Source organism: Kistimonas asteriae, from assembly GCF_018263925.1.
Lineage (GTDB): Bacteria > Pseudomonadota > Gammaproteobacteria > Pseudomonadales > Endozoicomonadaceae > Kistimonas > Kistimonas asteriae.
Genome location: NZ_JAEVHF010000003.1, coordinates 285,827 through 333,787, shown reverse-complemented (window position 1 = coordinate 333,787; position 47,961 = coordinate 285,827). Strand labels below are relative to the sequence as shown.

At 50.7% G+C, this 47,961-nt stretch carries 45 protein-coding genes; 17 read left to right on the top strand and 28 right to left on the bottom strand.

Features of this window, described 5'->3' with window-relative positions:
- Positions 1 to 161 precede the first annotated feature (161 nt).
- The 4 genes from KHS78_RS05910 to KHS78_RS05895 all read right to left on the bottom strand — a co-directional run bounded on the left by KHS78_RS05910 (position 162) and on the right by KHS78_RS05895 (position 2,902).
- A complete protein-coding gene (locus KHS78_RS05910; RefSeq protein WP_211826069.1) occupies positions 162 to 620 on the bottom strand; it encodes a cupin domain-containing protein in 459 nt (152 codons plus the stop codon).
- Positions 621 to 658: 38 nt separating this feature from the next.
- Positions 659 to 1,366 carry an SDR family oxidoreductase gene (locus KHS78_RS05905; RefSeq protein WP_246506138.1) on the bottom strand — a complete coding sequence of 236 codons (708 nt, stop codon included), beginning with the start codon at positions 1,364 to 1,366 and terminating at the stop codon, positions 659 to 661.
- Positions 1,367 to 1,728: 362 nt separating this feature from the next.
- A complete protein-coding gene (locus tag KHS78_RS05900) occupies positions 1,729 to 2,376 on the bottom strand; it encodes an SGNH/GDSL hydrolase family protein (RefSeq protein ID WP_211826067.1) in 648 nt (215 codons plus the stop codon).
- 76 nt (positions 2,377 to 2,452) lie between these two features.
- On the bottom strand, positions 2,453 to 2,902 hold the full coding sequence (locus tag KHS78_RS05895; protein WP_211826065.1) for a GFA family protein: 450 nt from the start codon (positions 2,900 to 2,902) through the stop codon (positions 2,453 to 2,455).
- A 216-nt stretch (positions 2,903 to 3,118) separates the two neighbouring features.
- Between KHS78_RS05895 and KHS78_RS05890 the strand changes: the two genes are divergently transcribed.
- Positions 3,119 to 3,340: a YgdI/YgdR family lipoprotein gene (locus KHS78_RS05890; protein WP_211826063.1), complete on the top strand. Its 222-nt coding sequence runs from the start codon at positions 3,119 to 3,121 to the stop codon at positions 3,338 to 3,340.
- A gap of 67 nt (positions 3,341 to 3,407) precedes the next feature.
- Here the strand turns inward: KHS78_RS05890 and KHS78_RS05885 are convergent, their stop codons facing one another.
- Entirely contained in the window at positions 3,408 to 3,749 is a 342-nt protein-coding gene (locus KHS78_RS05885) for a winged helix-turn-helix transcriptional regulator (RefSeq protein WP_211826062.1), read from the bottom strand.
- A 111-nt stretch (positions 3,750 to 3,860) separates the two neighbouring features.
- Here KHS78_RS05885 and KHS78_RS05880 point away from each other — a divergent pair, with 111 nt between their 5' ends.
- Entirely contained in the window at positions 3,861 to 4,652 is a 792-nt protein-coding gene (locus KHS78_RS05880) for an SDR family NAD(P)-dependent oxidoreductase (protein WP_211826060.1), read from the top strand.
- A gap of 286 nt (positions 4,653 to 4,938) precedes the next feature.
- On the opposite strand, the gene KHS78_RS05875 is transcribed toward KHS78_RS05880, so the two are convergent.
- Positions 4,939 to 5,523, bottom strand: coding sequence for a DUF3592 domain-containing protein (locus tag KHS78_RS05875; RefSeq protein ID WP_211826058.1), 585 nt, complete (start codon positions 5,521 to 5,523; stop codon positions 4,939 to 4,941).
- A 544-nt stretch (positions 5,524 to 6,067) separates the two neighbouring features.
- On the opposite strand from KHS78_RS05875, the gene asd reads away from it, so the two are divergent.
- A complete protein-coding gene (gene asd, locus KHS78_RS05870; protein WP_246506136.1) occupies positions 6,068 to 7,210 on the top strand; it encodes an archaetidylserine decarboxylase in 1,143 nt (380 codons plus the stop codon).
- Between the two features lie 20 nt (positions 7,211 to 7,230).
- Here the strand turns inward: asd and KHS78_RS05865 are convergent, their stop codons facing one another.
- On the bottom strand, positions 7,231 to 7,584 hold the full coding sequence (locus KHS78_RS05865; RefSeq protein WP_211826056.1) for a hypothetical protein: 354 nt from the start codon (positions 7,582 to 7,584) through the stop codon (positions 7,231 to 7,233).
- Between the two features lie 389 nt (positions 7,585 to 7,973).
- Between KHS78_RS05865 and KHS78_RS05860 the strand changes: the two genes are divergently transcribed.
- The gene (locus tag KHS78_RS05860; RefSeq protein WP_343216876.1) at positions 7,974 to 8,624 is read left to right on the top strand and encodes a hypothetical protein; all 651 of its coding nucleotides are present in this window, start codon (positions 7,974 to 7,976) and stop codon (positions 8,622 to 8,624) included.
- Between the two features lie 229 nt (positions 8,625 to 8,853).
- Here KHS78_RS05860 and KHS78_RS05855 read toward each other — a convergent pair whose 3' ends face one another.
- From KHS78_RS05855 to KHS78_RS05840, 4 genes are all read right to left on the bottom strand, one after another.
- The gene (locus tag KHS78_RS05855; protein ID WP_211826052.1) at positions 8,854 to 9,705 is read right to left on the bottom strand and encodes an alpha/beta hydrolase family protein; all 852 of its coding nucleotides are present in this window, start codon (positions 9,703 to 9,705) and stop codon (positions 8,854 to 8,856) included.
- Between the two features lie 319 nt (positions 9,706 to 10,024).
- Positions 10,025 to 10,372: a hypothetical protein gene (locus KHS78_RS05850; RefSeq protein WP_211826051.1), complete on the bottom strand. Its 348-nt coding sequence runs from the start codon at positions 10,370 to 10,372 to the stop codon at positions 10,025 to 10,027.
- Positions 10,373 to 10,386: 14 nt separating this feature from the next.
- Positions 10,387 to 11,667 carry an aminotransferase class V-fold PLP-dependent enzyme gene (locus KHS78_RS05845; RefSeq protein ID WP_211826049.1) on the bottom strand — a complete coding sequence of 427 codons (1,281 nt, stop codon included), beginning with the start codon at positions 11,665 to 11,667 and terminating at the stop codon, positions 10,387 to 10,389.
- Positions 11,668 to 11,766: 99 nt separating this feature from the next.
- Positions 11,767 to 12,762, bottom strand: a complete 996-nt coding sequence (locus KHS78_RS05840) for a CobW family GTP-binding protein (protein ID WP_211826047.1) — start codon at positions 12,760 to 12,762, stop codon at positions 11,767 to 11,769.
- A 513-nt stretch (positions 12,763 to 13,275) separates the two neighbouring features.
- On the opposite strand from KHS78_RS05840, the gene zigA reads away from it, so the two are divergent.
- The 3 genes from zigA to KHS78_RS05825 are packed head-to-tail and all read left to right on the top strand — an operon-like array spanning position 13,276 to position 15,629.
- Positions 13,276 to 14,475: a zinc metallochaperone GTPase ZigA gene (gene zigA, locus KHS78_RS05835; RefSeq protein WP_246506133.1), complete on the top strand. Its 1,200-nt coding sequence runs from the start codon at positions 13,276 to 13,278 to the stop codon at positions 14,473 to 14,475.
- Positions 14,475 to 15,164, top strand: a complete 690-nt coding sequence (locus KHS78_RS05830) for a DUF1826 domain-containing protein (RefSeq protein ID WP_211826045.1) — start codon at positions 14,475 to 14,477, stop codon at positions 15,162 to 15,164. The genes zigA and KHS78_RS05830 overlap by 1 nt, the downstream gene beginning before the upstream one ends.
- 51 nt (positions 15,165 to 15,215) lie before the next feature.
- On the top strand, positions 15,216 to 15,629 hold the full coding sequence (locus KHS78_RS05825) for a winged helix-turn-helix transcriptional regulator (RefSeq protein ID WP_211826095.1): 414 nt from the start codon (positions 15,216 to 15,218) through the stop codon (positions 15,627 to 15,629).
- Positions 15,630 to 15,848: 219 nt separating this feature from the next.
- On the opposite strand, the gene KHS78_RS05820 is transcribed toward KHS78_RS05825, so the two are convergent.
- The 6 genes from KHS78_RS05820 to KHS78_RS05795 form a co-directional block, all read right to left on the bottom strand.
- Entirely contained in the window at positions 15,849 to 20,081 is a 4,233-nt protein-coding gene (locus KHS78_RS05820) for an NACHT domain-containing protein (protein ID WP_211826043.1), read from the bottom strand.
- A 223-nt stretch (positions 20,082 to 20,304) separates the two neighbouring features.
- The gene (locus KHS78_RS05815; protein WP_211826038.1) at positions 20,305 to 20,949 is read right to left on the bottom strand and encodes a hypothetical protein; all 645 of its coding nucleotides are present in this window, start codon (positions 20,947 to 20,949) and stop codon (positions 20,305 to 20,307) included.
- A 26-nt stretch (positions 20,950 to 20,975) separates the two neighbouring features.
- Positions 20,976 to 21,491: a hypothetical protein gene (locus tag KHS78_RS05810; protein ID WP_211826037.1), complete on the bottom strand. Its 516-nt coding sequence runs from the start codon at positions 21,489 to 21,491 to the stop codon at positions 20,976 to 20,978.
- Between the two features lie 7 nt (positions 21,492 to 21,498).
- Complete coding sequence (locus tag KHS78_RS05805) at positions 21,499 to 21,807, bottom strand: hypothetical protein (RefSeq protein WP_211826036.1); 309 nt, start codon at positions 21,805 to 21,807, stop codon at positions 21,499 to 21,501.
- 26 nt (positions 21,808 to 21,833) lie between these two features.
- On the bottom strand, positions 21,834 to 22,175 hold the full coding sequence (locus tag KHS78_RS05800; protein WP_211826035.1) for a hypothetical protein: 342 nt from the start codon (positions 22,173 to 22,175) through the stop codon (positions 21,834 to 21,836).
- A gap of 150 nt (positions 22,176 to 22,325) precedes the next feature.
- Positions 22,326 to 22,910 (bottom strand): hypothetical protein, encoded by a 585-nt coding sequence (locus KHS78_RS05795; protein ID WP_211826034.1) that lies wholly within the window; start codon positions 22,908 to 22,910, stop codon positions 22,326 to 22,328.
- A gap of 634 nt (positions 22,911 to 23,544) precedes the next feature.
- Between KHS78_RS05795 and KHS78_RS05790 the strand changes: the two genes are divergently transcribed.
- On the top strand, positions 23,545 to 24,804 hold the full coding sequence (locus KHS78_RS05790) for a 3-hydroxyacyl-CoA dehydrogenase NAD-binding domain-containing protein (protein ID WP_211826029.1): 1,260 nt from the start codon (positions 23,545 to 23,547) through the stop codon (positions 24,802 to 24,804).
- 100 nt (positions 24,805 to 24,904) lie between these two features.
- Here the strand turns inward: KHS78_RS05790 and gatB are convergent, their stop codons facing one another.
- The 3 genes from gatB to gatC form a co-directional block, all read right to left on the bottom strand.
- On the bottom strand, positions 24,905 to 26,353 hold the full coding sequence (gene gatB / locus KHS78_RS05785; RefSeq protein WP_211826027.1) for an Asp-tRNA(Asn)/Glu-tRNA(Gln) amidotransferase subunit GatB: 1,449 nt from the start codon (positions 26,351 to 26,353) through the stop codon (positions 24,905 to 24,907).
- Between the two features lie 55 nt (positions 26,354 to 26,408).
- Positions 26,409 to 27,860: an Asp-tRNA(Asn)/Glu-tRNA(Gln) amidotransferase subunit GatA gene (gatA, locus tag KHS78_RS05780; RefSeq protein WP_211826025.1), complete on the bottom strand. Its 1,452-nt coding sequence runs from the start codon at positions 27,858 to 27,860 to the stop codon at positions 26,409 to 26,411.
- Between the two features lie 62 nt (positions 27,861 to 27,922).
- Entirely contained in the window at positions 27,923 to 28,210 is a 288-nt protein-coding gene (gene gatC, locus KHS78_RS05775) for an Asp-tRNA(Asn)/Glu-tRNA(Gln) amidotransferase subunit GatC (protein WP_211826023.1), read from the bottom strand.
- A gap of 293 nt (positions 28,211 to 28,503) precedes the next feature.
- On the opposite strand from gatC, the gene KHS78_RS05770 reads away from it, so the two are divergent.
- From KHS78_RS05770 to tldD, 8 genes are all read left to right on the top strand, one after another.
- Complete coding sequence (locus KHS78_RS05770) at positions 28,504 to 29,541, top strand: rod shape-determining protein (protein ID WP_211826021.1); 1,038 nt, start codon at positions 28,504 to 28,506, stop codon at positions 29,539 to 29,541.
- Positions 29,542 to 29,666: 125 nt separating this feature from the next.
- Positions 29,667 to 30,572, top strand: a complete 906-nt coding sequence (gene mreC / locus KHS78_RS05765; protein WP_425513962.1) for a rod shape-determining protein MreC — start codon at positions 29,667 to 29,669, stop codon at positions 30,570 to 30,572.
- Positions 30,572 to 31,054 carry a rod shape-determining protein MreD gene (mreD, locus tag KHS78_RS05760; RefSeq protein ID WP_211826019.1) on the top strand — a complete coding sequence of 161 codons (483 nt, stop codon included), beginning with the start codon at positions 30,572 to 30,574 and terminating at the stop codon, positions 31,052 to 31,054. The genes mreC and mreD overlap by 1 nt, the downstream gene beginning before the upstream one ends.
- 38 nt (positions 31,055 to 31,092) lie before the next feature.
- Entirely contained in the window at positions 31,093 to 31,686 is a 594-nt protein-coding gene (locus KHS78_RS05755; protein ID WP_211826017.1) for a Maf family protein, read from the top strand.
- A gap of 171 nt (positions 31,687 to 31,857) precedes the next feature.
- Positions 31,858 to 33,327: a ribonuclease G gene (gene rng, locus KHS78_RS05750; protein WP_211826016.1), complete on the top strand. Its 1,470-nt coding sequence runs from the start codon at positions 31,858 to 31,860 to the stop codon at positions 33,325 to 33,327.
- Positions 33,328 to 33,345: 18 nt separating this feature from the next.
- Entirely contained in the window at positions 33,346 to 37,230 is a 3,885-nt protein-coding gene (locus tag KHS78_RS05745; RefSeq protein ID WP_211826012.1) for a YhdP family protein, read from the top strand.
- A gap of 14 nt (positions 37,231 to 37,244) precedes the next feature.
- A complete protein-coding gene (locus tag KHS78_RS05740) occupies positions 37,245 to 38,072 on the top strand; it encodes a carbon-nitrogen hydrolase family protein (RefSeq protein WP_211826011.1) in 828 nt (275 codons plus the stop codon).
- 88 nt (positions 38,073 to 38,160) lie between these two features.
- Entirely contained in the window at positions 38,161 to 39,603 is a 1,443-nt protein-coding gene (gene tldD, locus KHS78_RS05735; RefSeq protein WP_211826009.1) for a metalloprotease TldD, read from the top strand.
- 44 nt (positions 39,604 to 39,647) lie between these two features.
- Here the strand turns inward: tldD and yjgA are convergent, their stop codons facing one another.
- On the bottom strand, positions 39,648 to 40,187 hold the full coding sequence (gene yjgA / locus KHS78_RS05730) for a ribosome biogenesis factor YjgA (protein ID WP_211826007.1): 540 nt from the start codon (positions 40,185 to 40,187) through the stop codon (positions 39,648 to 39,650).
- A gap of 159 nt (positions 40,188 to 40,346) precedes the next feature.
- Here yjgA and pmbA point away from each other — a divergent pair, with 159 nt between their 5' ends.
- Entirely contained in the window at positions 40,347 to 41,690 is a 1,344-nt protein-coding gene (gene pmbA / locus KHS78_RS05725) for a metalloprotease PmbA (RefSeq protein WP_425513961.1), read from the top strand.
- Positions 41,691 to 41,747: 57 nt separating this feature from the next.
- Here pmbA and mgtE read toward each other — a convergent pair whose 3' ends face one another.
- The 7 genes from mgtE to lptB all read right to left on the bottom strand — a co-directional run bounded on the left by mgtE (position 41,748) and on the right by lptB (position 47,891).
- Entirely contained in the window at positions 41,748 to 43,106 is a 1,359-nt protein-coding gene (mgtE, locus tag KHS78_RS05720) for a magnesium transporter (RefSeq protein WP_211826003.1), read from the bottom strand.
- A gap of 136 nt (positions 43,107 to 43,242) precedes the next feature.
- Positions 43,243 to 43,512: an HPr family phosphocarrier protein gene (locus KHS78_RS05715; RefSeq protein ID WP_211826001.1), complete on the bottom strand. Its 270-nt coding sequence runs from the start codon at positions 43,510 to 43,512 to the stop codon at positions 43,243 to 43,245.
- Positions 43,509 to 44,387: an RNase adapter RapZ gene (rapZ, locus tag KHS78_RS05710; protein ID WP_211825999.1), complete on the bottom strand. Its 879-nt coding sequence runs from the start codon at positions 44,385 to 44,387 to the stop codon at positions 43,509 to 43,511. The genes KHS78_RS05715 and rapZ overlap by 4 nt, the downstream gene beginning before the upstream one ends.
- A 156-nt stretch (positions 44,388 to 44,543) precedes the next feature.
- Entirely contained in the window at positions 44,544 to 44,996 is a 453-nt protein-coding gene (gene ptsN / locus KHS78_RS05705; RefSeq protein ID WP_211825997.1) for a PTS IIA-like nitrogen regulatory protein PtsN, read from the bottom strand.
- Between the two features lie 27 nt (positions 44,997 to 45,023).
- Complete coding sequence (gene hpf, locus KHS78_RS05700) at positions 45,024 to 45,332, bottom strand: ribosome hibernation-promoting factor, HPF/YfiA family (protein ID WP_211825996.1); 309 nt, start codon at positions 45,330 to 45,332, stop codon at positions 45,024 to 45,026.
- A gap of 175 nt (positions 45,333 to 45,507) precedes the next feature.
- A complete protein-coding gene (locus KHS78_RS05695; protein ID WP_211825993.1) occupies positions 45,508 to 47,007 on the bottom strand; it encodes an RNA polymerase factor sigma-54 in 1,500 nt (499 codons plus the stop codon).
- 158 nt (positions 47,008 to 47,165) lie between these two features.
- On the bottom strand, positions 47,166 to 47,891 hold the full coding sequence (gene lptB, locus KHS78_RS05690) for an LPS export ABC transporter ATP-binding protein (RefSeq protein WP_211826090.1): 726 nt from the start codon (positions 47,889 to 47,891) through the stop codon (positions 47,166 to 47,168).
- Positions 47,892 to 47,961 lie beyond the last annotated feature (70 nt).

The window sequence follows — 47,961 nt, the reverse complement described above, 5'->3', positions numbered from 1 at the left end:
AATTCCACAAGGCTCATGCCTTTCTGAAACTGGATTTTGTTCCTGGCCATGACACGTCTCCTAACCCAAGGAAAACCAGTGTCGTAAGTTTAGACGGGAGAATGGCTTATGTTAGGTGGTAATCAGGATTGTCTATAGGTCAATTGTTGTTTCACTTCCTTTCAGGAAACGATGAATTTTGACAGTGTCGAATCAATGGCGATAAGACGGTTAGCCTGTTCAGACCGGGGTGAGATCAACTCAAAATCCACCTCTTCGAAGCCCGGTGCGACGGAGCACCCTACCAGTATGGTATCGCCCAGTGGTTCTGCTGCCTGCCAGATACCCGCTGGTATCGCGTGACAGAACGCACCGGACTGGGCTGATAGCGTAATGACTTCTGGCGGTTTCATCGTGCCGTCCCACAGATAGAGCGTAAGCCCGGTTCCCTGGTAAAGGCTCCAGATTTCATCAGAGCGTAACCGGTGAAAATGGCTCACTTCACCAGGGTTCAATGTGTAGTAGATGTGCGTGAGAGCACTGCGGGGTTGGGCATCCGGCGCAGTGAGCCTGCGGTCAGACTTAAATACCGGACAAAACCGGCCGCCTTCGGGGATGTCAATAAATGCTGTCGGTTTCATTGGCAGGCTCTGTCAGGGGAGGAACCAACGTTTACCGATCACACTGATCGGGTGAATCCGCCATCAACCCTGATATTTTGCCCGGTGATATACGCCGCGTTATCGGATGCCAGAAAGGCGATGAGTTCAGAAATTTCTGCCATGGTTCCATAGCGATTCATCGGGATTCTATCCAGGAAGCTTTGTTTAGCGGGCAGGCTGTCAATGAAGCCCGGCAGAATGTTGTTCATGCGGATATTGTCAGCGGCGTATTGGTCGGCATACAGCTTTGTATAGACCGCCAGCCCGGCGCGGAATACGCCGGAGGTAGGGAAGTCAGGCTCGGGTTCAAACGTAGCGAAGGTGGATATGTTGATAATTGAACCTGACTGCTGACGTTGCATAATGGGGGTAACCATTCGGGTAGGACGAACCACATTGAGAAAATAAACTTCCATGCCTTGCTGCCATTGTTCATCGGATAGCGTAAGGATAGGCCCCTTCGGGCCATGGCCTGCGCTGTTGACGAGGGTATCGATACGTCCCCATTCGTTGAGTGTCATATCAATAAGGCGTTGGAGGTCATCATTGGATTGATTGGAGCCCGTTACGCCAATACCGCCCAATGATTGTGCCAGGGCTTCACCTTTACCCGATGATGAAAGAATTGAGACCTGATAACCATCTTCTGCCAGTTTGCATGCAGCATCTGCCCCCATACCGCTTCCACCGGCAGTGATAATAGCGACTTTCTCTGTTGTCATCATCGGCTCTCATTGTGCGATTTGGGGGCGAGTTGAATGCAGTCAAACGTTGAGTTGCACAAGCAGCATAGACAACCAGAACCCATCTCATAAAGACTTCCTGGAAAGAATCATGAAACCAGCAAGTCTCAAAAATCCAGGAAAATGCTCTAGCTTATACTCGTAACGTGTAACGATACGGCGAACATTGTGGAGTCAGGAAAATAGCTTCTCCAGTTCACATCGGCGTTTGTATCTTCTCAGTATTCGATCATTTTGAGTTTGAGGCTTGGTTCTTTTTTTTTTGCGGTGAGGCGCTATCAGCTCAATACCCTGCACTGTAAGAGTGAAATCCAGCGGATCATTATCATAAGCCCTATCATCAATCATACTGAGGCGGCATCTGTTGTAACAACGGAGCGTACCTTGTTAGCGATGGCAACCCCAAGTGTGGCCAGGGCATGTTCATCCAGATGCACGCCATCCAGTGGGCTGGGTTCCACAATCTCTGCAGCATCAAGAAATAAGCAATGGTGTTGCGTGGCAACGGCCCTGAAATGCTTGCCAAAGGACTCTGACTGGGAAATGTCACCATGGCACTGTTGCAGCAGTTCATGTGACAGCGCGTGGATACGCGGCGGTGAGATGATCATGACCTTGGGAGCTGCGCCGGCAGGACCTGTTGGGCTGCACTGAGCGCTTCGGGTCAAGAACGCGACACCTTGCGCTGCGTCATAGGCTGTCAGTTCTTGATGATGAAGTACATCGTTGGTGCCCAGGAATAGAATGAGCAAGTCAATGGGGGAGTGGGTTTCCATAATGGGTTGCAGCAGCTCTGCGCCATTGCGTCCAACACGAAAAGGGTCCTCATGCATTGTATAGCGTCCAGTCAGACCTTCAGCAATCACATGGTAATCATGACCCAGTGTGGCCTGTAATACCGAGGGCCAACGCTGGTGCAGTGGGTATCGGGCGGCAGTGCCGGGAATGTAGCCCCATGTGATTGAGTCGCCATAGCAGAGAATCGTTTTCATCGTTCAGTCATCCTGCATCAACAGACAGTAAAGAGTCACATCACATGGGGATGAACGATCAGTCTCGCCATTAGCATCAGGCATACTGTTGTCGTTTCTGCTGAAGATCCTGCAACCCTTCCTCAATAGAGGGTTGTGTATCATAGGCGAGTGCATCCTCCGGGATCGTGATCCACCCAGGGGCGCTTTTCAGCCAGACGTGAGCATCCGGTACCAACCGGGCAGCCTGTTCCAGAGTACCCGCTTTCAGTTTGATGATGTCCGGTGCATCCGGGTTTACATTGTAGATTCGATTTCCACAATCCGGGCAGAAGTGCGCCATGTTTCGTGTACCGACCGCAGATGTGCGTTCCCAGCTTTTCAGCTGACCGGAGATCAACTGGAAGGCGTTCGATGGCAACAGCATGGAATAGGTGCCAACGCCTGAGGAGGCTTTTTGGCATTCCGTGCAATAGCAGGCGACCAGAGCGATATAATTAGCGGGTATTTCATAGCGGACATTTCCGCACTGGCAGGATCCCTTCATCGTATTTTACCTGTGTTGGAAGTAGCGCTTTTCCTAAGCGTGGTAACAGGTTGGCTTTTTTTCACTGAAATAGAAAGTCTCTTGTCGTGTATTTAAACATGTTTAAGCATTCTGTCAGTTGATAACAACAAACAAAAACAAATACCATACAGTCCGCACAGAAAATCACGTTGCCTGTTCAGTTACACTGTGAATGATAAAAAACGGATGATAATCATGAATAAAACAATTACTGCACTACTGCTCTCTACGTCTCTGGTCGTACTGGCCGGGTGTGCAACGCCGAGTGCCGTGCACTTGAATGATGGCACCCGAATTGATGCAGTCGATACTCCATCCTACGACGATGATAGCGGTTTCTATACCATTGAAACGGTTGATGGAAAGGAACGTCAAATCAACAAGGCAGTGATTCAGTCCATTGAGGCACTGGAATAATGCAATAAACCCAATAAACGTGTTGGCGGGCATTTATTGACTGACGTTTATTGGGTGACTTTCAAGGTTATACATCACATTCAATGTCACTCTGGAGTTTTTCCAACTCATCCAGAATACGAATAAATTTGGTGCCAAATGTCGTTACAGTGTATTCCACCCGCGGCGGCACTTCGTTATAGGTGATACGCTCCAGAATACCGAACTGGACGTTGCGTTTCAGGCATTCATTCAGCACTTTAGTGGTTAACCCCTCAACACTGCGGACCATTTCACCGGGTCGATTAATCCCGTTTGCCAATAGCTGATAAACCGTCAGCGACCATTTGCAGCCAAAAATAGTCTCAACCATACGTGCGCTGCGCTCAGGCGCAGATTTCCGCGAAAAATATTTTTCCTGTGTTTTCATCAAGATATACCAAAAAGTAACTACTGCACCGGTTTGTGCCTGCTGTCGCGAGGCTACTGGCTTTTATATTCTGAGTCCACTCGATGAAAACATTCAACCAGGAGAATGGCTATGACTGACTCAGTCCAACCGGTCCACGTATCAGAAAACCAGGGTGTCGCACTGATTGTGGGTGGCTCCAGTGGTATGGGGCTGGCGACTGCAAAGCAACTGGTGCCGCGCGGTATTCCTACGATCATCCTTGGAAACTCCAATGACAAGCTGGCGGCTGCCCGCGATGCTCTGATGCCATACGGCGAGGTGGAAACGCTGCAGGCCAATTTGTACAAGCCCAGTGACGTCTCTGCGGTGATAGATACGCTGCAATCAGAGAAGCGTCATATCCGCTACCTGGTCAATGCCGCCGGTTATTTCAAACCGACAGCCTTTCTGGAACACACCATGGAAGACTACGATACTTACATGGAGATAAACCGGGCAACATTTTTCATTACCCAGGCCGTTGTGCAGAACATGGTGGCACACGACGGTGGTGCAATCGTGCATATCGGTTCCATGTGGGCGAAGCAGGCGATCAAAGCAACGCCGTCGTCCGCTTACTCCATGGCCAAAGCGGGTCTTCATGCACTGACACAACACATGGCCATGGAGTTGGCCGAGCATAATATTCGTGTTAATGCGGTTGCACCGGCGGTCGTAAAAACGCCGATTTATAACGCATTCATTGACCCCTCGGCAATGGATGAAACCCTGGCGACGTTTGATGCATTCCACCCCATTGGTCGAATTGGCACACCGGATGATGTCGCGAATACGATTAACTTCCTGTTGGGGGATGATGCCAGCTGGGTGACCGGTGCGATCTGGGATGTCGATGGCGGTGTTATGGCGGGTCGAAACTAAAACGCCCGGATTATGTGTCGTTAGTTTTTACGTTTTGTCTAGCATGGTGTTGTAGTGGCTTTGCTAAGGTAAAGCCATTTTTTACTCAGGCATGTAGCGTTGTTTTTATGATAGATGGAGAGTTGTATGGGGGAAGGCAAGCTACCTTAAAAGAGGCAGGAGAAGCACAATTTCAAGGTGCATGGATTTGCTTAAGGGGCAAACGTGCGCCAGCCATGAACGGCTGTTGTAGTATTGTGATGGTTCCTCTAGCCGACAGGCCCAAGAGTCTGGGCGGCGTTTCTAATCAGCGATAACCTTTAGGTATAACCGATAAAGGATAAAAGAAGGCTACTACAAACAGTAAGATGCCGAATACGATAAACGACGTGCCTACCCAGGACCCCAGTCTGTTATCTGACTCCCAGGCTTCCCTGACGTCGAGAAAGGAGCGCACACTGTGTTGGTTGACGCTCAAGGCATATACCGTGAAAAAAACACGGTCATCGAAAACGGCTGAGCGGGGATCTTCTCGGTTGAAAAGCACGGCTACTGTGTGTGTTCCCGCATTTTCAAGCGCGGTATAGACCTTATCAATCGCACCGGATTTGGAGTTGTAGTGAAACTCTTCGTCAACACCGGTTAAGCCAAACTTAACCACATCACTGCCATAGCGCTGGTGATCCACTTTTTTAACGAAGCGTAACGTGCCTTCTGCGCTGACAAGATTCTTTGTTTCAGGGATATCTTCAGTGGCCAGGAAAGAAATTAGATAGCCAAAAGCTATTGAAAGGACGCCTGAAAAAAGGAGCGCTTTTAAGATGCTGATTTTAGTATTCTTTATCAATGAACGTGTCCCTTCTTTTTTGATAAAGGAAAATGTTACAGTCACCTTTTCATCTTATCGTCTTTACAGCTGATGTATCAAATTTTCAGCGCATGTTCTCTGGTATCAATAGCCTAATGGATGCGATAAGCATCTTTATGGATGGGCTGAACTATATGTTTATTTTCAAAGTGTTTTATTTGAATTTTTATCCTATTGGAAGGTCAAATGATTTGGTGATATGTATTTGGTTGCAATGTTGATCAAGCTATTAATTGTCAGTATTTTTAGCGATATGGAATGGTGTGTGATATTAAAATGAATAATATTTCCACTGAGATTGAATAATTATATCTGTTCGAAATAGATGGTTTTTATAATATTTCAAATGGCAATAGAGAGACAGTTATAAATACTCGAAGTTCCCACCTAAAGACTAAAGTGCAATAGCCAGTGCCTTCAGTCACATTTATAGTATTGGAAATAGTTCAACGAATAACCCTGTTCGAAACCGTTGAGAGATCAGGCACTCTCAACCCCACGGAATCAATCTTATCCAGTTATTAACAACTATCAAACAGAACAAGATTCAGTTTAGGGAGATTCAATTATGCAGACATCAATGGCTTTGTTTTCCACTGTTAATCCTCACAGCAGAGATATGATCACTGCGCATGGCAAGAGTGAGAATCAAAGCCATGAGTTGACTATGAAACCAGCGTTACTCAAAGGAAAGTGTCAGCCTTCAAAAACAGCATCAAGAGTGCGTAAAACGGGCGCTGCTTCTCTGCCTGGTGTGCAAAGGACGATAACAAAGCGCAGGAAATGGCGTCGACGAATTACCCGGAAAGCAATGGCTAATGCTACTGAAAAACTCACGATCAAATTGCAGATGCGTTTGCCACACAAATCCTGTTCAACATTATTTGGTAAAATCGCTGATTGTCGAGTAAAACCCATTAAAAACGGGCTGATTCGTTTCTTTGTCTGGATGCACAAAATTAATCTCCAGGAAGCCGTCAAGAAGCGTCCGGAGGACTATAAAAGCTTTAACGATTTCTTCACCCGTCAACTGGAAAAAGACGCCAGGGTTATTGCTCCACAGGGTAAGATCGCTTCACCGGTTGATGGCACAGTCAGTCAGGCTGGAAAAATTGACGAAGGCAAAATGATCCAGGCCAAAGGCCATTCATACAGCGTGGAAGACTTATTAGGTGGCGATGAGTCTCTGGCTGAGACCTTCAAGAATGGTAGCTTTGCCAATATCTATTTATCGCCGGGCGATTATCATCATTTTCATATGCCCACGCACGGTAAGCTGCTAAAAACGATCCATGTACCGGGTGAGTTGTATTCCGTCAGCCCCAAAGCGGCTAGAAATATTGATGGCCTTTTTGCTAAAAATGAACGACTGGTTTGTATCTTCGACACGCCACAAGGGCGAATGGCGATGGTCATGGTGGGGGCCATCAATGTGTCCAGTATTGAGACGGTATGGGCAAAAGGCGTAATCGAGCCACACCGAAAGGATGGGAATCGTGCGGATGTTCATCCAGAGTACTTCGATAACTTTAATAATGAGCATACGTATGAAAAAGGGGATGATTTGGGCGCATTCCGTATTGGGTCAACGGTGATCTGCCTTTTTGAAAAAGATCAGGTTGACGGGCTGGAGAAGCTTGCCAGTGGCCAGAAAGTCACAATGGGAGAGGCTATTGGCTCCATGAAAGAAGAGAAAGCTGGCGCTGAATAAACGACGCCAGCTAAAGAAAACTAACCGGCACGTGCACCATTGGGGAGAGGTATTTCAGGCGTGGCGAGACAGGGCGTGATGCCATCGGCATAGCCAATGTCAAACAGCATGCCCTGAGAGACTTTCCCCGCCATGTTTCGTTCAGGCAGGTTCACGACAAAGAGGGCCTGCTTTCCTTCAATATCCCTTGGGTTATCACGTTCTTGTTTAATACCGGCAAGAATGGAGCGCGTGTGATCACCAAAGTCCACGGTCAGTTTCATCAGCTTGTTCGATTGCTCAACGTCACTGACGGAGAGAATCGTGCCGACACGAATATCCAGCTTTTCAAAATCTTCGAAAGTAATAAATTCTTTAATGGGCGCTGGTGTCATGATCCTATGCCTCATGATGAATATTATATACTGCGCACAATATACGGCATGGGATTGCATGCACCAAAGGGTTGTTCAAACGCACAGAGCATGTCTGGAGAGTGTATCCACTACGAATCAATGAACATCTGACGGGAATGACGTTTTTTATGCATAACCCTAGTACTTTTTTTCATAGTTCATGCGTTATGAAGTGTTTTTCTGGGCATATGACGTGTAATGTTTGACGACAGTTTACCCTTTGCCTATATGCTGTGTTCCTTAACATCAAAGCAGGCAGACGTATTATGTCGTTCATGCATAAGATGTGTTCCGTACTATTTTTACTCGTTGCGATCTCTTACCAGGCGCATTCCGCTCAACTTACCAACCATATGAAAGAGGCCTCCGTGCTGACAGCACAAGCATTTGAGCAGGCAAGGCCCAATGTCTTATTGTGTGTCATACCTTCTTCGTCGGAATCAGGTAATACAAGCGATGTAATAGGTAAAGTTATACCGGCCGGTGATGGCGGTAGTTACGTGTGTGAAAGCACGGCTCTGGCGGGTGATGTGTCGTCGGGAGCCCAGGTGTCCAAAGAGTTCAAATGGCTTGATATCGGCCATGATCAGTTGGCCAGCTGGCTTATCTCTTTTGCCTCGCTTGAAAAGAATGAGAGTGGAGCAGTGTATTTCGCGCTGAGATGCAGTGAGCACCGTCCAGATCATGCGCCAGCCATTTGTGTGCAATCAACGCAAGGTAAGGGGTTTGAGTTTGGTTATGAAGGGGGGGGGGATAATGGGAGCAAGTCATGTGCACCCCATGAAGGCGCACTTTACGCTTCGCCTTACTTCCATGCTGCAGCAACGGCATTTAGCAGCTGTACAGGTGACACCTTTCATCCCGAATGTCATCGGTGTAATGGTGGGGGCTGTGGTGCCTTTGAATGTTCCGCGTTTACTTCCTGGGATAAATGCCCGTCTGGTAGCCATCTCTGTGGCTATGAGCACTGTGTCGCAAACTTTTGCCCCATGAGGCCAATTTGTCAGTGGGATAAGTGATACGTCACAGTGAATGAGTGATGAGTTATTTTAGCTCCGACGTTAGCTAGCATGGGTTGTGCTTCACAAAGCCGGGAATACTGTTATTACGCCGTATCTTCAGTATTCTCGTTTTTGCCTATGACTGCGGCATCGGAGCTTCCTGCCATGACGTTATTCTTATCTTTATGCGTGTTAAACAAACATAAAAGGTATCCAGCCGGATACCTCATCACCGGCATGTCAGCACTTAGCGAGACAACCATTCCGCCGTTTCAGACCATGCCTGCTTATTCATGCTTTTTTTGAAGAAGCCAAAATGGTCTATGCCTTTCATCTGGTAATCTTTCGGCTGAAGGATGATCACGTCACTCTCCGCATTTTTGAACAGCGCTTCCAGCTTATGAACCGCGGGCGGTGGTGCAAACCGTCTATCATCTGCCATGCCGTAAAAGCGCATCTTCCCGTTATAACCCTGAAACCCTTCGCGCAACGGCCGTCCGGCTGGATCGGCGATATACGCTTTCTTACGGCCAAAGCGACTCCAGTCCCGCGCGACTTGGTTAGGAAGATGTTCCGCGCCCAGAACCCATCGGGGCAAACCGCCAGTGAGTGTATAAAACAGCGGCAGCACACCAAAGAAAAATGCGATCGTCAAAGGCCGGTCTTTCAGCGGCCAGTTCTTCCAGTAAATATGTTGCGAGGCAATGCTCAGGAAATCGGAATACCGGTTATTATCCGGCAGTACCCCCAGCAGCTGACCACCAATCGAGTGACCAATGCCTTTTACCTTCAACCGGGGATGCCGTTGCATAAAGTCTGACAGAATCGCATCCATATCCCGCTGCCCCCAGTGGAGCATGGTGGGCGAAGGAGAATCACTGCGAGACTTTTTACTCTCGCCGATACCCCGAAATTCATAGGTCAGTACCGTAAAACTTTGCTCGCATAAAAACTCTGCATAGGCCTGGTAATACTTACGCACGACACCGGTCGCACCGTTAATAATCAAACCGATACCATTGGGGTTTTCAGGCAGAAACTCTGTGCCAGCAAGGTGATAGCCGTCGTCCGTTTCGATCGTTATATTTTTTATATTCATAGGTACTGCTGTTGTTGATCTACATCTGGAGCGGTTAGGGTGAATGGCTTGGCATTCTGAGTCAACAGATTGCAAGGGCCCTATCACTTACACGTATATGCATACGCTTTTTGATTCGCTAAATACTCAACGCATGTTTTGTATCAAAGTGACGTATAACAGCCTGAAAACTGATGAGCACTAACTATTAGCAAAAGGTGTGGAAAGCGGTCTTACGCGATCGGGAATGTTCTTTAATTCGATGGACCAGGTTAATGCAATAATAAAGGCTCGCGACCTACAAAGTCCGCGAGCCTTTCGTTCCTGATAGGAGCGGCTTTTAGGCAGCAATCTCCGTAAACCAGAGCGCATCCTGAAAATTCCCTTTAATCACAAGATCCCCTTTGCCCATGGCAGAAAACGTATCCAGCTCTTCTTTGGAGAGCATGACTTTCAGCGCGGTATCCTTGTCCGACCATATCAACTCCACTGTCGCATTCTTGCTTCCGCCAGGATGGAAGAAGATCATGTTGCGCCGAAAGATATACGTGTGGCTGTGCTTGCCATCGGCGGTCCGGATCACAACCGTCCGGTTGATATAGCGAATCTTTTTCCGGAACGCTTTACTGAATAATGCGCTGGCCAGCAGTTTGAAGCCAAGGGCGATTAATAGCAGTGTCATTTTCATGGCAATGTCCTCCGCTACATCCAGGGTTTCAGATTTTCAATGGAAATCTCGCCTGCTTTGACCAACGGAATGACCTCGGCCAGGTCTCTTACAAACGTATCGACGACTTCATCCGTCACCGGGTCCAGCACGATTTTTATGGCAGGTGGCTGAAAGGAGGGCAGGCAATAGGATTGGCGCTCAAACAGTCCGCCCATTACCGCGAATAAATCCAGCCCTTTCTCCAGACGAATGGTCATCGTGCAGAGGTCTGAGGGGAAGCATTCCACACCGTCGATGGCGCTGATTTTTTCGAGGTAGCGTTGTTTTACTTCCATCGAACGCTTTGCCAATGCCAGGTAACCTTCTTCGCCCAGGAACTTCATCACCGCCCAGGCTGAGGCAATGGGGCCTGCGGAGGTCGTGCCGGTAATGGCTTCGGTGGAATACAAACCGTCGGGCCAGTCACTGGCGGAACAACAATAATATTGCTCCCACTCCGTGTTGCGGAAGGTGATAGACGATAACGGCTTGGCACTGTAGCCGTGCTTATGGAGATCCGCCGAGATCGAACGCACCCCCGGCACCCTGAAATCCCAGACCGGCAGTGCCTGTCCCAGCTTTTCGGCAAACGGCGACTGAAACCCACCGAGGCAACCATCCACATGCATCCACACATTGTGTTTTTCTGCGAGTGCGCCCAGTGCGGGAATGTCATCAAACAAGCCGTAAGGCCAGCAGGGGGCGGAACCGGCGATAAGAATTGTGTTCCTGTTAATGGCTTTTTCCATGGCGGCGACATCGGCCCGGTAATCGTCGCCCAGGGGAATGCGCTTGATCTCAATGCTGGCGTATTTGCACCATTTGGAAAAGGCCGTGTGGATGGAGTAGGGGACAACGATGTTGGGCTTGAGAATCCCTTTTTCCTGTTGGCCCCATTCCTTGGCGGCGGCAATGGCGGAGTACAGGCTTTCGGAGCCGCCGGATGTGAACCTGACCCTGGCATCCTCTGGAAACCGGAGCATTTCCTTGACCATCTGTTTCACTTCCAGGCCCATCTTCGTGCAGCCGGGCAGGAGTTCCTTGTAGAGGTAATTCCGTCTTAGAAACATCCGGTTGGCATCTTTGGCGATTTCGGCGGCTTCCAGATGCGACATCAGGGTGGTCGATTGGATGGTGTTGTGGGAATAGATGTCGGTGACATCCATGGCGTCGAAATCCGACAGCCGTTGCATGACGTCTTCTTTCGTTGCCCCTTTGTCGGGAAAGACCTTGCCTTCAAACGCGAGTGCTTGTTCTCCACCGAAATAACCCATACCACCCTCCTTATACTTATCTCCCTGGATTGTATGGGTTCTGGATGGTGCAAAAATTGATCGATATCAGTAAGTGGTACTATCGTGCATATATTGGTGTTAGTGGGATAAAGCAGCGTCTTTCAGTATTGCCTTAAAGAGCGAGGCTTCCAGTTCAACCCAGGGCAGAATGTCCTTATCAATAATTTCAATGCGGCTGCCATCTAACTGATCCAGCGCAAGTACACTGACCACACCATTTTGCCCATTAAAGCCTTTTAACCCCAGGTCTGTTCTGATAACGGCTTTTAAACGGTCGGCAGGAATGCCACTAAACAACAGAAACATCTGCTCATAAGAAAAAACAATTTTTTCGTCGTACAGCCAACCGCAACTATGATAGCCCTGTCCGTTATTCTCCTTACGGATATAGGTTTCACCTTCGGGCAGGACTAATGGTGCGGTGTCAGGCATAGATTGGTGATGACTATGGGCATGCTTATTATGTGCGTCTCGCTTATATCGAGGTAAATCCAGCCACTCCATTTTCAACGCACCGTGTTGGGCCCAGCCTGTGGTCTTCTGCTGTACGAATTGACGACTATAGTCTTCAAACAGATGGCGATGTTCATCAGAACAGAGGTCTGTTTTATTCGCTACCAGCACATCTGACAGTTGAGCCTGATCCCTGAAGTTATCATTTTCAAGGTATCGGCTGTCATTCAGGTGCCTGGGATCCATCAGGCAAATACTGGCTCTCAGGTCGAGCACTTCATCGTAGTACTCACCGGTCAGTGTGTTGAGAATCTGCTCAGGATGCCCAAGCCCTGTTGGCTCAATCAAAATGCGATCAGGCTTGCTGCGGGCAATCAGCATATTCAAACCAATCTGCATGGGTAAGCCCGCTACGCAACACATGCAGCCACCGGGCACTTCCCTGACCACGGCACCTTTACCCGCCATCATGGCGCCATCAATGCCGATTTCACCAAACTCGTTCACCAGCACGCCCCAGGTTTCATGTTCGGGCTTGTTGGCTAACAGGTGAAGAATAGCGGTTGTCTTGCCTGATCCCAGAAAGCCGGTAATCAGATTGGTGGGTATAGCCTTTGCCACAGTTACGGCTCCTGCAAACAGCGAAGACACGTTATAACATAACGTTTTTATAATTGCAGTCAGTCAGGCTGATGAACCGTTTCGGCGACCAACACTCCCAAAACGCAAATAAAAAAAGAATGCTTGGGAATGAGGAAATCGTCTGATTAGGGTCGGCAGCTGTTTTGCTGCCTGCAAGAAAGCTATACACGCCTTTTACTCCCAGCATATTGAACAGGCATCTCTGTTGGCCGGCAGAGCGCTTCGAGCCAATTTCATCGACTTCTCTCGCTATCTGCTTTATCCGTCGGAGTAGCCGGGCGTGTTCAACCCCTTTGGGGTCATGGAGTCACTCTTCTGATCACGGCCATAAGCGGACAGCCAAGCCAGCCTTACCCTGCGTTACCTCGAACGGATATTGTTACGCGGGGCGTAGCCAATCTGCATTCTGGGGTGTGTGTCTGATTTCATGTGTTATGTTATATCATAACATTTACGGGCTAACGAATGAGACCACCACCTATGCAGCCATACATGACTGGAATGCTCCCTGTCACTGTTCTTTCAGGCTTCCTTGGGGCGGGAAAGACAACGGTACTGAGCCATATCCTGAATAACCGGCAGGGGAAAAAAGTTGCCGTGATCGTCAACGATATGAGCGAGATAAACATCGACTCTACGATTGTCCAACAAGAGGTCAGCTTGAACCACAGCGAAGAGAAGCTGGTTGAAATGAGCAACGGTTGTATTTGCTGCACATTAAGAGAGGACCTGCTGGAAGAAGTCACCAAGCTCGCACAGGATGGGCGGTTTGACTATCTACTCATTGAATCGACCGGAATCTCGGAACCATTGCCTGTCGCCGAGACGTTCACGTTTGCCGACGAAAACGGTCAGTCGCTATCGGACGTGGCCAAGCTGGACACAATGGTCACCGTCGTTGATGCGGTCAATTTCCTGAGAGACTACGAAGACGCGCAGGCTTTACGGGATAAAGGGGAATCTCTGGGAGAGGAAGACGAACGTAGTGTTTCTGACTTACTGATAGATCAGGTCGAGTTCGCTGACGTTATTCTCATCAGCAAAACAGACCTGGTCGAAAAAGCCGACATTGAGCGTTTAACCGCAATTCTAAAAACGCTCAATACACACGCCCGAATCATGCCGATAACCCAAGGGCATGTGGAACTGGATGCAGTTCTGAACACCGGATTGTTTGATTTCGAGCGCGCACAGCAAGCACCGGGTTGGCTAAAAGAAATGCGGGGTGAGCACGTGCCAGAAACGGAAGAATACGGTATTAGCAGCTTCACTTACCTGGCTCGCCGACCTTTTCATCCACAAAAGTTTTATCAGTTTCTTCACAACACGGAGGGCTATGGCAAGCTTATTCGTTCGAAAGGATACTTCTGGCTGGCATCGCGACCGGAGTTTGCCGGCCAATGGAGTCAGGCGGGTGGTATTGCACGTTATGGCTTCGCTGGCATGTTCTGGAAAGCGGTTCCCCAATCGAGCTGGCCAACTGACGCGGAATATCTCGCATCCATAGAGAAACAATGGGTTGAGCCCTTCGGCGACATGCGTCAGGAACTTGTTTTCATTGGCCAAGGGCTTAATGCCGAGGAGATCACCCGGGCACTGGACGATTGTCTGTTGAGCGAAGAAGAGGTGTTTCGTGGGAAAGCGTACTGGCAGACGCTGGACGATCCGTTTCCAGCATGGGAGCACGCTTGATGAGGTCTGCTATTGCTGAACAATCACTCGCCCCTGATGCTGTGCAAGGTGATCGCACTCAACATCGGTTTCCCTCATCTGGCAACGTGCCAACAGTCCTTGCCGATATTTATCAGGAAGACATCAACATCGCAATTTGGCAGCGCACGCTCACCGAGCGACTAAAGGACGCCGTGGACGATTTTCTCGCCGCTAACCCGCAGTTTGAAAGCACCATGATCGTCTCGCCGCATAACGTTCATGCCGCAATCGGCGAGGCGAGTAGAGGAACCGTGCCAACAGAACTTGCCGGGAACGTTGCTGAACTCGTGGATATGTTTTGCTACCTCTTCGAAATAAAGCGTGCCGGCTTGCGTTTGGCGACACTGCACCGTGCAATGTGCCCACGATTTCACGTCGACCGGGTTCCCTGTCGGTTGGTTACCACCTATTGCGGTGTCGCCACCGAATGGCTGCCGCATCACGCGGTCAATCGCTCAAAGCTCGGTTCCGGGAACAATGGCCAGCCCGATGCTGTTTCTGGTCTGTTTCAGAAAGAGGATGACATTCAGCAACTCACCTGTGGCGACGTGGCGCTCATCAAAGGCGAACGCTGGGTCGGGAACGAAAATGCCGGACTGGTGCATCGATCGCCCGAAGTGCCGACCGGAGAACATCGGTTGCTGTTGACGTTGGATGTTAGCGATTAGTCCGTTTCGTTGAGTGTTTTAGGGTCAGGTCTTGATTCTTGAACCAATCAAATTTCAAGACCTGACCCTTTTTCCTTTTCAGACTGCCCCATCGCCAATGTACTGGATTGTGTCGGCGACAAATGGAGCTTACTGATCCTTCGGGATCTCCTGTTTTTTGGAAAACAGTCCTTTTCCGCACTGCAAAACTCGGATGAGCGGATGGCGACGAACATCCTGTCGAGCCGCCTGGAAAAGCGGGAGAACGACGGCTTGATTACCAGGCAGGCCGACCCCGGTGACAAGCGGAAAAAGGTCTATACGCTCACGCAAGCCGGCAAAGATAGGTTGCCGATCATGCTGGAGATGATTGCCTGGAGCAGCCAATACGACCCGGATACCAATGCGCCCCGGCCACTGGTCAAACGGATCAAAACGAACCGTGAAAACCTGATTCGGGACTTGCTGAATCGCGTTGAAAGCTGACGGTTGCGCTAGGGACTCAGAACCTCCCCCGCTTTAGTGGTTTTGATGTCCACTAAAGCGGGGGAGGTTCATGTTCCGAGTGCTTACGCTTGTTAAATGGTTAGCCGAGATTAATTAGACTACGAAAAAGATTTTTGCCCTCTTTGTTTACTGACTCCTTTATTTGGTGCCTGCGTAACAGGCCCTTTGTGTTCATAACACGGGTGCCTGTGTATTGTGCTACTTAATATTTGTGTTTATTACACCCTCAAAGCTTTGTTTATTGAGCTTATAGGCACCACTTATGTTAAGGCGACCTGAATATTCTTTGGAGCTGAAACCGCCAATAATGTTCTTTTCACCCAAAATGGTCCAAATAATTTTAAGCTTGTTTGATTTTAAAAAATCCAAAAATAATCTTTTATTTATTAGTAAAAAAGCTTTGTCTTTGTTCGCTATAGAAGGACTGAAGCAGCACAGTTGATTGTTCTCATTAACAAACTCAGATACTTTATCTGTGGGCTTTAAGCCCATGCCGTTGTGGACAAAAGCAGATGGTTTGAGAATATTTAGTGAACCTTCTATTGAACCGTCATTACCTTTCTCCCACGAGTAGTTAGTGGTGGTTAGAGTAACTTCAATTTTACTGTTGTTAGTGTCTTTTAGTTTTATTTCGTGTTGCTCTAATCCACCGTAGTAGTAATTATTAAAATATTGGTGAGCCTTCGACCAATAGTATTCACGGTCAAAGACTTGATATCTGTCTGAAGCTTCAGGCATCCATCTGCCCATAAAGTCTTGCTTGGTTGCCCAATCATATAATTTTTGACATTGGTCTTCTGAAACAATGTAGCTTCTAACGTGATACCACATTCTCTTGTGAGGATGATCCCACTGTTTTTTACCTAGTTCTTTTGGCTCTGCCCACTCAGGATAGCCTTCAAGTACCAGCCATTCTTCATTGTCGTTATCAATAACCGAAATTAATGATTCAGGGTTTGGTAAGTCGTTGGTTTCATGAATCCATTCTTTGTCACTTATAGTCCAGTTTTCGTGTTGTTCAGTTAGCCACCATTTAGTATTAGTAGACTTTTCGTTTTCCCATTCTGAATATCTAAGGAGCATTGATGGGTCTATATCCCGAACATTTGGCTGCCAAGTCCCTTGGTAAGGTTCGGTATCATTGTCTTTCCATCCTTGGTCAGATTTCATAATGCAGTTGTCAGAAACTCGTGCTAATACCTCATGCAGAGCTATCCATTGGTACTTTTTACCAATGCGTTCACTGCGTGAGCCCCTGCCTCTACCTGAGCCTATTTTGCTATCAAATTCACCATGTAATTCAGCGTCATACCCATATTTTTCAAATATCCACTCGACGGCTACGTTACTAAATTCGTCGGGATTCACATCCCAAGCTCTAAGAGCTGACTGAAAGGTATATCGACCAAAATCACCATAGCCACAGACACCTCGCCCATACTCAGTAGTCATAGAGCTTAAAATATTATTTTGGGAGTAGAGATATCTTTTGTCCTTGTCAAAGTCGACTTCATATTTTGTATCAATATCCTCATTAGTTGGGAAATTAGTTGGAAAGTCACTTTTATACGGAGGACGACACTTATCAAGGTCGAAACCTAAATCTCCACATGTATGGTGTGCGTATTCGATAACTCCACGCGCATAGTCCCGCAGCAAGATATGCGGATAAACCTCACTTTCGGTATCAAAGATTGTACTATTAACGTAAGTTGCTAATGATTTGAGAGAAGCTTTATCTGTGGTTAACAGAGAACAGCCATAGGCTGCCGCAAACAACCGCTCGTAAACGTACGGATCATTGACACCTTCAAACTTAGTTAAAACTTGAATTAATATGACGATATTCTCTTTTAATAAACAAACTAGCGCTTTTGTTGCTTCGTCACGTAATTTTCGGTCAGTGCTTGTAAACAACCAAGTAAGGGCAATAGCGGAGAGCTTAAGGGATTTGGATGAAATATGCGATTTATCGCAATCATTCCAAGCCCAGTCAATTAACCTTTTAATAGCGCTATTTCGGTAATAAACATCTTTGAGATAAACAGTCCACCACCCATCTCTTTCAGCCAAAGTCTTTTTGTAAAGGTTCTTGTGTAAAAATTTACTATTAAAAAAGTGCTCAGGGTTTGAGCTAAGTGCAATTATTGTGTCCCAAAATAGATCTTGGGTATTGTAATTAGAAATTACTTCGTCATTGATATAGGCGATCATGCTCTCATTGGCATGCTTAACATTTCGCCATAACAAACTTTGAACAAAGCTTTCTACAACAGGATATTTGCCTTTAATGTGCGGAGCAAAGGAGTAGAGCTCTGAGCCTGTTGATTCTGGAATCTGAATTGATAAAGCTTCGAGTAGACCTTTATTTTGATAGCAGGTGTTGTTATCACTAAACAGCTTGTAATAGACACCACCTTCCTTAAATTCGTCTTCTACATTAGGGTGTTGTGCGAGTAAAAATCTTGCCATCATATGATCTTCAAATCGCTCGTAAGACAGGTAGATTCCTTCTTGATAGCTTTCAGACTCGCTAATCCAAAACAAATTTTTAGAAAATACTCCTTCTGATACCAAGCTATCTAACAACCCTGACTTGATGCCATACTTTTGTGACAAAGTATTTAGCTCAATAAGCGCGTCTTCATAAGAGATTACTTTGTCAGGAGTAATAAACTTCTTCGACATTATGGCGCTAATGGCTTTTTCGACAATGTTAATGCTAGGTGGGTACTCAAATTGATTTGGCTTTGACAGCCTTTGGTTTACACTATTTATAAAGAAGCCGATAATATCTGTTAGTCCTTGGATTTTAGGTATTCTTGAATAACCAGCTTTACTCAAGCCTTCGCAAAACAATAAAAGAAAAAGCGGATTCTGGAACTCTGGATGAAGCAGTGGAATAGACGGTTGTTCTATACCGAAGTTGTCAAAAAATATTTTGGTTGCTTCATATTCTACATCTGTAAAGCCGTAATGAGTGGTAAAAATAAATTCATTTCTCGATGTTAGCTCTTCGGGTAAAAGCAAATTTGAATATGAAGAGCGAACTGAAATCACTAAGCCTAGCCACGGATACTTTTTAATGTTTTGCGCAAAACCACTTATATTATCAGGCCAGAAGTAACGACCTTTACCTTCATTGATTGCGTCTATAAATAGAATTATGCGCTGCTTGTTGGCTTCGGCTTTCGCATTGAGTGCGCCAAAGAATTGATGAGAAGAGCAAGTGATATCAAGTTTTTTCTTAATTTGAGTCCAAGGATCTTCCTCGGTAACAAAGTGTTGGCCAAGTAGAAATAAACTTTGAGAACCATCTTTGTTTCTTGAAGTTATTACATCAGCAAGTAGGTGTGATTTACCAATGCCTGCTTCACCTTTTAATACTAAATATGGGTTGTTAGCTAACGTAAATTCGTCACTGGATATCACCTCTAGTGCTTTATAAGCGGCTTGTTCGGCGTTGAATACGTTGTTTAGTTCGGTACCAAATTTTTGGTATCTACTGTGAGATTCAGGGTTCTTTTTTCTTAGTTTTTCTTCTTCGGAGTAATAAAAGTCGTTAACAACGCTTAGTGTCGATTTAACTTCTTCAATTAATAACTTAAAGCCTTCCTGCGGTATATGCTCAATGCCGTCAAACTCTACCGAGAGAAAAAATTGTGCTAAGTCATCAAGAGCTTGAGAAAGCTTGATTTTTTCATTTTTCAGTAATGATTCAGTTGGAATAGCCTCTTTCCCCAGTTGAAGTAGTTCGTCAATGGTGACTTCAACATCATTTTTAAGTTTTTCACCTCTGGCTAACCCAATAAAAATTTTTGATATATCTAGGTTTACATTTAAGTCTTCATAAAAGTTAGGTGTATATCTCTTACCTAAGTCTGCGATTGATTGCTCTGTATTACTGGCAAACCAACTGTCCGTAAACTCTTCACGGTTAAACCAAAAGTAAGTTAACCCTTGGTTCTCAGGTTTACTAAGCTTAGAGATTAAGTCTGAACTCCACCAAGCCATGAACGTAACACTTAGCCCTTTATCTGATGCCCATCCTTCCCATTTTCTAACCCTTTCATTCCACTTATCTAACATCGACTTTTGTCCTGACAGTCTGGCGTCTGGTGGATCATTGGGTATGGCAATGTAGTAATTTGTAAGGTTAGGGTGTTTGTCTAAAACTGTTTTGACAGATTTATCTAGTTGCGTCCACTGGTTGTCTTCAAGGCTTGCTGTGAAGTATTTTGCCTGCCAAGCCCATTCATCTGCGTTTTCTAGTATCCAATAGCACTCAACACCTGCGTCAGGCTTTCCCTTTCGCACGAACTTCTTTTTATTCGGAATGTTTTCGTTTCGCGCTAATTGGCAAACAAGCTCTTCAAAACCTTCGTTTTGTGAATTCTCTAAAGGTCTTATGTTGTGCCAGTTTATTGCCATTTTCTCAATTCTCTTTCACGCTGATAAAATTAGATAAGGTTAGCTAAACAAGTTTGGTAAAAAATACACGCCGTATATGAAGCACGAATTTTGAGTGTTGTTATTGAAGATAAGTAAATCACTATTCTGCTAATTGTGTGGTTGATTTCTACATTTAACGGCTGTGTGGGGCGCCGTAGGGGGGGGCTGCGTAGCAGCAAACACCACGTACTTTTTAGGCCCGTTAATAATATAAATTTCTCTTATGAGGTATGTATTTATCTTGGCTATTAATAGCATCCATAAAATGTTCGGCACTGACTATCTTGCCTAGACCCGCTAAGCAAAAATATGCTATCCATCCAGAATATATAGAAAAAACTACTGTGCTTACAAACCACAAAGGGCCAAGTTCTCCAAGTATCCAAGCAGATATGGGTAGCAAGGCTAAGCATAAAAATGAGAAGGTAAAATACCAAAATACATTCCATAATGCTCTAAATTTTCTGTAGTTTGATTTGTTCATAGGGGAACGAAATATAGGTTCACCTTCAGATATGGGAAAGTTTATGAATTGCTTTCCATTGATATAATTCGAAAGTGCTTCTGAGGGTGAGTGCAACTCTAATATGTAAGAGATTTCTCGCCATGAAATGGCCTTGCCATACTTTTTTTCGATTATCTGCTCTATTAGAAAAGAAACATTGGCTTTGTTTTTGTTTGATAGTATTTCTGATAATAACTCAAGCTCTTCTTTTTCTATTGCTTTGTTATTATCGAAGTGTTTTTTAAGGCTCGGATAAAGCTTTATTATTAAAAAAACCACAAAAGCAAAGTAGATCTCTAATCCTGCATTGTTTATTATTTCTTGGATAAGACTCCGTAACATTGTATAAAACCCTTATTGCCAAGGCCTCAATCAGAGGCAGCTGAATGTGGTCGGACAGATTGACTTGTATGTTTTGTTTTAGTTGAAGCTACAGCTCTATATTTTGGAAAAAAAAGTTCTTTCCCAAGAATAAACATGTGAAAGACGACGTACCATAGAAGCAGGCCCGACACACCAAGTAGAACATTTATATCCAGTACTTCAAATTTTGTGAAGTAAACAACATCACCATAAAATCGCTGTATAAAGGCTCCCTCAAGTAAAGAGCAAGCTGTTGTCGAAACTGCTGAATAAGTACCAATGGTCAGACCTATATCGAGTGGTAAAAATCCAGTTCTCACAACCATTCCTGCACTATCGTTTGATTTAACCCTAACAGCATGTGTTAAAACAACTGCAACTACAGAGATAAAAATAACTTTTTTAAGATAACCTTTTTCAAGGACAAGTCTTACATAATCAGCCATTTCACTCTGATAAAAAGCAGTGATAGAAGCTAGTATGCCGACAAGTACAAGTGCGATTATTGAGTTACGATCCATTTAACTCTTAGCTCCTGTTAAATGCTTCTATATTTGATTTTTCTCTTTTGTCAGAATCATTTCCCAAGATTGCTCCAATTACTCCGCCAATTAGAACTCCTGGCATTCCTCCTACTAAACCAAGAGCGCCACCAATGACCGTTGAGACAGGTGTTGATTCAGTTGTTTGCTCTGCCATTACTTGAGAAATATGATATGTATCATTCTCAATCTCAATGTAATCACTTCCTATTTTATTAGAAAGTTCCTTCCTAGAAGAAGCACTCGTATTTAAGTACTTTTTTTCTCCTAATGAGTTTTTTATGAATAATCTCATTGATTAACTCCTAAAAACATAGTGCTTCAAAAACCTCCGTCGTCTTCGGCGCCTGAGTTGCTTGACTTGTTAGACGATGGTGATGAGTTAAGCGTATTTTTAGCTTGTACTTGAGATGTACCAAAAATATAACCCACTATCGTACCGAGCAACCCCATTATTGCCTGACCATCAACTTGTATAGTAACCGTAATTAAAATAACGACAGGCAATATAAAGGTAAGGCCTAGTATTTGAAGTACATATGGAGCCAAAGGGCTTTCAGCTTTCATACTTTTGAGTGCAAATAAACCAGAAAATATTAGAAGAATACAAACAACTCCAATCATTCCATGTGGGTTCATTATTGTTTCTAGAACACTATCCATTATTTAGCTCCTTATTTTTTCACCTAATGCCAGCGTGTAGGGCGCCGAATGAATATTAGGCAGATTGTTGCCATACATGACGCACTTGTATAGCGCAAAAAACGATACTGTTTACTACACTGACTATCTATAAAACTATGTATTTTATTGTTAAGGCATCGTTTTAAGTAGTTCTTGTATCAGACTGGGATCTACATCCTTTTGGGATAAGTAATTGTAAATAAAAGCGGCTTGGTCAGCTTGCTCTTGTCTTTTTTGTTCAAGTTTTAATTTCTCAATATTGACTTTTTCTGCCTCGGTTTTTACCAGTGTTGTTGCTGAGTCTATTACGCTCTTGTACAGTGCCTCTAATTGGGATGGTGGGATATCAGAGTTCATGCTGATCTCGCATAAGCGATAAAGCGACTCTCGTAAGAAAAGAACCATTTGTGTTTTATCTGTTAGAGAGACAACGCTTTGTGCTAATTCACCACTTACATTTGCATCTGTTTTTTCTAATGCATCAATTTCAGCTTCTAATGTTGCTAAAACTCCAATTGCAGCATCAGGTGCAGGCTCTGCACATGATTGCCATTTTCCATTGATGTTTGAGATTATTGTACCTCTTCTGGTAGCATCGTAATCAATCCAATAACTACTGCTACTGTTTAGTTCATGCTTTCTTGCTGGAGGAGTCAGGCTTGAACATGCACTTAAAAATATACTTATAAAAAGAATGTAAATTACTTTTTTCATTGTTTTCTCTTGTGCTTTTTGAATAGTTGTTTGGTGTGTTGGAGTGTTTTTCGCCTAACAAAGGTTTATACGAACTGAGTTCGCATAACAGACTATTTATTAATTAAATGTTCTTTAAAAACCAGCATGTCAACAAGATATATCTTTGGTTCGTTATTCGGTTATTTATCAGTCAGTCCGTATTTTTATCAGGTGCCCATAAAACAAGATTTTGTCATTAAATATTTGAATATATTATATTAACCAGAAGGTTGTGAGATCTAGAGATTTTCTATATGGGCGAACTAGGTCAACGTCTAAGAACATAATTAACGAGATGATCAAGATTTCGGATGGTTTGATGGTAACAACGATGTGTTTTCATAAATGCTTGGCACGCTACCGCCCGGAGATGTTGGCAGCCTTCTGGCAGCCAAAGCATGGTTCTCGTTAGCTATACGGTTACGTTGTCGTTTATCGCGGACGATATAACCATATTTTCCTTCGTTCGGCTATGGCACTAGTGTGTTGTTCCTTGCTTTATCTTTTATCCTTTGACCCACCACCACAGACTGTTTTATCCGCAGCCGCTTTCACCGGTGAACTACACTCAGCCTCCAGATGCTCACCGGAAAACGGTAACGAGGTAGCGGTTATGGTACGGCGTGGTGTTCTGGGCCTGGCGGTGGCCTGGTTGTTGCTCTTTGCAGTGGAGGTGTTGGCGGATACCGTCATTGTCTTTGGCTATGGGGCAACGGGGCGTGTGTTTGTTGACCGGGTGCTGAAATACCGCGATGGGCTGGACCTGGTGATCGTGGATATTGATCCGGACAAACTGGCCCAGGCGCACGAGCGGCTGAAGGGGTGTGCGGGTGTTCATTATCTGTCGTCTATTGATGAGGTGACGGATGACCACTGGCAAGACGCCGTCTTTGTCCAGGAACTGGTGACGGAAGATGTGACGGTGAAACAGGCCCTGCTGGCAAGGGCGGTGTTACAGCTGGAACAGCATCAGAACCCGGCGCCGGTTGGCAGTAATACCTCGTCCATTCCCGCGACGCTGTTGGCGCGGCAGTTACCGGAATCCCTGAAAACGCGGGTCGCCGTCAATCACCTTTACTCACCCCACAGTGCGGCGGCCGAAGTGGCGACGCTGGACGATTCACCAACCGCACAGGTAACGAAAGATGCCGTGGTAGCGTTTAACGAAAGCCTTGGCATCCGGTCTTTCCGGCTAAGTAATGACTCACTACCGATCCCCGATCAGCTCGGCCACTCCTTCAACCGGATCTGGTTTCGTCTTAAAGAGCATTTCATTGATATGGCCGAACAAGACGTGATCAATTACCCCATGGTCGATCTGGCGTTCATGCTGGTCTATGGGCGACCGCTGGGTATCTTCGGCACCATGGATGTCATTGGCCTGGGCACGGCGATCCATATTCGTGATGTCTGGTTTGAACTGGGGGGCGTGGGTTCCCGTATGCCGGCCTCCATCATCGAGCGTTGGCAGGAAGGGCGGCGGTTTTACAGTGAGGAGGATCGTCCTGCGGATGTTGAGTGGCTGGCGCCACAACGCCAGGCCAACCTGGAAGGTTTGCAGCGTTATGCCGAAGCGCACGCCCTGGCGGATGAGAGCTGGCAGGCGAAAACGAAACAACTGGTGAAGGAGCTGCTGGCTTCGGCGCGGCATCTCAGTTCACGGGAAAAAGACAAGGCCCTGCAGCAATGGTTCGAAGACGATGAACGGCTGCAGTATGTCACGTTCCTGGTGGCCGCCGTGACGCTGCAGGAATACCGCCACACCATCCTTGAAAACAAGGTGCTCTCCGTGGAGGACGCGGATGCCTTACTGGGGATTCTCACCGGCCAGTCGTACTTCCTCAGTCGTATGGAAAACGTCTTTCAGGAGTGATGACAGGTTGGGAACGTGCGGGTGTTCGGGCAGGTTGAACTAGCGGGGAATCTATCAGGAAATATTTCCGGGCCGTTGACGGCCCGGAAACAGTGAGCAATTACTGATCCAGCTTCTGCTTCAGAATCTGGTTCACCATGCCCGGGTTGGCTTTGCCTTTGGAGGCCTTCATGATCTGGCCGACAAAGAAGCCCAGCATCTTGCCACGCTTGCTTTCCTCGGCGGCGCGGTAGTTGGCCACCTGGTCGGCACAGTTCGCCAGCACCTCGTCGATGATGGCTTCAATGGCGCCGGTATCGGTCACCTGCTTGAGGCCTTTCTTCTCGATCACGTCATCCGCACTCTGGCCTTCACCGCTCCACAGGGCGTCAAACACCTGCTTGGCGATCTTGCCGGAGATGGTGTTGTCGCGGATGCGGGTGATCAGGCCGCCCAGCATCTCGGCGTTCACCGGGGATTCGCTGATGGTCAGGCTGTCGTTGTTCAGGCGGCTGGCCAGTTCGCCCATCACCCAGTTGGCCGCCAGCTTGGCGTCGCCACCGCTTTTCGCGACCTGCTCGAAGAAGTTGGCCGTGGTACGGTCTTCAACCAAACGATTGGCGTCGTATTCATTCAGCTGGTATTCCGCCGTGAAACGGGCCTGCTTGGCCGCGGGCAGTTCCGGCATGGTCTGGCGAATACGTTCCAGGTGTTCGTCGTCGATCACCACCGGGAGCAGGTCAGGGCAGGGGAAGTAACGGTAGTCGTTGGCTTCTTCCTTGCTGCGCATGGAGCGGGTCTCGTCCTTGTCGGCGTCGTACAGGCGGGTTTCCTGCACCACGGTGCCGCCGCTTTCCAGCAGGTCGATTTGGCGCTCGATCTCATGGTTGATCGCGCGTTCTACGAACTTGAAGGAGTTGACGTTCTTGATCTCGGCGCGGGTGCCCAGTTTTTCCTGGCCTTTCGGACGCACGGAAACGTTGGCGTCGCAACGCATGGAGCCCTGGGACATGTCGCCGTCGGACACTCCCAGGTAGCAGACCAGCGTATGGATGTATTTCAGGTAAGCGACCGCTTCCTTCGCACTGCGCATGTCTGGCTCAGAGACGATTTCCAGCAGGGGGGTGCCGGCCCGGTTAAGGTCGATGCCCGTCATGCCGGAGTAATCTTCGTGCAGGCTCTTGCCGGCGTCTTCTTCCAGGTGAGCATGGTGAAGGCGTACGGTTTTACGACTTCCGTCTTCCAGTGTCAGTTCCACTTCACCGGCGCCGACAATCGGGTGATCCAGCTGGGTGGTCTGGTAGCCCTTGGGCAGGTCCGGGTAGAAGTAGTTCTTCCGATCGAAAACATTGCGCTGGTTGATTTTGGCATTGATGCCAAGACCGAAGCGAATGCCCATGTTCACGGCTTCTTCATTCACCACCGGCAATATGCCCGGCAGCCCCAGGTCGATGACGTTAGCCTGGGTGTTCGGCTCGGCACCAAACGCGGTGGACGAACCGGAGAAAATCTTGGACTTGGTGGCGAGCTGGACGTGTACCTCCAGCCCGATGACCGCTTCCCATTCCATGTTGTAAACCTCTTTTCAGTCCTGCCGGGGTCGGCAGGCGGTCAAAATCAATCTGTTACAGGCCGGCCGGTGTCTGGGCGTGCCAGTCGGTAGCCATCTGGAACCGGTGCGCGATGTTCAGCAGGCGGCTTTCATCAAAGTAGTTGCCGGTCAGCTGCAGGCCCACGGGCAGTCCGTCCACAAAACCCGCCGGAAGGGTCATGCCGGGCAGACCCGCCAGGTTGGTGGCGATGGTGTAGATGTCCGACAGGTACATGGCGACCGGGTCGTCGGTCTTGTCGCCGATGGGGAAGGCCGGCGCCGGGGCGGTCGGGCCCATGATCACGTCCACATCCTGGAAGGCGCGGGTGAAGTCGTCCTTGATCAGGCGGCGGATCTTCTGAGCCTTCAGGTAGTAGGCGTCGTAGTAGCCGGCAGACAGCGCGTAAGTACCCACCAGGATACGGCGCTTCACTTCGCCACCGAAGCCTTCGCTGCGGCTGCGCTTGTAGAGGTCTTCCAGGTCCTGCGGGTCTTCGCAGCGGTAGCCGAAGCGTACGCCGTCGAAACGGGACAGGTTGGAAGACGCTTCCGCCGGAGCGATAACGTAATACGCCGCAACCGCCAGGTCGGAACTGGGCAGGCTGACTTCTTTGACGGTAGCGCCCAGCTTTTCGTATTCACGCACGGCATCACGAATGATGGCTTCGACGCGGCTGTCGAGACCGGCGGCAAAATACTCTTTCGGCAGACCGATGCGCAGGCCGTCCAGCGGCTTGGTCAGGTCGGCGGTGTAGTCCGGCACTTCGCGGTTGACGCAGGTGGAATCCTTCGGATCGTAACCGGCCATGACGTTCAGCATCATCGCGGCGTCTTCCGCGGTGCGGGTCATGGGGCCGGCCTGGTCCAGGCTGGAAGCGAAGGCGATCATGCCCCAGCGGGAAACACGGCCATAAGTAGGCTTGATGCCGGTGATGCCACACATGGAGGCTGGCTGACGGATGGAACCGCCGGTATCGGTACCGGTCGCGCCCGCTGCCAGACGTGCCGCGATACACGCTGCCGCACCGCCAGAGGAACCGCCGGGAATCATCTCGGTGTTCCAGGGGTTGCGCACGATGCCGTAGTAGCTGCTTTCGTTGGAAGAACCCATGGCGAACTCGTCCATGTTGGTCTTGCCCAACATGACGGCACCGGCATCCTTGAAATTCTGGGTGACGGTGGATTCGTAAGGCGCGATGAAGTTGTCCAGCATCTTGGAACCACAGCTGGTTTTCACGCCTTCGGTGCAGAAGATGTCTTTCTGCGCCAGCGGAATACCGGTCAGCGGTGTCGCCTTGCCTTCGGCGCGCAGCGTGTCCGCGTTACGGGCCTGATTCATGGCCAGTTCTTCGGTGACGGTGATGTAGCTGTTGTAGGTGGCGTCCAGGTCGCGGATCCGGTCCAGGTAGGCGCGGGTCAGCTCTTCGCTGGTGATGTCCCCGGCGGCCAGGGCGCGGGACTGTTCGGCTAATGTCTTGTTATGCATGTCTTGGTTTCAGGTGAATACAGGTTATGCCGGAGCAGGAAGTTCAGGTTGCTGTCGGCGCTTTATTCAATGACCCGGGGAACCAGGAACAGGCCGTCTTCCGTCGCCGGGGCGTTTTCCTGCAGGTGTTCACGCTGGTTGGTTTCTGTCACCACGTCCGGGCGCAGGCGCTGGATCGCATCCAGCGGGTGGGCCATGGGCTCGACGCCGTCGGTATCCACTGCCTGCATTCGGTTGATCAGTTCAAGGATGTTCACGATATTGTCCGTGGTCTTCTGGGCCTCTGTCTCGCTGATGGACAGACGAGCCAGATGCGCCACACTGGATATCGTGGAGCGGTCAATCGCCATAGGGATCATTCTCCGAAATGTGACAAATAAGCGAACCCTTCGATTGCGTGTGCAGGGTCAACGGGTCAAGTGCAATTAATCGGCTTAATGTAGGGGGTTGGCGTTTGAATCTCAAGGGATGCAACGGCCGGGATAGTGAATTGCGTGACAATATCGTTTCCTTACCGGCAAATGCAAGGCATACTTATCCTATTTTGCGGGTTGTACGGCATTCCCGCCATTGTTAGAGTTTTATGAAATATAACGGGGCTTAACAGTTTTTCCCCCCGGACCGTGCAGGGTAACATTATAAAATGCTGAAAAAATTAAGGGGCCTGTTTTCGACAGACCTCTCTATCGACCTGGGAACAGCCAACACGCTGGTTTACGTGCGTGAAAAAGGGATTGTCCTGGATGAGCCATCAGTTGTGGCGATTCGGAATCTGGGTAGCCAGAAAAGTGTGGTGGCGGTCGGTTCTGACGCCAAACGCATGCTGGGGCGGACGCCGGGCAACATCACTGCCATCCGGCCGATGAAGGACGGTGTGATCGCTGACTTCGATGTCTGCGAAAAGATGCTGCAGCACTTCATCAACAAGGTGCATGAAAACAGTGTCATCCAGCCCAGCCCGCGCGTGCTGGTCTGTGTGCCCTGCAAGTCCACCAAGGTGGAGCGCCGGGCGATACGGGAATCGGTGCTGGGTGCTGGCGCCCGGGAAGTCTACCTGATCGAGGAGCCTATGGCGGCCGCGATTGGTGCAGGCCTGCCCGTTGAGGAAGCCAATGGCTCCATGGTTGTGGATATCGGTGGCGGTACTACGGAGATCGCCATCATCTCCCTGAGTGGTGTTGTGTATTCCGAATCGGTGCGCATTGGTGGTGACCGGTTTGATGAAGCCATCGTGACCTATGTGCGTCGTCACTATGGCAGCCTGATCGGTGATTCCACCGCTGAGCGTATCAAGCAGGAAATCGCCATGGCGTATCCCATGGATGAAATCCGCGAGATTGATGTTCGTGGCCGTAACCTGGCCGAAGGGGTGCCGCGCAGCTTTACCCTGAACAGCCGTGAAATCCTGGAAGCGCTGGAAGACAGCCTGGCGGCGATTGTGCAGTCTGTGAAAAGCGCACTCGAGCAGTCACCGCCTGAACTGGCTTCCGATATCGCCGAGCGTGGCCTGGTGCTGACCGGCGGTGGCGCCCTGATGCGGGGCCTGGATACCCTGATCAGCGAAGAGACCGGCCTGCCGGTGATTGTGGCGGAAGATCCGCTGACCTGTGTCGCCCGAGGTGGTGGCAAGGCGCTGGAGATGATGGACAAGCACCGTATGGACCTGCTGTCCACCGAGTAGTTCCGTGCGTTATAGTTGATCCTGGCAGCCGGGCTTGATGTCCGGCTGTCGTGGTTCAGGGAAGGACGGATGACGTCCGGTGAACACCCAACGTTCGTGTTTCGTCGTGTATTCAGTCCTTTGGTATTTATCTAGAAGACTCGACGGGTCAGGAGTTTTCCATTAACCCTATCTTTCGTAAAGGTCAGTCAATCTGGGCGCGATTTACACTGCTGATGCTCGTGTCCCTGGTATTAATGTTTGTTGACCATCGTTTTGATTACCTGAAGCAGGCCCGGTCCTACCTCGGGGTTGTTGTGACGCCGATCCAGTGGCTGGCTGATACGCCTGCCCGCCTTTTTTCCCTTGCCAGTGATGCTGTTTCCTCCCATACCGGTCTGATTGAGGATAACGCCCGCCTCAATGCCCGTAACCTGATCCTTGAACAGAAACTGCAGAAATATGCTGCGCTGACTGCCCAGAATGTCCGGCTCAGGGAGTTACTGAATTCCTCCCAGGTGGTCGAAGAGCGGGTGACGGTGGCGGAGCTTATTGGGATAGACCCAGACCCGCAGGTCAAGCAGATCATCATCAATAAAGGTTCTGCGGACAATGTCTATGTGGGGCTGCCCCTGCTGGATGCCCATGGCGTCATGGGGCAGGTGATCTCAGTGACGCCGTTTACCAGTCGTGTTCTACTGATTACTGACAGTAACAACCGGGTGCCGGTGCAGGTCAATCGTAATGGTTACCGTGCTATCGCCGTCGGTACAGAAAGCGGGGATGACCTGGAATTACTGCATGTACCGGATACGGCGGATATCCAGGAAGGTGACCTGCTGGTGAGTTCAGGCCTGGGGCAGCGATATCCCTTTGGTTATCCGGTGGCGGTCGTGACTGAGGTGGCCCGTGATACGGGGCGTCCGTTTGCACGGATCGTTGCCAAGCCGGCCGCCCAGTTGAATGAGGGGCGTCTGGTCATGCTGGTCTTCACGGAGGCGGCAGAAGCAGCCCGACAACAGCAGGCTGACAAGCCGGAAGGAGAAGGGTGATGTATAGAACCGGGCATCACTGGCTGGTCTGGCTGACGCTGCTGCTGGCAGCGGTTCTCAGTATTATTCCCCTGCCGCCCTGGCTGGCACTGGCCCGTCCGGCATGGATGGCCATGGCCGTGATGTTCTGGCTGCTGGTGTTGCCACAGAATTACGGGGTGTTCTTTGCCTGGTGTATTGGCCTGCTGATGGATGTCATGCTGGGCGTTGTGCTGGGCCAGAACGCCATTGCCATGCTGATCCTCGCCATGGCCACCCACAAATCATACCGTCGACTGCGGCTGTATCCTCTCTGGCAACAGACCTTCATGGTGCTGATGATCATCGGGCTCTACCAGTTGACTTGCCTCTGGATAAACAGCGCCATTGGCCATATCCAGCCATCCCTGATTTATGTATTACCCGCTGTGACCAGTGCTCTTTTATGGCCCTGGTTATCCTTGCTTCTGCATAGTCTGCGACGCCGGTTCGGGATTGTCTGACCCACCGGCATTGGTCTGAACAATAAGGTGGTTTCACCATGAGTGCTGTATCGCTGTACCTCGCCTCCCGCTCCCCCCGGCGACGGGAGATACTGGACCAGATAGGGGTTCTCTATGATCTGGTGGCGGGCGATATTGATGAAACACCGAAAGCGGGTGAAGCACCGGAAACCTATGTTACCCGGATGGCTTCCGAAAAAGCCCGGGCCGGACTGGCGGCAATGGTGCAAGGCCAGTTAGTACAGCGGCCGGTTCTGGCTGCCGATACGTCTGTAGTGGTTGACGTCAAAATCCTGGGTAAGCCGGCTGACCGTGAAGAGGCTTTGGCCATGCTGACGGCGCTGGGAGGGCGCGAGCATCAGGTCATGTCTGCCGTTGCAATTGCGGATGGTGAACGCCTGGAGAGTCGTCTCAGTGTCACCCGGGTTTTGTTCAGTCCATTATCTGAGGCGCAGATCGCCCGTTACTGGGAGACCGGTGAACCCCAGGATAAGGCCGGCGCGTATGGCATTCAGGGGTTGGGCGGCGTCTTTGTACGGGAGCTTCAGGGGAGCTATTCCGGGGTCGTTGGCCTGCCAATTGCTGAAACCGTTGACCTGCTGGATTGTGTCGGCGTGCCGTACTGGCAATAATGAATGAACTGATCAGCTGTGTGGGTATTGCCCGTCATCGGGAAATCCACCGGGTTTAACCAAGAATAAGTGAGCCTGTCTTGCCATGTTCAGCGATAATAACGCATACCCCGGTACTGGCAGGCTTCGTCAATATGCCTGGAATCCGAGAAGTTTGGGGGATGTAAAGGGATGAGCGAAGAGATTCTCATGAATATCACGCCCATGGAATCCCGTGTGGCGCTGGTTGAAAACGGCGTTCTGCAGGAAGTCTATGTGGAGCGTAGCCGTAACCGCGGCATTGTCGGCAATATCTACAAGGGCAAGGTGGTCCGTGTGCTGCCGGGCATGCAGGCGGCGTTTGTCGATATTGGTCTGGAAAAAGCGGCCTTTATTCACGCCAGTGAAATCTTTGATCGCAACAGCCGTCCGGAAGGTGCGGGGGAGCCGGGCATTGTCGAGCTGGTGCGTGAAGGGCAGTCCATGGTGGTGCAGGTCACGAAGGATCCGCTTGGCACCAAGGGCGCCAGGCTCACCACTCATATCTCCATCCCTGCACGTTATCTTGTGCTGATGCCCCATAACAACCATGTCGGTATCTCCCTGCGTATAGAAGATCCCCAGGAGCGTGAGCGCCTTAAGGAGACCGTGGAACGGCTGTTGGAGCAGGAAAGCCTGAATGATAAAGGCGGCTTTATCCTGCGCACGGCAGCAGAAGGTATCGGTGAGCAGGAGCTGCTGGCGGATATCCTGTTCCTGCATCGCCTGTGGACAACGGTCGAGGAGCAGATTCGGGAATCCACGGCACCGGACTGCGTTTACGAAGACCTGCCGCTGCATCTGCGCACCATGCGTGACCTGGTCGAGCCGGACATTGAAAAAATCCGGATTGATTCGCTCGATACGTTCAACAAAGTCTGCAAGTTTGTCCGGAAGCTGGTGCCACACCTGGATGGCCGGGTGGAGTATTACACCGGTGAGCGACCGCTGTTTGACCTGTTTAGTGTGGAAGATGAAATCAACCGGGCGCTCAGTCGGCGGGTGGAGCTGAAATCCGGCGGCTATCTGATCGTTGACCAGACCGAAGCCATGAGCACCATTGATGTGAATACCGGTGGTTTCGTTGGGCATCGCAATCTCGAAGAAACCATTTTCAAGACCAACCTGGAAGCGGCCACGACCATTGCCCGGCAGCTTCGGCTGCGTAACCTGGGCGGTATCATCATCATTGATTTCATTGACATGGAAGATGTTGAGCACCAGCGCCAGGTCCTGCGCACCCTGGAGAAAAACCTGGAGCGGGATCACGCCAAGACCAATATTACCGGCGTATCAGAGCTTGGCCTGGTGGAAATGACCCGCAAGCGTACCCGGGAATCCCTGGAAAACACGCTCTGTGAGGCCTGCCCGACCTGTAATGGGCGCGGCACGTTGAAAACTGCTGAAACCGTCTGCTACGAAATTTTCCGGGAAATCATGCGCGAAGCCCGGGCCTATGAGAACGACACCTACCTGGTGTTGGCCTCTGAAGCCGTGGTGGACCAGCTGCTGGATGAAGAGTCGGACAATGTGGCAGAGCTGGAAGCGTTCCTGGACAAGACCATCCGTTTCCAGGTGGAACCCCGCTATTCGCAGGAGCAATTTGATGTCGTACTGGTTTGAGGGTGATCGGCGGAATCCATGAAGAGACTGGCAAAGGCAACATGGCTGGCATTTGCCGCAGTCATCATCTCCACGGCACTGACTGTCAGTGTCGTGCGTCTGCTGATGCCCTGGATGGACAATTTCAGGGATGAATTGCAGGTCTTTCTTGGAAATACGTTTAAAACCAAGGTCACTCTGACGTCTATCAAGGGACGTATCTACAACTACAATCCCGCCATTGCGGTGACCGGTATTCGTGTTTACCAGCAGGATCAGCCGGGCAAGACGGCGGTAGAGATAGATACCGCCATTCTGCAGCTGGATACCCTCGCCAGTATCCGTTCGTTATCACCGGTCTTTGACAGCATCACGGTGGATGGCGCCCAGATCAAGTTGACGTTCAACGACGGGCAGTGGGGTGTGGCAGGGTTTCCGGTACAAAATGCCGCAGCGAACCAGCAGACCGTGGTCAGGGAGCGTGACCTTAAGGAACTGACCGATGTTCTGAGTAATCAGGAAAGCATCAATTTCCGAAAGGTCTCTCTACAGGTCAGCAATAACGAGGGCAGTCAGGCCGGACTGATGGTGGAGCACCTCCGCGTCGGGGGGGCGAAAGCCAATCGCCACCTGTCCGGACGCCTGGTGACCGCGGGTGGAGATCTATTGTCGCTGAACCTGGCGGCAGAAGGACCGCTTTTGCGTTGGCCGGATATCCGGTTGTCCGGACACCTGAAAGCGGAACAGATCAATATCAAACCCTGGCTGCCCCTGTTTGAAGGCATTGTTCAGCAGCATCTTGGTATTAAGCTGAATCAGCTTCGTGTGGCAGCGGAGGTTCAGGCTGAATGGAATAAAGGGCAGTGGCAGGTCAGTAGTGATCTGAAAGCACCCATGCTGGACCTGGACTGGCAGAAGCGTACGTTGCCGCCACTGACGGATTTCAGTACCCGGCTGTTTGCCAAGGGGGATCAGCAGGACTGGCAGGCATGGTTGCAGGACTGGCAGTTTATCTTTGGGGGTATTCCCTATCCGCGCAGTCAGTTCTATTTTTCTTCTCGTCACGAGCCTGAGTCACAGCTGACGGTGGCGACCGACACGATTTCCCTCCAGCCGCTGAAACAGATGTTGGATACTGTGGCCCTGCCAGGTATTGCGGACAAACTCCTGCGGGTGCTGAACCCCCGTGGTGAGTTGGAGCAGGTGGTGCTGCGGTTTTATCCGGAGCGTGAAAAATTCGATTTTGACCTCGCGGCGGTACTGGATGAGGTCGCGGTGGACTCCTGGGAGGGAGCCCCCTCCGGCGAACATATTTCAGGCAAGCTCCGCATGACAGCCTGGGAAGGCATGCTGGACCTCGATAGCAAGGATTTTGTGCTGGGTCTTGATAATGTCTTTGATGAGGACTGGACCTATGAGCAGGTAACCGGGCAGTTGTATTGGCGGCTGACAGACGACGTGTATCGCCTGAGAACGGATCACATGCACTTTGTTGCCAAAGAGGGTGATCTTGACGCTCGATTCCGTTTGGATGTGCCGTTGGATGGTGAGCCGGTCACTATGGGGCTGGAAGTCGGTATCTCCAACGGCGATGCCCGTTATGCGGAGAAATACCTGCCGGTCAAGATCGGTATGGATGAGGAGCTGGTGCGCTGGCTGAAAACCGGTATTCACGGCGCTGCAATAACGGATGGCGCCTTCATCTGGAATGGACCGCTCGATGTGACGGATGCGCCCAATGATGTGACATGGGGGCTCTACTTCAATATTGAAAACGGCGAGTTGATGTACAGCCCGGACTGGCCGGAACTCAAGGATATTAATGGACTGGTGCTGGTTGATCAGGATGCCGTCAACGTGTCGGCCCGTCGAGCCCGTCTTTATGACAGTCGGGTAGTGAGCCTGAAGGCATCGGTGCCGGATCTGGAGACCGCAGATCCGCTGGTACTGAACCTGGAAGCTGGCCTGGTGTCAACCGGCAAGGATGGCCTCAAGCTGTTGCGCGAGACGCCTATTGCGGATGCTATCCATCATGCCGCGGACAACTGGACGCTGGGTGGTGATCTGGATATCCATCTCAATCTGGGTATCCCGTTGAAAGCCGGTTTGGAAGACAAGATTAATGTTGCCGTCACAACCGATAATGGCAGCTTCTCACTGCAGAGCCCGGAGGTCTCCCTCAAGAATGTAGCCGGGCAATTCCATTACACCACTGAAAAAGGGCTTTATACCCAGGGTTTACAGGCATTGTTGTATGACAAGCTGGTGAAGCTGGATATTCAGACGGATGTGAAGTCGGATACTGTGCGGTTAGGTCTGTCAGGGACTGCGAATGTGGCTGCCATCCAGTTGTCGCTGGGGCAGGATTTATCCCCCTGGCTTCGAGGGCAGACAACCTATCGGGCTGACCTGATGATACCGGATAAAGGAGGGATTACCCTGGATGTGACCAGTGACCTTAAAGGTATCACCATCCCTCTGCCTGCGCCGTTGGGCAAGACTGAGCAAGCGACCCGGAAACTCCAGGTCAGTGCCACCCTGCCTGACAAGGGGGCGGTAACGGTGCGTACGACGGTGGGTGGCGAGATTACATCGCTCCTGCGGCTGGATGGACAGACATTAAAGTCTGGTGTCGTTTATTTTGGCAAGGGGAAACCCCGTTTGCCGGAAACCGGTCTTCAGGTTGCGGGTGGCCTGAAAACACTGGATTTATCACCATGGCGAAAATGGTGGCAGGACTATAGTCAGGCATCAACCGAAGATGATGCTAAAGGCAAAGGTGCAGGTGCTGAGGGATTGGCAGTGGGTGGACTGGAGCTGAGCGTCAGTGATTTTTCCATTCAGCAGCTGAAAGTGGATGACTATGTGCTGGATGACACCCGTTTCAGTGTCCTCAGCGACCCGCGTGGCACCCATATCCGATTAACGTCGCCGATGGCAAAGGGCACCCTGACCGTGCCGAATCAGGATGCCCCGCTGGTTCTTGATGTGGAAAAACTGGTGTTGCCAGAATCGCTGCTGGCCCAAGAGGAAGAACCTAAGCCGGAGCAGGCAGAGAAAGATCCCCTGGCGGATGTTAATCCGAAGACGATTCCGGTCATGGACATTGATATACGGGATGTGCGAATTGGAGAACGTGAGTTTGGCAAAGTCAGTCTTCAGACACGGAAAACCGATACAGGTATTGTTCTGCAGGAACTCAATGGAGCCCTGGGCGGACTGGCGTTGCATGGGGCGCTGGCGTGGAATCTGGTAGACGGTAAACCTGATACCCATTACAAGGGGCATATCTCGACCGGTGATTTGAAGCGTGTGCTGGCCAGTTGGGGATATCCCGATCGCATTACGACGCGTAAAGCGGTGTTTACTGCCGATGTGGCCTGGCCCGGTTCACCGGCCGCCTTTATGGCAAAGCATCTGAAAGGTCGCGTCGGGATTGATATTAAGGATGGGCGTTTCCTTTCCTCGGACGCTGCATCTGGTGTGCTGCGTATTTTCGGTATTCTCAACCTGGATTCTATCACCCGCCGCTTGAAACTCGATTTTTCAGACCTGTTCAAGTCGGGTGTCACGTTTGACCGGATCAAGGGGGTGATGAACTTCAATGAAGGACTGATTACCTTTGCCGAGCCGATAGAAGTGTCCGGTCCGTCGTCGAACTTCAAACTGGGGGGCGTGATTGACCTGCTCAAGCAAAACCTGAACCTGGAGCTGGTGGTGACGTTGCCCGTTACGGAAAACCTGCCGCTGGTCAGCTTGTTGCTGGGGCAGCCCCAGATTGCGGGTGCCATTTACCTGTTCGATAAACTCTGGGGCAAGAAGGTTGAGCAGCTGGCCAGTGTCCGGTATGAGATCAAGGGGCCTTTCGCGGACCCTGATGTGAAACTGGACAAGCTGTTTTCCAACAAGGTCAAGAAAGACTGATTGCCGGGGTGGTCATGGCAAACGTTGCTGTTATTCAGATGAATTCTGGTCCTGATGTCGACGCGAACCTGAAAGAGGCTGAGCGTTGGCTCTCACAGGCAGCGGCTCGTGGTGCAGTATTGGCCGTTTTGCCGGAATGTTTTAGCTGCCTGGAGGGAAACCTGAAACAACTGGGGTTGGAGGAAGGGCGTTCCGCAACCATTCAAGCGTTTCTTTCTGGTCAGGCGAAGACGTTGGGATTGTGGATTATTGGTGGTACTACGCCCTGTAGCTCACAGGGGACAGATTCCCGTCCTGATGAACGACACTTTGCGAGCTGTTTTGTTTATGACCCTGAAGGTCAACAGCAGGCCCGTTATAACAAGATGCATCTTTTTGATGTGGAGGTTGCGGACGGTAAGGGCACTTATCGTGAATCCGACAGCTATCGGCATGGTGATCAGGTAGTGAATGTGGAAACCGCGGCGGGAAAGGTAGGGTTGTCTGTCTGTTATGACCTTCGCTTTCCTGAGTTGTATCGTGCGTTGTCTGCGCAGGATACAGAAATATTCACGGTGCCAGCCGCATTCACCTGGGTGACAGGCGAAGCACACTGGGAAGTGCTGTTGCGAGCCCGGGCTATTGAGAACCAGTGTTTTGTTCTGGCCGCCAACCAGTGTGGACATCATGGCAAGGGCCGGGAAACCTGGGGTCATTCCATGATTATTGACCCATGGGGTGAAATATTGGCAGAAGCCGGCGATGAGCCGGGCGTGATCATGGCAACACTGGATATGGCCCGGCTGGCGGAGGTTCGGCAGCAGATGCCCTGCCTGTCCCACCGTCGGTTATGCGCAAAATAACCGACGGTTATCCATACTGTTCTTGTGCCGGTTCACAGCCTCTCATACCATAGCCCTAAGACAAGCGGGAAAAGCCAGAGAATAATTCATGACAGATATTCTGAGTCTCGCCAGAGAACACCTGCTGGCACCATCAAGCCTTGAAGACAAGCATATCGAGCAGGTCCTCCATGGGATGCTGGGGCATCAGATTGATGCCGCGGACCTCTATTTCCAGAGCAGCCGCCATGAAGGCTGGGTGCTGGAAGACGGCATCGTCAAGGAAGGTAGTTTCAACGCGGATCGCGGGGTCGGCGTACGCTCCATGAGCGGCGAAAAAACCGGTTTTGCTTATGCCAATGATATTGAGCTCACTGCGCTGGAAGCGGCAGCAGGCGCCTCGCGGAGTATTGCCCGGCAGGGGCAGTCGCGTGCTGTGCAGGCCTGGGGGAGAAGTCAGCCGCTCAGTCTCTATGATGAAATCAATCCACTGGATACCCTGAGTCGGGATCAGAAAGTTGAGCTGCTTAAGAATGTTGACCAGGCCGCCCGGCAGGAAGACAACAGAATTAAGCAGGTCACCGTCAGTATGGCTGGCGTGTATGAAACCATTCTGGTGGCAGCCAGTGATGGTACGCTGGCTGCAGATATTCGGCCGCTGGTGCGTCTGAATGTCAGTGTGATTGCCGAAGAGAATGGCCGGCTTGAGCGGGGTTCTTTTGGGGGCGGTGGTCGTGGCACGTACCAGATGTTCCTGGACGGCGACCTTTGGCATGATTATGCACGGGAGGCGGTGCGGCAGGCGCTGGTCAACCTTGCTGCCGTACCGGCACCGGCCGGTGCTATGCCCGTAGTCCTTGGAGCAGGCTGGAATGGTGTCTTGCTGCATGAAGCGGTTGGGCATGGTCTGGAAGGGGATTTCAACCGTAAAGGCAGTTCTGCCTTTTCTGGCCGTATCGGTGAGCGAGTCGCGTCTCCGCTGTGTACGATTGTGGATGATGGCACGATTGCTGGCCGTCGGGGCTCCTTGAATATGGATGATGAAGGCGTGCCTTCTGAATGCACCGTATTGATTGAGAATGGCATTCTCAAGGGCTATATGCAGGACAAGATGAATGCCCGTCTGATGGGCGGAGTCTCAACCGGCAATGGTCGCCGTGAGTCCTATTCCCACCTGCCCATGCCGCGCATGACCAATACTTACATGCTGGCCGGTTCCGATGAGCATGATGAGATCATCGCTTCGGTGGATAAGGGCATCTATGTGGCCAATATGGGCGGTGGGCAGGTTGATATCACTTCGGGTAAATTCGTGTTCTCCACCAGTGAGGCTTATCTGATTGAGAACGGTAAGGTCACCTCGCCGGTCAAGGGGGCGACATTGATTGGCAATGGGCCGGAAGTCATGAACCGGGTGTCCATGGTGGGTAATAACCTGAAGCTGGATACAGGAGTAGGGGTTTGCGGCAAGGATGGGCAGTCTGTACCCGTTGGTGTGGGTCAGCCGACCTTGAAGATTGATGAAATCACGGTGGGCGGCACCGGCACCTGATAGTTGTGACAGGCAGTCTCCTGTTGAGGCTGCCTGACGCTTTATTACTCCGCCGGTTTCATGTCTTCACTGACTTCGCGCAGGTAGCGAAACAGTTTCCGATTCTGGGCCGGTGGCTTGTTTTCTTTCTGTTCCTTCAGGACATTCCGTACCAGCTGGCGAATATACTGGTTGTCAGCCTGGGGGTATTCGTCCATATACTCCGTTAATGCCGCATTACCTTCCGTCAGGAGCCGCTCGCGCCAGCGCTCCAGCTGGTGGAAGTGGCGGGCACTCTCTTCTGTCTGGCTGTCCAGCCGCTGCAGCAGTTCCTGGATCGGTTCTACGTCCTGGTCGCGCATCAACTTGCCAATGAAGTTCAGGTGCCGTTTCTTGGCGTTAAAGCTCTTGATACGGCGCCCTTCTTCCAGGGCTGCTTTCAGGCGCTCTGTCAGCACCAGTTTCTCCAGGTGCGCCGGCTTCAGCTCCTGGAGTCTGGCGCCTATATCCCTGAGTTCGTGCATTTCCTTTTTGATCTGGCTTTTGCTGACATACTCGATGTCGTCGAACTCGTCCTGTTCTCCAAAGTTGTCGGGGTGATTCATTGCTATTCCACACTCATACGATGGGGTGCATTGTAGCGTTTGTTGTCAGGAAAGTCCGGTCTGATCGGCCACAGTACGCTTTCCCCTTGGCCAAGCCTGACGGTACAATGAGGTTTATCGCAAACAACGCCATTGGGAGTTGGAATGACCAGCCATCAGCTGCAGCCCGCTATCGATCCAGCCGTTGAGCAAGAGCGTCTGAAGACGCTGGTGGAAGACATTGTTGCCGAGGCTAGCCGCCAGGGCGCTTCAGCCTGTGAGGTCGGCGCCAGCAGTGATGCCGGATTGTCCGCCTCGGTTCGCCTCGGTGAGGTGGAAACCGTGGAATTCAACCAGGACAAGGGTTTTGGCATTACGGTCTACTTCGGGCAGCGAAAAGGATCTGCCAGTACGACTGATTCCAGCCCGGATGCTATTCGCGCCACCGTTGAGGCTGCCTGTGATATTGCCCGTTACACCAGCGAGGATGACTGTGCCGGCCTGGCGGACAAAGCGCTGATGGCAACGGAGTTTCCTGATCTGGATCTCTATCACCCCTGGGGTATTGATACGGAAGAGGCGATCAATCTTGCCCGTGAATGTGAGGCTGCAGCGCGAGAGTCGAGCCCGTTGATCACGAATTCGGACGGTGCGACCGTGAATACCCACCAGGGTTGCCGTGTCTACGGGAACAGTCACGGTTTCATTGGTACGCAGGCGTCCAGTCGGCACAGTGTCAGTTGTGTGGTGATCGCCCAGAAAGGCGACGAGATGCAGCGTGACTACTGGTACACCGTCGCCCGCGACGGCAACCTGCTTGACCGGATGGTTGATGTTGGGCGCACGGCGGCAGAACGCACGATTCGTCGCCTGGGTGGCCAGAAACTGAAAACCTGCAAGGTGCCCGTTCTGTTCAGTGCCGAGCTGGCCGGAGGTGTGATCGGAAACCTGATGGCGGGTATCAGTGGGGGTAACCTCTACCGGCAATCCTCTTTCCTGCTGGATCATCTCGGTAAGAAGATATTTCCTGAGTGGGTGCACATCCATGAGAAACCCCTGTTAAAAGGTGGCATGGGTTCCGGCGCATTTGATGGCGATGGTCTGCAAACCTACGCCAAGGATTTCATTACGGATGGCGTATTGGCCAACTACCTGTTGAGTACTTACTCTGGCCGCAAGTTAGGGATGAAAAGTACCGCTAATGCGGGCGGCGCACGTAACCTGTTCATTGAAAGCAATGCGGGCGATCAGGCTGCACTCCTGAAACAGATGGGAACTGGCCTCTTATTGACCGAATTGATCGGTCATGGTGTGAATATCGTGACAGGTGATTATTCTCGCGGTGCAGCCGGGTTCTGGGTGGAAAATGGTGAGATCCAGTATCCGGTGTCAGAAGTTACCATTGCGGGTAATCTGAAAGACATGTTTATGCAATTGCAGGCGGTGGGTAATGATGTGGACCGTCGCGGCAATATCCAGACGGGTTCATTGCTGATTGATGGTATGACGGTTGCTGGCAATTAACGCGTCATAAGCCCATAAAAAAACACCGGTTATCCGGTGTTTTTTTATGGCTGGGAATCAGGAATAGAATAGTGTGGCTAGTCCCAGGAATGACATGAACCCGGTAACATCGGTGATAGTGGTCAATACCACGGTTCCGGCCAGCGCCGGGTCAATATTCACGGCCCGGAGTATCATCGGCAGGATAGCACCGACCACAACGCCGACGGTCAGGTTGATGACCATGGCCAGGGCGATCACGAAGGCGATCACCGGGTCGTCAAACCAGAGCATGGCAGCAGTGGCAACCACGCTGGCCCAGATCACGCCATTAGACAGGCCGACGATGAATTCCCGGGTGACCAGCCAGCGGGTGTTGGAGCGACCTATCTGACCCAGTGCAATGGCTCGAATAATCAGGGTCAGTGTCTGGCTGCCGGCAATGCCGCCCATGCTGGCGACAATGGGCATCAGGACCGCCAGGGCAACGACTTTGTCGATTGTATCCTGGAACAGGCCAATGACGCTGGCAGAAATAAAGGCCGTCATCAGGTTGATGCCCAGCCAGGTCGCGCGACGGCGGGCAGTCTTGAATGTCGGTGCGAAGGTGTCTTCGTCTTCGTCGAGACCAGCCCGGCTCATCACGGAGTGATCCGCTTCTTCCCGGATAACGTCAACGACGTCATCAACGGTGACACGCCCCAGCAAACGATTATGCTCGTCAATCACGGGGGCTGAGATGAGATCCTCGCGTTCGAAGAGCTGGGCAACCTGGCTGTCCTGCATATCAGCGGGAATGGCAATGAAATCCGTTTCCATGACCTCACTGATGGTCTTGTTGCCATCCTGTGTCAGCAGCCGGGTCGTGGGAAGGGTGCCTATTAAGGTGTCCTCCCGGCTGACAACCAGCAGTCCGTCGAAGGGTTCCGGCAGGGATTCGTGGCGACGCAGGTAACGAAGCGCCACATCAATGGTGATATCCGGCCTGACTGTGCTGGTGTCGGTATTCATCAGGCCGCCGGCGGTATCCTCAGGCCATGACAGGACAGCCTCAATTCGCTGGCGATCCTGCTGACTCATTGACGACAGCACCTGGTGGGTGATGGTCTGGGGCAGTTGCTGCAGCATGTCAGCAATGTCATCGATATCCTGTCCTTCCAGAATACCGATCAGTTCCGCCACATTCATGCGGTCAATAAAGAACTGTCTGACGTCATCACTCATTTCGTTGAGGACATCGCCTTCGTGTTCAACGTCAATGAGCTTCCATAGCAGGCTCCGCTGTCGGGGCGGCGCTGAGGCCAGCAGGTGGGCGGCATCGGCAGGCGAGAGGCTGTTGAGCATCTGTTTGACCTGCGTGGAAATGCCTTCCTCCAGGGCTTTATTGAGGATGTCCAGCTGGTTGTCTGAAAGCGCCAGGGAGTGTTGCTGTGTCATGCCTGTCCTTGACCGCGGAATATAGTAGACAGTGGTTATATGTTTGAAGAATAGTCAGTCGGTTGACTGTGGGGCAAGCGGAGAATGCGGTGGGGCACGATAAATGTCCAGCGCTTTTCGGGGGCGGGGCGGGAGATTATTCTCCCTCACCGAAAAAATCATCAATCAAGGCTTGCAAGGCGCGTAGTGCCTGGGCCTCATCCTTGCCATCGATCTCGACAGTCAGCTCGGTGCCTTGGCTGGCTGCCAGCATCATCACCGACATGATGCTTTTACCGTCCACCATTTTCTGATCACGCCCCACGTCAATGCGGCTGGCAAAGGCGGAGCTGGTTGTGACGAATTTTGCAGCAGCCCTTGCATGCAGGCCCAGTTTGTTTTTTATCGTAATGGTCTCACGGATCATATTGCCTGAATCTCTCTGTGCCGAATCTGGGTGTTATCGTGAGTCTGTCGAAAGCGTTGAGCGAGTGCTTCAGAGACAAAAACTGAGCGATGTTGACCGCCGGTACACCCAATGGCGATAGTCATATAGCTGCGATTCCCCGCTTCAAAATCTTTCAGCCAGCTTTCAATGAAGCTATAGATTGAATCGATCATTCGCTGTACTGAAGTGTGATTCTGCAGGAACTCTATAACCGGTTCATCCATGCCTGAGAAGTGGCGTAGTGACTCATCCCAGTACGGGTTTGGTAGGCAGCGGACATCAAAGACGTAGTCAGCGTCGGTAGGGATACCATGCTTGAAGCCAAAGGATTGCAGTTGCAGTGATAAACCATGCTCCTGTTTGCCCAGTACCCGCTGGCGGATGGTGCTGCGCAGGTCGTGCAGCGACAATGTACTGGTATCAATCCGCAAATCAGCTAACAGGGATATTGGTTCCAGTATGTCTGTTTCCCGCTTGATGGCTTCTTCCAGTGAATACTGTGTATTGCTCAGGGGGTGACGTCTGCGGGTTGAGCTATACCGCTTCAGCAGGGTGGTGTCGTCAGCATCGAGGAATATGATGTCACACTCAATACCTTGTTTTTCAGTGATTTCATGGTGAACCGATGCAAAATGACTGAGTGCGCCGGGAATGTTGCGGGCGTCAATGCTGAGGGCAATCTGTGGAGACTGTTCACTGGGGTTGTTGCGCAGGCTGTCAATCAGTCCAGGCAGCAGATCGGCCGGCAGGTTGTCCACGCAATAAAACCCCTGGTCTTCCAGGGCGTGAAGTGCTGCACTTTTACCAGAACCTGATCGACCGCTGATGACGATCAGCCGGGGGACGGTGGACATTGTTAATCATTCCGTATTTGTTGCTGCCGACAGCACTGCCGCCGCAGAGGGTAGCAGCACTGATCAGTTCAAGCATAGGTAAAAATGAAAACAAGAGAAAGAGGTCAAACGACAGTGGTTTGTTGTTTATGGGGATGAATGCCGTTTGGGAGGAAATTATTCCTCGCAAGTGATCAACTGGTACAGCATTTCACTGCTTTCGGCTTTTCGCAGGGACTCACAAATCGCCGGGTTGCTGAACTTTTCGGCCAGCTTTTTGAGGAGCTCCAGGTGTTCATTGATGCTGTTATCCGGCACGACCAGTGCAAAGATAAGATCGACCGGGTGGCGATCAATGGCGTCGAAGTCAATCGGTTCGGCCAGCTGCAGAAATACCGCGGCCGGTTTCTTACAGGATGCCAGCCTGCAGTGAGGTATCGCGACACCGTTGCCCAAACCGGTACTTCCCAGCTTTTCACGGGTGACAAGACAGTTGAACAGATCCTTGGCGTCGATGACGGGATCATGTTGTCCGATCAGGTTGGCGATATATTCAAGGGTGCGCTTTTTGCTGCCACCCTGCACGCCGCAGAGGGCGTGCTCGGGCAATAGAATCTTACGAATACTCATTGGAATACTGGGGGTTGCGAGGAGTGCTCAGTGCGAGCCGGCTCCCTGCATACGGTCGATATTTTTCTCTTTGTGCTTGAGAATCTGGCGATCAAGCTTGTCGGCCATAAGGTCAATGGCAGCATACATATCCTCATGCTCGGCGGACGCTGCGATATCCGCGCCGCGTATGTGGAGCGTCGCTTCTGCAAGCTGTCTGACTTTTTCTACGCTGAGCGTAACCTGAATATTGGTTATGCTATCGCAGTGTTCAGCGAGCTTGTTTAGTTTTTTGGTAACATACTCGCGGAGGGACTCGGTAACTTCGACATGATGTCCGCTGATGTTAACTTGCATGCGTTACTCTCCTGATCACAGGTTCGCTCACATCCGATTCGCACTCCGTCCGAACCGGGCTGACGGCTGTAGTGTACCATTGCACAGGGGCGATCGTCTTGGGTTTTTGCGACCTATTTACTGGAATCCGCGTATGCCCATACGTGCCGTTTCCGATCATTAGCCACAGCGTAGACTACACCAGCCGTTTTCGTTCATTGGATGGCGGAATCATGATGGATTCCCGGTACTTGGCAATGGTTCGCCGTGCCACCTGGATGCCCTGTTCCGCCAGCATTGTGGCAATCTTGTTGTCGCTCAGGGGTTTTCTCGGGTTCTCCTGGGAGACCAGCTTCTTGATCAGCGCCCGAATGGCGGTCGAGGAACACTCTCCCCCTGAGGCTGTGCTGACATGGCTGGAGAAAAAGTATTTGAGTTCAAAGATGCCCCGGGGTGTGTGCATATATTTCTGCGTGGTCACACGGGAGATGGTGGACTCATGCATCTCCACGCTTTCGGCAATATCGTGCAGCACCAGCGGTTTCATGGCTTCTTCGCCATAGTCAAAGAACCCGCGCTGGTAGTCGACAATCCGGGTGGCTACCTTGAGCAGGGTTTCACTGCGGCTCTGCAGGCTCTTGATAAACCAGCGGGCTTCCTGAAGCTGATTTTTCAGGTAGGTGTTGTCGCTGCTGCTGTCTGCCCGGCGGATCAGAGATGAGTAGCCGGTATTGATGCGCAGCCGTGGCGAGGCGTCAGGGTTCAGTTCAACCGACCATTCACCCTGTTTCTTGCTGACCAATACATCAGGTATGACATACTCAGCCTCACTGGTTTCAAGGCTGCTGCCGGGTTTGGGGTTCAGGGTCTGGATCAGCTCGATGGCGCTTTTCAGTTCGGGCTCTTTGAGCTTTGCCTTGCGCATGATGGTGGTGTAATCGCGGCTGCCCAGGCGATCCAGGTGCTGGTCAGCGACCTTTTGGGCGGCCGGAAGGGCAGGCTCATCCTGGTAGTCCGGGCTGTTCAGCTGAAGGAGAAGGCACTCGCGCAAATCCCTGCAGGCAACACCGACCGGGTCAAACTGCTGGATGCGATGCAGCATGACTTCGATTTCATCAAGTTCCAGCTCCAGGGCTGGCTCCATACCCTCAAGAATGTCTTCCAATGGGCAGGTTAAGTATCCGTCGTTGTTTATTGCGTCAATGATGGCGATGCCGATCAGGCGATCAGTGTCGCTCATGGGGGTCAGGTTAAGCTGCCATTCAAGGTGGTCCTGCAGGGAGTCGGGTGCGCTGCTGCGGCTGGTAAAGTCATCGTCGGACCGCTCGCCCTGTCCGCTGGAAGAAGACTGATAGATGTCATCCCAACCACTATCGACGGGGAGGTCAGAAGGAATCTGCTCACTCCATTCTTCCTGGGATTCGGCGTCTTCTGATGGTTTTTCTGTCTTTTCACCGGCGGAAAAGTCGGTCAGACCGGTTTCGTTGCCGGCATCGTCTTCCTGTGAATTGGATTCTTCCGAGGCATTGCTTTCTGGCGAACCTTCTTCCTGCTCAAGCAGCGGGTTGCTCTCAATAGCCTGCTGGATCTCTTGTTGCAGATCCAGTGTCGACAGCTGCAACAGCCGGATGGCCTGCTGCAGTTGCGGGGTCATGGTCAGTTGCTGGCCAATCTTGAGTTCCAGTGATGGCTTCATGACTCTACCGGTCCTGGTTGCACTACGTATTCACGGTTGTCGTTCTTGCTCATCCCTGAGAGCTTGCCAGGCGTCTGTTGACGCCTGAGGCTGATCAGTTTTCTGCGACGCTTATCGCTTACGCGACGGTATAGTACATGGCTGGATCGGATTTTGCATCAGATACGGAAGTGTTCACCGAGATATACGTCGCGAACCTTCTGGTTGGCCATGATGGTGTGGCTGTCGCCTTCGGCGATAATATGGCCTTCGCTGACAATATAGGCGTGCTCACAGATATCCAGCGTTTCGCGAACGTTATGGTCAGTGATCAGGACGCCGATGCCGCGGTTCTTGAGGTGTTGGATGATTTGCTTGATGTCATTGACCGAGATGGGGTCAACGCCGGCAAAGGGTTCATCCAGTAGAATGAAGGAAGGCTCCGTCGCCAGTGAACGGGCAATCTCAACCCGGCGTCGTTCACCACCAGACAGGCTCATGCCTGCGCTGTCGCGGATATGCTGAATATTGAACTCTTCCAGCAACTGTTCCTGCTTCTCAACACGCTGGGCTTTGGTCAGATCCTTGCGGGTTTCAAGGATGGCCATCAGGTTGTCAGCCACACTGAGTTTGCGGAAGATGGATGCTTCCTGGGGCAGGTAGCCGATTCCGGCACGGGCTCGGCCATGCATGGGAAGCGGGGTGATATCCTGATTATCGATCTGGACCAGGCCGCCATCGGCGTGCACCAGTCCGACAATCATATAGAAACAGGTCGTTTTGCCGGCGCCGTTGGGGCCGAGCAGTCCGACAATCTGCCCACTCTCAATACTGACAGAGACATCCCTGACGACCTGGCGGCCACCATACTGTTTTTTGAGGTTGCAGGCTTTAAGCTGAGACATGCTGTCGTTTAACCGCTGTACATCGGAAATGGTTGAACCCGTGATGGCCGCTTTATAGATAAGCGTGGTC

Coding starts and splice junctions, on each gene's coding strand:
- KHS78_RS05855 (WP_211826052.1), bottom strand. CDS start 9,705: ATGAATATAAAAAATATAACGATCGAAACGGACGACGGCTATCACCTT.
- gatA (WP_211826025.1), bottom strand. CDS start 27,860: ATGCATAACAAGACATTAGCCGAACAGTCCCGCGCCCTGGCCGCCGGG.
- KHS78_RS05900 (WP_211826067.1), bottom strand. CDS start 2,376: ATGAAAACGATTCTCTGCTATGGCGACTCAATCACATGGGGCTACATT.
- KHS78_RS05890 (WP_211826063.1), top strand. CDS start 3,119: ATGAATAAAACAATTACTGCACTACTGCTCTCTACGTCTCTGGTCGTA.
- mgtE (WP_211826003.1), bottom strand. CDS start 43,106: ATGACACAGCAACACTCCCTGGCGCTTTCAGACAACCAGCTGGACATC.
- hpf (WP_211825996.1), bottom strand. CDS start 45,332: ATGCAAGTTAACATCAGCGGACATCATGTCGAAGTTACCGAGTCCCTC.
- KHS78_RS05895 (WP_211826065.1), bottom strand. CDS start 2,902: ATGAAGGGATCCTGCCAGTGCGGAAATGTCCGCTATGAAATACCCGCT.
- KHS78_RS05805 (WP_211826036.1), bottom strand. CDS start 21,807: ATGAGATTATTCATAAAAAACTCATTAGGAGAAAAAAAGTACTTAAAT.
- KHS78_RS05695 (WP_211825993.1), bottom strand. CDS start 47,007: ATGAAGCCATCACTGGAACTCAAGATTGGCCAGCAACTGACCATGACC.
- rapZ (WP_211825999.1), bottom strand. CDS start 44,387: ATGTCCACCGTCCCCCGGCTGATCGTCATCAGCGGTCGATCAGGTTCT.
- ptsN (WP_211825997.1), bottom strand. CDS start 44,996: ATGAGTATTCGTAAGATTCTATTGCCCGAGCACGCCCTCTGCGGCGTG.
- rng (WP_211826016.1), top strand. CDS start 31,858: ATGAGCGAAGAGATTCTCATGAATATCACGCCCATGGAATCCCGTGTG.
- KHS78_RS05810 (WP_211826037.1), bottom strand. CDS start 21,491: ATGGATCGTAACTCAATAATCGCACTTGTACTTGTCGGCATACTAGCT.
- KHS78_RS05820 (WP_211826043.1), bottom strand. CDS start 20,081: ATGGCAATAAACTGGCACAACATAAGACCTTTAGAGAATTCACAAAAC.
- KHS78_RS05830 (WP_211826045.1), top strand. CDS start 14,475: ATGAGGTCTGCTATTGCTGAACAATCACTCGCCCCTGATGCTGTGCAA.
- gatC (WP_211826023.1), bottom strand. CDS start 28,210: ATGGCGATTGACCGCTCCACGATATCCAGTGTGGCGCATCTGGCTCGT.
- KHS78_RS05865 (WP_211826056.1), bottom strand. CDS start 7,584: ATGACACCAGCGCCCATTAAAGAATTTATTACTTTCGAAGATTTTGAA.
- KHS78_RS05885 (WP_211826062.1), bottom strand. CDS start 3,749: ATGAAAACACAGGAAAAATATTTTTCGCGGAAATCTGCGCCTGAGCGC.
- lptB (WP_211826090.1), bottom strand. CDS start 47,891: ATGTCTCAGCTTAAAGCCTGCAACCTCAAAAAACAGTATGGTGGCCGC.
- KHS78_RS05850 (WP_211826051.1), bottom strand. CDS start 10,372: ATGAAAATGACACTGCTATTAATCGCCCTTGGCTTCAAACTGCTGGCC.
- KHS78_RS05800 (WP_211826035.1), bottom strand. CDS start 22,175: ATGGATAGTGTTCTAGAAACAATAATGAACCCACATGGAATGATTGGA.
- KHS78_RS05740 (WP_211826011.1), top strand. CDS start 37,245: ATGGCAAACGTTGCTGTTATTCAGATGAATTCTGGTCCTGATGTCGAC.
- KHS78_RS05755 (WP_211826017.1), top strand. CDS start 31,093: ATGAGTGCTGTATCGCTGTACCTCGCCTCCCGCTCCCCCCGGCGACGG.
- yjgA (WP_211826007.1), bottom strand. CDS start 40,187: ATGAATCACCCCGACAACTTTGGAGAACAGGACGAGTTCGACGACATC.
- KHS78_RS05905 (WP_246506138.1), bottom strand. CDS start 1,366: ATGATGACAACAGAGAAAGTCGCTATTATCACTGCCGGTGGAAGCGGT.
- asd (WP_246506136.1), top strand. CDS start 6,068: ATGCAGACATCAATGGCTTTGTTTTCCACTGTTAATCCTCACAGCAGA.
- KHS78_RS05910 (WP_211826069.1), bottom strand. CDS start 620: ATGAAACCGACAGCATTTATTGACATCCCCGAAGGCGGCCGGTTTTGT.
- KHS78_RS05795 (WP_211826034.1), bottom strand. CDS start 22,910: ATGAAAAAAGTAATTTACATTCTTTTTATAAGTATATTTTTAAGTGCA.
- KHS78_RS05745 (WP_211826012.1), top strand. CDS start 33,346: ATGAAGAGACTGGCAAAGGCAACATGGCTGGCATTTGCCGCAGTCATC.
- KHS78_RS05715 (WP_211826001.1), bottom strand. CDS start 43,512: ATGATCCGTGAGACCATTACGATAAAAAACAAACTGGGCCTGCATGCA.
- KHS78_RS05845 (WP_211826049.1), bottom strand. CDS start 11,667: ATGGGTTATTTCGGTGGAGAACAAGCACTCGCGTTTGAAGGCAAGGTC.
- KHS78_RS05880 (WP_211826060.1), top strand. CDS start 3,861: ATGACTGACTCAGTCCAACCGGTCCACGTATCAGAAAACCAGGGTGTC.
- tldD (WP_211826009.1), top strand. CDS start 38,161: ATGACAGATATTCTGAGTCTCGCCAGAGAACACCTGCTGGCACCATCA.
- zigA (WP_246506133.1), top strand. CDS start 13,276: ATGACTGGAATGCTCCCTGTCACTGTTCTTTCAGGCTTCCTTGGGGCG.
- KHS78_RS05815 (WP_211826038.1), bottom strand. CDS start 20,949: ATGTTACGGAGTCTTATCCAAGAAATAATAAACAATGCAGGATTAGAG.
- gatB (WP_211826027.1), bottom strand. CDS start 26,353: ATGGAATGGGAAGCGGTCATCGGGCTGGAGGTACACGTCCAGCTCGCC.
- KHS78_RS05770 (WP_211826021.1), top strand. CDS start 28,504: ATGCTGAAAAAATTAAGGGGCCTGTTTTCGACAGACCTCTCTATCGAC.
- KHS78_RS05790 (WP_211826029.1), top strand. CDS start 23,545: ATGGTACGGCGTGGTGTTCTGGGCCTGGCGGTGGCCTGGTTGTTGCTC.
- mreD (WP_211826019.1), top strand. CDS start 30,572: ATGTATAGAACCGGGCATCACTGGCTGGTCTGGCTGACGCTGCTGCTG.